The sequence below is a fragment of the Burkholderia sp. PvR073 genome (assembly GCF_054055695.1).
Genome location: NZ_JBSRXO010000003.1, coordinates 398570 through 454627 on the forward strand (window position 1 = coordinate 398570; position 56058 = coordinate 454627).

General features: G+C 68.2%; 56 protein-coding genes and 1 pseudogene (2 of these 57 only partly in view). 33 read left to right on the forward strand and 24 right to left on the reverse strand.

The genetic code is table 11. The features are described from left to right. Nucleotides 1-1480 carry the 5' portion of a lytic transglycosylase domain-containing protein gene (locus tag ACVK00_RS13550; RefSeq protein ID WP_284893005.1) on the reverse strand. The gene continues 473 nt to the left of window position 1, outside the view, so only the first 1480 of its 1953 coding nucleotides appear in the window; the start codon lies at nt 1478-1480; its stop codon lies beyond the left edge, outside the window. 8 nt (nt 1481-1488) lie between these two features. On the opposite strand from ACVK00_RS13550, the gene ACVK00_RS13555 reads away from it, so the two are divergent. Continuing rightward, nucleotides 1489-2097 (forward strand): 5-formyltetrahydrofolate cyclo-ligase, encoded by a 609-nt coding sequence (locus ACVK00_RS13555; RefSeq protein WP_175761135.1) that lies wholly within the window; start codon nt 1489-1491, stop codon nt 2095-2097. A 68-nt stretch (nt 2098-2165) separates the two neighbouring features. Here ACVK00_RS13555 and ACVK00_RS13560 read toward each other — a convergent pair whose 3' ends face one another. After that, a complete protein-coding gene (locus ACVK00_RS13560; protein ID WP_006751934.1) occupies nt 2166-2678 on the reverse strand; it encodes a winged helix DNA-binding protein in 513 nt (170 codons plus the stop codon). A 148-nt stretch (nt 2679-2826) separates the two neighbouring features. On the opposite strand from ACVK00_RS13560, the gene pxpB reads away from it, so the two are divergent. From pxpB to pxpA, 3 genes are read left to right on the forward strand one after another with little or no spacing between them, the layout of a single operon-like run. Beyond that, on the forward strand, nt 2827-3483 hold the full coding sequence (gene pxpB, locus ACVK00_RS13565; protein WP_166724642.1) for a 5-oxoprolinase subunit PxpB: 657 nt from the start codon (nt 2827-2829) through the stop codon (nt 3481-3483). Beyond that, entirely contained in the window at nt 3480-4550 is a 1071-nt protein-coding gene (locus ACVK00_RS13570; protein WP_284893001.1) for a 5-oxoprolinase subunit C family protein, read from the forward strand. Before pxpB ends, ACVK00_RS13570 begins: the two co-directional genes overlap by 4 nt. Nucleotides 4551-4605: 55 nt before the next feature. Beyond that, nucleotides 4606-5370, forward strand: a complete 765-nt coding sequence (gene pxpA / locus ACVK00_RS13575; RefSeq protein ID WP_166724644.1) for a 5-oxoprolinase subunit PxpA — start codon at nt 4606-4608, stop codon at nt 5368-5370. Nucleotides 5371-5927: 557 nt separating this feature from the next. On the opposite strand, the gene ACVK00_RS13580 is transcribed toward pxpA, so the two are convergent. From ACVK00_RS13580 to ACVK00_RS13625, 10 genes are all read right to left on the reverse strand, one after another. After that, nucleotides 5928-7073, reverse strand: coding sequence for a TraB/GumN family protein (locus ACVK00_RS13580; RefSeq protein WP_228906118.1), 1146 nt, complete (start codon nt 7071-7073; stop codon nt 5928-5930). Then, on the reverse strand, nt 7066-8085 hold the full coding sequence (locus tag ACVK00_RS13585; RefSeq protein WP_228906120.1) for a peptide ABC transporter ATP-binding protein: 1020 nt from the start codon (nt 8083-8085) through the stop codon (nt 7066-7068). The genes ACVK00_RS13580 and ACVK00_RS13585 overlap by 8 nt, the downstream gene beginning before the upstream one ends. Beyond that, complete coding sequence (locus tag ACVK00_RS13590) at nt 8082-9080, reverse strand: ABC transporter ATP-binding protein (RefSeq protein ID WP_228906122.1); 999 nt, start codon at nt 9078-9080, stop codon at nt 8082-8084. The genes ACVK00_RS13585 and ACVK00_RS13590 overlap by 4 nt, the downstream gene beginning before the upstream one ends. Nucleotides 9081-9082: 2 nt before the next feature. After that, nucleotides 9083-10000, reverse strand: coding sequence for an ABC transporter permease subunit (locus tag ACVK00_RS13595; protein WP_105831972.1), 918 nt, complete (start codon nt 9998-10000; stop codon nt 9083-9085). Between the two features lie 4 nt (nt 10001-10004). Further along, nucleotides 10005-11015, reverse strand: a complete 1011-nt coding sequence (locus tag ACVK00_RS13600; protein WP_228906123.1) for an ABC transporter permease subunit — start codon at nt 11013-11015, stop codon at nt 10005-10007. A gap of 117 nt (nt 11016-11132) precedes the next feature. Next, on the reverse strand, nt 11133-12761 hold the full coding sequence (locus ACVK00_RS13605; RefSeq protein ID WP_175662019.1) for an ABC transporter substrate-binding protein: 1629 nt from the start codon (nt 12759-12761) through the stop codon (nt 11133-11135). Between the two features lie 316 nt (nt 12762-13077). Then, entirely contained in the window at nt 13078-14385 is a 1308-nt protein-coding gene (locus ACVK00_RS13610; RefSeq protein WP_228906124.1) for an MFS transporter, read from the reverse strand. 191 nt (nt 14386-14576) lie between these two features. Further along, a complete protein-coding gene (locus ACVK00_RS13615; RefSeq protein WP_006751923.1) occupies nt 14577-14888 on the reverse strand; it encodes a high-potential iron-sulfur protein in 312 nt (103 codons plus the stop codon). Between the two features lie 161 nt (nt 14889-15049). Then, nucleotides 15050-16159, reverse strand: coding sequence for an NAD(P)/FAD-dependent oxidoreductase (locus tag ACVK00_RS13620; protein WP_228906126.1), 1110 nt, complete (start codon nt 16157-16159; stop codon nt 15050-15052). Nucleotides 16160-16299: 140 nt separating this feature from the next. Next, entirely contained in the window at nt 16300-17280 is a 981-nt protein-coding gene (locus ACVK00_RS13625) for an AAA family ATPase (protein ID WP_228906128.1), read from the reverse strand. Nucleotides 17281-17458: 178 nt separating this feature from the next. Between ACVK00_RS13625 and ACVK00_RS13630 the strand changes: the two are divergent. The 9 genes and pseudogenes from ACVK00_RS13630 to ACVK00_RS13670 form a co-directional block, all read left to right on the forward strand. Then, nucleotides 17459-17539: pseudogene (locus ACVK00_RS13630) on the forward strand (nitroreductase); the annotation flags it as partial. Between the two features lie 146 nt (nt 17540-17685). Continuing rightward, nucleotides 17686-18174, forward strand: coding sequence for a hypothetical protein (locus tag ACVK00_RS13635; RefSeq protein ID WP_284892990.1), 489 nt, complete (start codon nt 17686-17688; stop codon nt 18172-18174). A gap of 5 nt (nt 18175-18179) precedes the next feature. Continuing rightward, the gene (locus ACVK00_RS13640) at nt 18180-18995 is read left to right on the forward strand and encodes an endonuclease/exonuclease/phosphatase family protein (protein WP_228906137.1); all 816 of its coding nucleotides are present in this window, start codon (nt 18180-18182) and stop codon (nt 18993-18995) included. A 96-nt stretch (nt 18996-19091) separates the two neighbouring features. Further along, nucleotides 19092-19739, forward strand: coding sequence for a LysE family translocator (locus ACVK00_RS13645; RefSeq protein WP_284892987.1), 648 nt, complete (start codon nt 19092-19094; stop codon nt 19737-19739). 227 nt (nt 19740-19966) lie between these two features. Further along, nucleotides 19967-20737: a ferredoxin--NADP reductase gene (locus ACVK00_RS13650; protein WP_228906141.1), complete on the forward strand. Its 771-nt coding sequence runs from the start codon at nt 19967-19969 to the stop codon at nt 20735-20737. Between the two features lie 416 nt (nt 20738-21153). Next, nucleotides 21154-21969, forward strand: a complete 816-nt coding sequence (rqpS, locus tag ACVK00_RS13655; RefSeq protein ID WP_284892984.1) for a quorum system sensor histidine kinase RqpS — start codon at nt 21154-21156, stop codon at nt 21967-21969. A 7-nt stretch (nt 21970-21976) separates the two neighbouring features. After that, nucleotides 21977-22633, forward strand: coding sequence for a response regulator transcription factor RqpR (gene rqpR, locus ACVK00_RS13660; RefSeq protein ID WP_228906144.1), 657 nt, complete (start codon nt 21977-21979; stop codon nt 22631-22633). 220 nt (nt 22634-22853) lie between these two features. Further along, a complete protein-coding gene (locus tag ACVK00_RS13665; protein ID WP_006757821.1) occupies nt 22854-24254 on the forward strand; it encodes an amino acid permease in 1401 nt (466 codons plus the stop codon). A 236-nt stretch (nt 24255-24490) separates the two neighbouring features. After that, nucleotides 24491-25516 (forward strand): XdhC family protein, encoded by a 1026-nt coding sequence (locus tag ACVK00_RS13670; RefSeq protein ID WP_006751913.1) that lies wholly within the window; start codon nt 24491-24493, stop codon nt 25514-25516. Between the two features lie 104 nt (nt 25517-25620). Here the strand turns inward: ACVK00_RS13670 and ACVK00_RS13675 are convergent, their stop codons facing one another. The 6 genes from ACVK00_RS13675 to fliE all read right to left on the reverse strand — a co-directional run bounded on the left by ACVK00_RS13675 (nt 25621) and on the right by fliE (nt 29617). Beyond that, nucleotides 25621-26355 (reverse strand): PepSY-associated TM helix domain-containing protein, encoded by a 735-nt coding sequence (locus ACVK00_RS13675; protein ID WP_284892979.1) that lies wholly within the window; start codon nt 26353-26355, stop codon nt 25621-25623. 266 nt (nt 26356-26621) lie between these two features. Then, nucleotides 26622-26942: an EscU/YscU/HrcU family type III secretion system export apparatus switch protein gene (locus ACVK00_RS13680; protein ID WP_228906149.1), complete on the reverse strand. Its 321-nt coding sequence runs from the start codon at nt 26940-26942 to the stop codon at nt 26622-26624. Further along, nucleotides 26939-28291, reverse strand: coding sequence for a flagellar hook-length control protein FliK (fliK, locus tag ACVK00_RS13685; protein ID WP_284892977.1), 1353 nt, complete (start codon nt 28289-28291; stop codon nt 26939-26941). Before fliK ends, ACVK00_RS13680 begins: the two co-directional genes overlap by 4 nt. A 75-nt stretch (nt 28292-28366) precedes the next feature. Continuing rightward, nucleotides 28367-28699: a flagellar protein FliT gene (locus ACVK00_RS13690; RefSeq protein WP_228906157.1), complete on the reverse strand. Its 333-nt coding sequence runs from the start codon at nt 28697-28699 to the stop codon at nt 28367-28369. Then, the gene (gene fliS / locus ACVK00_RS13695) at nt 28696-29130 is read right to left on the reverse strand and encodes a flagellar export chaperone FliS (RefSeq protein ID WP_012364934.1); all 435 of its coding nucleotides are present in this window, start codon (nt 29128-29130) and stop codon (nt 28696-28698) included. Before fliS ends, ACVK00_RS13690 begins: the two co-directional genes overlap by 4 nt. Nucleotides 29131-29272: 142 nt before the next feature. Continuing rightward, complete coding sequence (fliE, locus tag ACVK00_RS13700; protein ID WP_006761724.1) at nt 29273-29617, reverse strand: flagellar hook-basal body complex protein FliE; 345 nt, start codon at nt 29615-29617, stop codon at nt 29273-29275. Nucleotides 29618-29866: 249 nt separating this feature from the next. Here fliE and fliF point away from each other — a divergent pair, with 249 nt between their 5' ends. From fliF to ACVK00_RS13730, 6 genes are read left to right on the forward strand one after another with little or no spacing between them, the layout of a single operon-like run. Next, complete coding sequence (fliF, locus tag ACVK00_RS13705; protein WP_284892972.1) at nt 29867-31630, forward strand: flagellar basal-body MS-ring/collar protein FliF; 1764 nt, start codon at nt 29867-29869, stop codon at nt 31628-31630. Next, nucleotides 31620-32615: a flagellar motor switch protein FliG gene (fliG, locus tag ACVK00_RS13710; RefSeq protein ID WP_006753019.1), complete on the forward strand. Its 996-nt coding sequence runs from the start codon at nt 31620-31622 to the stop codon at nt 32613-32615. The genes fliF and fliG overlap by 11 nt, the downstream gene beginning before the upstream one ends. Continuing rightward, complete coding sequence (gene fliH, locus ACVK00_RS13715; RefSeq protein WP_284892970.1) at nt 32608-33291, forward strand: flagellar assembly protein FliH; 684 nt, start codon at nt 32608-32610, stop codon at nt 33289-33291. The genes fliG and fliH overlap by 8 nt, the downstream gene beginning before the upstream one ends. Continuing rightward, nucleotides 33285-34826, forward strand: a complete 1542-nt coding sequence (gene fliI / locus ACVK00_RS13720; RefSeq protein ID WP_284892968.1) for a flagellar protein export ATPase FliI — start codon at nt 33285-33287, stop codon at nt 34824-34826. The genes fliH and fliI overlap by 7 nt, the downstream gene beginning before the upstream one ends. Nucleotides 34827-34831: 5 nt before the next feature. After that, the gene (fliJ, locus tag ACVK00_RS13725) at nt 34832-35290 is read left to right on the forward strand and encodes a flagellar export protein FliJ (protein WP_006753016.1); all 459 of its coding nucleotides are present in this window, start codon (nt 34832-34834) and stop codon (nt 35288-35290) included. 31 nt (nt 35291-35321) lie between these two features. Then, a complete protein-coding gene (locus ACVK00_RS13730) occupies nt 35322-36683 on the forward strand; it encodes a flagellar hook-length control protein FliK (protein ID WP_284892966.1) in 1362 nt (453 codons plus the stop codon). Nucleotides 36684-36717: 34 nt separating this feature from the next. On the opposite strand, the gene ACVK00_RS13735 is transcribed toward ACVK00_RS13730, so the two are convergent. Next, a complete protein-coding gene (locus ACVK00_RS13735; protein WP_284892964.1) occupies nt 36718-38358 on the reverse strand; it encodes a GMC family oxidoreductase in 1641 nt (546 codons plus the stop codon). 216 nt (nt 38359-38574) lie between these two features. Here ACVK00_RS13735 and ACVK00_RS13740 point away from each other — a divergent pair, with 216 nt between their 5' ends. After that, on the forward strand, nt 38575-39039 hold the full coding sequence (locus tag ACVK00_RS13740; protein ID WP_284892963.1) for a hypothetical protein: 465 nt from the start codon (nt 38575-38577) through the stop codon (nt 39037-39039). Nucleotides 39040-39078: 39 nt separating this feature from the next. Then, nucleotides 39079-40521, forward strand: coding sequence for a coniferyl aldehyde dehydrogenase (locus tag ACVK00_RS13745; RefSeq protein WP_006753013.1), 1443 nt, complete (start codon nt 39079-39081; stop codon nt 40519-40521). A gap of 72 nt (nt 40522-40593) precedes the next feature. Here the strand turns inward: ACVK00_RS13745 and ACVK00_RS13750 are convergent, their stop codons facing one another. Both ACVK00_RS13750 and ACVK00_RS13755 read right to left on the reverse strand, forming a co-directional pair. Further along, nucleotides 40594-41607: a serine/threonine protein kinase gene (locus ACVK00_RS13750; RefSeq protein WP_284892960.1), complete on the reverse strand. Its 1014-nt coding sequence runs from the start codon at nt 41605-41607 to the stop codon at nt 40594-40596. Nucleotides 41608-41665: 58 nt separating this feature from the next. After that, entirely contained in the window at nt 41666-41878 is a 213-nt protein-coding gene (locus ACVK00_RS13755) for a hypothetical protein (protein WP_014895745.1), read from the reverse strand. Nucleotides 41879-42233: 355 nt separating this feature from the next. On the opposite strand from ACVK00_RS13755, the gene ACVK00_RS13760 reads away from it, so the two are divergent. The 3 genes from ACVK00_RS13760 (at nt 42234) to ACVK00_RS13770 (ending at nt 44239) form a co-directional block, all read left to right on the forward strand. Then, nucleotides 42234-42413, forward strand: a complete 180-nt coding sequence (locus ACVK00_RS13760) for a hypothetical protein (protein ID WP_284892957.1) — start codon at nt 42234-42236, stop codon at nt 42411-42413. Nucleotides 42414-42872: 459 nt separating this feature from the next. After that, a complete protein-coding gene (locus ACVK00_RS13765) occupies nt 42873-43754 on the forward strand; it encodes a DMT family transporter (RefSeq protein WP_284892955.1) in 882 nt (293 codons plus the stop codon). A 299-nt stretch (nt 43755-44053) separates the two neighbouring features. Then, a complete protein-coding gene (locus ACVK00_RS13770; protein WP_006753009.1) occupies nt 44054-44239 on the forward strand; it encodes a hypothetical protein in 186 nt (61 codons plus the stop codon). A 117-nt stretch (nt 44240-44356) separates the two neighbouring features. On the opposite strand, the gene mgrA is transcribed toward ACVK00_RS13770, so the two are convergent. After that, complete coding sequence (mgrA, locus tag ACVK00_RS13775; RefSeq protein WP_284892952.1) at nt 44357-45400, reverse strand: L-glyceraldehyde 3-phosphate reductase; 1044 nt, start codon at nt 45398-45400, stop codon at nt 44357-44359. 184 nt (nt 45401-45584) lie between these two features. On the opposite strand from mgrA, the gene ACVK00_RS13780 reads away from it, so the two are divergent. Next, the gene (locus ACVK00_RS13780; protein WP_006753007.1) at nt 45585-45791 is read left to right on the forward strand and encodes a DUF3185 family protein; all 207 of its coding nucleotides are present in this window, start codon (nt 45585-45587) and stop codon (nt 45789-45791) included. A 194-nt stretch (nt 45792-45985) separates the two neighbouring features. Here ACVK00_RS13780 and ACVK00_RS13785 read toward each other — a convergent pair whose 3' ends face one another. Then, nucleotides 45986-46759, reverse strand: coding sequence for a phytanoyl-CoA dioxygenase family protein (locus tag ACVK00_RS13785; protein ID WP_166725644.1), 774 nt, complete (start codon nt 46757-46759; stop codon nt 45986-45988). Between the two features lie 353 nt (nt 46760-47112). Between ACVK00_RS13785 and ACVK00_RS13790 the strand changes: the two genes are divergently transcribed. Next, on the forward strand, nt 47113-47466 hold the full coding sequence (locus ACVK00_RS13790) for a hypothetical protein (RefSeq protein WP_284892950.1): 354 nt from the start codon (nt 47113-47115) through the stop codon (nt 47464-47466). Nucleotides 47467-47576: 110 nt separating this feature from the next. On the opposite strand, the gene metK is transcribed toward ACVK00_RS13790, so the two are convergent. Next, a complete protein-coding gene (gene metK, locus ACVK00_RS13795; protein ID WP_006753004.1) occupies nt 47577-48764 on the reverse strand; it encodes a methionine adenosyltransferase in 1188 nt (395 codons plus the stop codon). 265 nt (nt 48765-49029) lie between these two features. On the opposite strand from metK, the gene ACVK00_RS13800 reads away from it, so the two are divergent. The 7 genes from ACVK00_RS13800 to dksA form a co-directional block, all read left to right on the forward strand. Next, nucleotides 49030-49914: a lipid A biosynthesis lauroyl acyltransferase gene (locus tag ACVK00_RS13800; RefSeq protein WP_284892946.1), complete on the forward strand. Its 885-nt coding sequence runs from the start codon at nt 49030-49032 to the stop codon at nt 49912-49914. Between the two features lie 232 nt (nt 49915-50146). Further along, nucleotides 50147-51016 (forward strand): diaminopimelate epimerase, encoded by an 870-nt coding sequence (gene dapF, locus ACVK00_RS13805; RefSeq protein WP_284892944.1) that lies wholly within the window; start codon nt 50147-50149, stop codon nt 51014-51016. Between the two features lie 37 nt (nt 51017-51053). After that, nucleotides 51054-51779 carry a DUF484 family protein gene (locus ACVK00_RS13810; protein ID WP_228906181.1) on the forward strand — a complete coding sequence of 242 codons (726 nt, stop codon included), beginning with the start codon at nt 51054-51056 and terminating at the stop codon, nt 51777-51779. 13 nt (nt 51780-51792) lie between these two features. Next, nucleotides 51793-52713 (forward strand): tyrosine recombinase XerC, encoded by a 921-nt coding sequence (gene xerC, locus ACVK00_RS13815; protein WP_124499908.1) that lies wholly within the window; start codon nt 51793-51795, stop codon nt 52711-52713. 76 nt (nt 52714-52789) lie between these two features. Further along, the gene (locus ACVK00_RS13820; RefSeq protein WP_284892940.1) at nt 52790-54004 is read left to right on the forward strand and encodes a class I SAM-dependent rRNA methyltransferase; all 1215 of its coding nucleotides are present in this window, start codon (nt 52790-52792) and stop codon (nt 54002-54004) included. 192 nt (nt 54005-54196) lie between these two features. Then, nucleotides 54197-55273 (forward strand): CobW family GTP-binding protein, encoded by a 1077-nt coding sequence (locus tag ACVK00_RS13825; RefSeq protein WP_284892938.1) that lies wholly within the window; start codon nt 54197-54199, stop codon nt 55271-55273. 491 nt (nt 55274-55764) lie between these two features. Then, a protein-coding gene (gene dksA / locus ACVK00_RS13830; protein ID WP_006477498.1) for an RNA polymerase-binding protein DksA crosses the window boundary here: on the forward strand, nt 55765-56058 show its 5' portion. The gene runs 123 nt beyond the window's last position; 294 of the gene's 417 nt are visible here — the first part of the coding sequence; it begins with the start codon at nt 55765-55767; its stop codon lies beyond the right edge, outside the window.

The window sequence follows — 56058 nt, forward strand, 5'->3', positions numbered from 1 at the left end:
CATAGCGCTCGACGATGTCGCGGTACGGCGACGGGTAGCGCAGCGTGAAGTCGTGCTCGGCCTTCGTGCGGTCGGCCGTGTTGACCGTGCGGTCGAGCAGGTCGACGCGCTTGCCGTATTCGGCGGCCGCGAGCAGCTGGCGATCGGTCATCCCGCGCAGCGGCCAGTTCCATTCTCGGTTGCCTTCGAGGCGCAGGTTCAGCCCATAGAAGCGCTGCGCGAGCGCGAAGCCCGGAATCTTGCTCATCGCGCCGATCTCGGCGTCGCTCACCTTCGTGCGCGGCGGGACGCTCGTGCGCTGGCCGAGCTCTTCGCCGGCGAGCTGCCCGTAGAAGTTGTACTGGCCCGCGACCTGCTCGAATTCCTGGTTCGCCTGCAGCGTGTCGCCGCTCTGCTTGAGCGCGCGCGCATGCCAGTAGATCCAGGCCGGATCGTCGCGCAGCGACGGCGGCATCTGCTCGATCGACCAGCGCACCATCGGCCAGTTGCCGGCGAGCAGCGCGGCGCGCGTGCGCCATTCGTAGCCCGGGTTCGACAGCGGCGCGTTCGCGGATTTCGCATACCAGACCGACGCGAGCGGCGAGCGCTTGATCGCGCCCTGGTAGCCGATCGCGCCCCACGCAATCGCCTGTTCCTGCTTGGTGAGCGAGCCGGTGACGGACGTCAGCATCCCTGCCGCCGCGTCCGGATCGTTGCGCGCCATGCGGCCGAGCGCGATCAGCGCGAGCTGGTGCGACGCCGCGTCGGGGCCGACGCCGCGCGCGAGGTACAGCGGCGGCGCGCTGGTCGCCTGGTCGAAGTCGACCGGGCGCGGGCCGAGCGCGTCGACGATCTTGCCGCCGAGCGTCGTGTAGTTCTGCTCGTACGCGAGGCGCGCCTGCTGCCACACGTCGTCGCTCGTGAATTGCTGGTTGACCGTCAGCGCCGTAATCAGGTCGACACAGGCGTCGCCGTAGTATTTCGGCTCGACGAGCAGCGCGCGCGCCGCCTCGGCGACGTTCTCGCCGCGCGCCGCGCGCGATTCGAGCGCGTAGCACTTGACCTGCGTGTCGTCGTCGAGCACGAAGCGCTTGTACTGGTCGTCGAAGTTGCGCCAGTCGTGGCGCGCGCCGAGCACGAGCAGGTAGTCGTTGCGCATGCGGTCGGCGATCGCCTGTCCGTCGTAGCGCTGCAGGAACGACTGCACGGGTGCGTCGGGCGCGTCGACACGTGCGCGGCCCGTCGAATCGAACAGCTGCGGCTTGATCTGGAAATACTCGACGTAGGACGGGACCGGATAGTTCGGAATCGTCGACGCGAGCTGCGCGGCCTTCGCGGCGTCGTTGCGGCGCGCGGCTTCGCGAAGCTGCACGAAGATCTGGTCATCCCCGGCGAGCGTGTCGTCGCCCGGTGCGGCGCACGCGGCCGTGCCCGCGACGAGCGCGGCTGCCGAAAGCGTGAGCGCGACCGCGCGATATACTCGGAAAAGGCTGTTCGACATCGTTTTGAATGGAGCACGAATTGAGCGAAAGCATAGCATGCAACCCTGTGCCGAACCCGAAGGTTGCACTGCGCAAAACGCTGGCCGGCGCGCGTCGCGACGCCGCGTCGCAGCCCGCCGCGAACGCCGCGCTCGACGCGCGGCTGCGCGGGTTGCTCGAACGCCTCGCACCGCGCACGGTCGGCTTCTACTGGCCGCTGCCGGGCGAATTCGACGCGCGCGACGCGGTGCTCGCATGGTCCGCGGCCGGCACCGGCCGCCGTGCCGCGCTGCCGGTGATCGGCGAGCGTCACACGCCGCTCGCGTTCCATGCGTGGGATGCGCACACGCCGATGCGCGAAGGGCATCACCGGATTCCGGAGCCGGCGTCGGGAGTCGTCGTCGTGCCCGACCTGTTGCTGATTCCGTGTGTGGGATTCGATCTGGAGCGCTACCGGCTCGGCTATGGCGGCGGCTACTACGACCGCACGCTCGCGGTGTGGCCGGGCGACACGCTGCCGGTGACGGTCGGCATCGCGTATGAAGCGTGCCGCGTGGATGCGCTGCCGGCCGAGGCGCACGATCTCGCGATGCGCTGGATTGTGACCGACGGCGCGCTTTACCCGGCCGCCGGATGACGCGGCGCGCGACACCGCGCCAGCGGCATGCCGCGCGTCACCGCGTTCACCGTCCCGTTCGCAATCGTTTACAGCGAGGCCGCCGCACGCGCGGCCGTATCGTAGAGGCCCGATGCGTGGCGCAGCAGTTGCGCGGCGTCGCCGATCTGCGCGTTGGTGAGGCCGCTGTCCTTCAGCGTCTCGATCAGGCAATGCTCGCGCACCTCGCGATACTTCAGGCACAGCTCGCGGCCCGCGTCGGTCGCGAAGAAGAACACTTCCTTGCCGCTCTTCTCGCTCTTCACATAGCCGCGCGCGATCAGTTTTTTCAGCGCGTAGGTCGCGACGTGCGTATCCTCGATATTGAGCACGAAGCAGATGTCGGCGAGCTTTTTCTTGCGTTCGCGATGGCTGACGTGATGCAGCAGCGACACCTCGACCGCCGTCATGTCCTTCGCGCCCGCGGCCGACATGCAGCGCACCATCCATCGGTTGAATGCGTTGCCGGCCATGATGAGGCCGTATTCGAGCTCCGACAGCTCCGCGCTCGACTCGGAAACGAGGTGTTCGGATGACACGATCTTGGTCGCAGGACGCTTCATGGAAAGGCGGCGCAAGCCGGATGACAGGGAGTGCCGAGTGTACGACAGAAGCCCCGGCATACGAGCTAGGCGAAAACGCTTATTGGGAAGTTGTCGATATTTTATCGACAATGTGCGCTAACATTGCCGTCCAAACCGTGCCAGTCCGATGACGCAACCCCGCATTTATCCGCTCGGCGATGCCGCCCTCGTCTGCGAGGTGCCGCCGCCCGCCACGCTCGATTGCCAGCGCCGCGTCTGGGCCGTCGCCGAGGTCGCGCGCGCGTGGCCCGACGTGATCGACGTCGTGCCGGGCATGAACAACCTGACGATCGTGTTCGACGCGCTCGCCGCGACGGCCGAGTCGCTCACGCCGGCGCTGCGCGACGCGTGGGAAACCGCCGACGTCGAGCACGCGGAGGGCCGCGAGATCGAGATTCCCGTTGAATACGGCGGCGCCGCCGGCCCCGACCTGCCGGCCGTCGCCGCGCATACGGGGCTGTCGGCCGACGAAGTCGTCGCGCGCCACACGGCCGCCGAATACGTCGTGTTCTTCGTCGGCTTCCAGCCGGGCTTCGCGTATCTCGGCGGCCTCGATGCGTCGCTGCACACGCCGCGCCGCGCGGCGCCGCGCCTGGAAGTGCCGGCCGGTTCGGTCGGCATCGGCGGGGCGCAGACCGGCATCTATCCCGCTACGTCGCCCGGCGGCTGGCAACTGATCGGCCGCACGTCGCACGTGCTGTTCGACCCCACGCGGGCGCAGCCGACGCTGCTGCTGCCCGGCGACCGCGTGCGCTTCACCATTGCCGGAGTCGACGCGACATGAGCCAGAACACCGCACCGGGCACGATCGAGGTCGTCCGCGCCGGCCCGCTGTCGACCGTGCAGGATCTCGGCCGCCGCGGCACGCGCCATCTCGGCGTCGCGCAGGGCGGCGCGCTCGACGGCCTCGCGCTCGAGGTCGGCAATCGGCTGGTCGGCAATCGCCCCGACGCGGCGGCCGTCGAACTCACGATCGGCCCGGCCGCGTTCCGCTTCACGCGCGCGACGCGCATCGCGATCACCGGCACCGAATTCGGCGGGACGCTCGACGGCAAGCCCGTGTATTCATGGTGGAGCCTGCCGGTCGAGGCCGGCCAGACGCTCGTGCTGCCGGCCGCGAAGCGCGGGATGCGCGGCTACCTGTGCATCGCGGGCGGCATCGACGTGCTGCCGATGCTCGGCTCGCGCAGCACCGATCTCGCGTCGCGCTTCGGCGGCCTCGGCGGCCGCGCGCTGCGCGACGGCGATCGGCTCCCGGTCGGCGTGCCGCCGGCCGGCGCCGGCTGCCTCGCGACCGATGCGCCCGAATTCGGCGTGAAGGCGCCCACGTGGTGCGCATTCGTGCGCGTCGACGAACCACCGCGCCGCCACCACCGTCCCGCGCACGCGCCGTGGGCGATGCCCGTGCGCGTGCTGCCGGGCCCCGACTACGCGTCGTTCGCGGCCGATTCGCAGCAGGCGTTCTGGGACGAGGAATGGCTCGTCACCGCGAACAGCAACCGGATGGGCTATCGCCTCGCCGGCGCCGAGCTTGCGCGCGAGCGGCCGGTCGAGCTGCTGTCGCACGCGGTGCTGCCCGGCACGATCCAGGTGCCGCCGAACGGCCAGCCGATCGTGCTGATGCACGATGCGCAGACCACCGGCGGCTATCCGAAGATCGGCACGGTGATCCGCGCGGATCTCTGGAAACTCGCCCAGGCGCGCCTGAACCTGCCGATCCGCTTCGTGCGCACGACACCCGACGCCGCGCGCGCCGCCCTGACCGCGGAACGTGCCTATCTGCGGCAGATCGACGTCGCGATCGAGATGCGCGAGGAAACGCGCCGTCGCGAGCAATCGCGCGCAGCGTGACAATGTCGTAAGCAACAAGGAGGACGCGCCACGCCATCCGTGGACGAGGAACATCATGGAAATCGATCTGAATGCCGATCTCGGCGAAGGATGCGGATCGGACGAGGCGCTGCTCGACCTCGTCACGTCGGCGAACATCGCGTGCGGCTGGCATGCAGGCGGCGCCAATGCGATGCGCGACTGCGTGCGCTGGGCCGTGCAGAAAGGCGTGTCGATCGGCGCACACCCGAGTTTTCACGACCCGGAGAATTTCGGCCGCAAGGAAATGCAGCTGCCGGCCGGCGACATCTATGCGGGCGTGCTGTACCAGCTCGGCGCGCTGTCGGCGATCGCGCAGGCCGAAGGCGGCCGCATCGCGCACGTGAAGCCGCACGGCGCGCTGTACAACCAGGCCGCGCGCGACCCGCTGATCGCCGACGCGGTGGTGTCCGCGATCCACGACTTCGATCCGTCGCTCGCCGTGTTCGGGCTCGCCAACAGCGTGTTCGTCGCGGCCGCGCGCCACGCGGGGCTCGCCGCGGTGGAGGAAGTGTTCGCCGATCGCGGCTACCGCGCGGACGGCTCGCTCGTGCCGCGCAGCCAGCCCGGCGCGCTGATCGACGATGAGGATGCCGTGCTCGCACGCACGCTCGACATGGTGCGCGAGCGGAAGGTGCGCGCGGTAAGCGGCGAGTGGGTGCCGCTCAATGCGCAGACCGTCTGCCTGCACGGCGACGGCCCGCATGCGCTCGCGTTCGCGAAGCGGATCCGCACGGCGCTCGAAGCGGCGGGGGTCGACGTCGTCGCGCCCGGCGCGCTGCAGGCCGACGAAGACGCTTGAGAAGCGCGCAAGCCCCGCTGCCGCCTGACGAAAACCGCCGCACCAAAGAAAAAAGCGCCCTCGTGGCGCTCTTCTGTTGGCACAATCGCCGCGGACTTCGCCGTCTGTCGATTCGCCCCCCGAAACCGTCTAGCGACGGTGACCGGAAAAATGCTCCGGATTAAAAAACGTCCGCCGCCGCCCGAATACTGCTTCCCCCGGTCGGACGACGGAACGTCGCTTATCCGCAAGTCTGCCGCATGCATGTGTTGTACCGACGATGTTTGGCCCCGCCGTGCATGCAGACACTCCGCGGCCGGCACGCGCATCACGTGCCGGCTACGCTAACCCCGCGCTTTGTTTTCTGCTACCCCGTAGAACTTATCTATTCTTTTCATTTTTTCAACTTGTGGGATGAAGAATAGAGATTGGCAGAACCGGATGTCAATCGTTTTAAACGCTATTTCCTGAGGATTCGAGGGTTTTCCTTATCGGATCGCGCGGCCGCGCAGCCGCTTCACACCGCGCGCGCGTCGTCGATCAAACAGGGGAGGATCGATGCGCGGCACCCGGCGCGATCAGTTCGCGTCGACCCGGTATCCTTGCCGGCGCAACAATTCGAGCACGCCGCGCGGGCCGCCCAAATGCAGCGCGCCGATTGCGACGAATACCGGCCGGTCCGGCGCGGCGATTGCCGTCATTCGTGCAACGAAGCGCCGGTTGCGCTCGTACAGGATCTTGTTGTCGATCGACGCCGACAGCGCCTTCGAACGGGCCAGCCGCTCGCTCTTCGCGACCGCCCACGCCGAGATCGCATCGGCGTCGCCAATTTGCCACAGCCGATGCAGCGCCTTGATGTCGGCGGCGTTCTGCGCCGGCGTCTGCACCATGTCCTGCGCGAGCATCTCGCGCTGCTCCGCGAGTGTCAGCCCGGTGAACGCACGCATCTGCTCGGCAAGCGTCTCGAGCCCGATCACGCGGCCGCCCTTCTTCTTCAGGAACACGTTCTGCAGCTGCGCCTCGGTGCCGAATTCGGTCTGCAGGCCGGCCGACAGCGAGTCGTAGGTCTCGACGACCAGCGCCGCGAGCCACGGCCGCATCCGGCGAATTTCCGCGAGCGCGGCCGGATTGCCGTGCAGGCGCGCGGCGAGCCGCTGCCACAGCGGCTCGGGCAGCAGGCGCTGCAGGCACGGGTAGCGGCACACGCCGTACTTCGACACGTCGTCCTGCGATTCGAGCAGATCGTCCGGCGACAGCTCGAGCGCGAGCGTCGGCGACGCGGCGAGCGCCCCGAGGATGCGCGGCCGGAACGGCTGGACGCTCGGATAGTCGGACGGGTCGCCGGTATGCAGCGTGCCGAGCACGTACAGCGTGACCCTGCCCCGCGTGGCGACATAGAACGGCATGCGCGCGGGCTGCACGCGCACCGTGCCGCGCGCGACCGTGCCGTTCGACACGGACGGCGCATGGAAGCCCGGCAGGCTGATGCCGGGCGGCGGAACCTGCGACGGATGGATCGGCGAACTCGCCGGCGCGCGCCCTTCGGCACGCGCGGCGTCGGCCGGGACCAGCACGCTGGCGGCCACGCACGCGCCGGCCAGCGCCGCGCCCGTGACCGTGCGCACGCTCCAGCGCCGTGCGTTGCGGCACGCGCGCATCACACGCGCGCTGCCAGTCCCCGAACGGCGCACGTCTGACGCGCGCGCCGCCAAACCATCAGGCATTCGCCTCCCCCACCTCCTCGGCGCGATGGCAGGCCACACGGCGTCCGTCGACGTCGCGCAACTGCGGTTCCTCGACGCGGCACCGGTCGATCGCGTACGGACAGCGCTGGTGAAACGCGCAGCCCGACGGCGGATTGAGCGGCGACGGCAGCTCGCCCTGCAGCTTGATCTGCACGCGGCGGTCTTCCTCGAAGATCGCCGGCGTCGCCGACATCAGCGCGCGCGTGTACGGATGCCGCGGCCGCGCGTAGATCGTCGCCTTGTCGCCGAGCTCGGCGACGCTGCCGAAGTACATCACCATCACGTCGTCCGCGACGTGCTCGACCACCGACAGGTTGTGCGAGATGAACACGTAGCTGGTCTTGAACTGCTCCTGCAGATCCATGAACAGGTTCAGGATCTGCGCCTGGATCGACACGTCGAGCGCGGACACCGGCTCGTCGGCGACGACGATGCGCGGATCGAGGATCATCGCGCGCGCGATCGCGACGCGCTGGCGCTGGCCGCCCGAGAACATGTGCGGATAGCGCTTCGCGTGCTCGGGCCGCAGGCCCACCGTGCGCATGATCTGCGCGATGCGCGCCGCGCGTTCGGCGGCCGTCAGGTTCGCGTTGATCTCGAGCGGCTCGCCGAGCGTCTGCTCGACGGTCTTGCGCGGGTTCAGCGACGCGAACGGATTCTGGAACACCATCTGCACGCGCCGGCGCAGGTCGGCGACCGTCGCGCGGTTCGCGCCGGCCACGTTCTTGCCGTCGATCACCAGGCTGCCCGCGGTGGGCGTCTCGATCATCGTGAGCTGGCGCGCGAGCGTCGATTTCCCGCAGCCCGACTCGCCGACGACCGCGAGCGTCTTGCCGCGCTTGAGCGTGAACGACACGCCGTTCAGCGCCTTCACCGTGCCCTGCCCGAACATCCCGCGCTTCACCGAGTAGTGCTTCGCGAGGCCATCCGCGACCAGCACCGCTTCCTCGTCGCCGTGCGACGTGGCACGCGTTTCGTGGACTGCATTCATCGTGCGCCTCCCGTCAGGTCGAGGTTGGAAACATTGAGCGGCTTGATGCAGCGCGCACGCATCGCATCGTTGCCGGACACCAGCGTGTCGAGCGCCGGACGCGCCTTGCGGCAATCGTCGACGACGTACTTGCAGCGCGGCGCGAACAGGCAACCGGACGGGCGATCATCGCGGCCCGGCACCATGCCCGGCAATGCGGCAAGGCGACGCGCCCCCTTATTGTGCTCGGGAATCGCCGCGAGCAGCGCTTCGGTGTACGGATGATGCGGCGCACGGAAGATGTCCGGCACGCGATTGGTCTCGATGACCTCGCCTGCGTACATCACCGCGACGCGCTGCGCGACCTCCGACACCACGGCCAGATCGTGCGAGATCAGCACGAGCGCCATCCCGCGCTCCTTCTGCAGCTTCACGAGCAGATCCATGATCTGCGCCTGGATCGTCACGTCGAGCGCGGTGGTCGGCTCGTCGGCGATCAGGAGCTTCGGATTGCACGCCACCGCCATCGCGATCATCACGCGCTGGTTCATCCCGCCCGACATCTGGTGCGGGAACGCCGTGATGCGGTTCTTCGCATCGGGAATGCCGACCTGGTCGAGCAGCTCGAGCGCGCGCCGGTGCAGCGCGTCGCCGCGCAGTCCTTCGTGCAGCTTCAGCACCTCCTTGATCTGGTAGCCGACCGTGTAGCTCGGGTTCAGGCTCGACAGCGCGTCCTGGAACACCATCGCGATGTCCTTGCCGACGATCTTGCGGCGCGCCTTCGGCGACGCCTTCAGCAGGTCCACGCCGTTGAACGTGACCTCGTCGGCCGTCACCTTGCCCGGCGCATCGATCAGGCCCATCAGCGCCATCATCGTCACGCTCTTGCCCGAGCCCGATTCGCCGACGACGCCCACCACCTCGCCCGGCGCGATCGACAGGTTGATCCGGTCGACAGCGGGCAGGCCGTTGAAGTTCACCGCGAGATTGCGGATAGTCAGTAGATCTTGGCTCATGGTCAGGCCATCCGCTTCAGTTTGGGATCGAGCGCGTCGCGCAGCCCGTCGCCGAGCAGGTTGATCGCGAGCACCGAAATCAGGATCGACAGGCCGGGCATCGTCACGATCCACCACGCGTTGTCGATGTAGTCGCGCGCGGAGGCGAGCATCGCGCCCCACTCGGCGGTCGGCGGCTGCACGCCGAGGCCGAGGAAGCCGAGCGCGGCCGCGTCGAGAATGGCCGACGAGAAGCCGAGCGTCGCCTGCACGATCAGCGGTGCCGTGCAGTTCGGCAGCACCTGCGAGAACATCAGGCGCACCGTGCCGGCACCGGCCACGCGCGACGCCGTCACGTACTCCTTCTGCAGTTCGCCGAGCGCCGACGCGCGCGTGAGACGCACATAGGCCGGCAGCGCGACGATCGCGATCGCGAACATCGTGTTGGTGAGGCCCGGGCCGATGATCGCGACGACCGCGACCGCGAGCAGCAGCGACGGCAGCGCGAGCAGCACGTCCATGATGCGCATCACGGGCGTGTCGGCCCACTTCTGGAAGAACGCGGCGACCAGCCCGAGCACGATGCCGGGGATCAGCGCGAGCACGACCGACACGAAGCCGATCCAGAACGACATCCGCGCGCCGAACATCAGGCGCGAAAGAATGTCGCGGCCCGCTTCGTCGGTGCCGAGGATGAAGTGCCAGTTGCCGCCTTCGAGCCACGCGGGCGGGATCTTCACGTAGTCGCGGTATTGCTCGACCGGGCTGTGCGGCGCGATCAGCGGTGCGAGCAGCGCGACCAGGATCAGCACCAGCACGACGATGCCGGCACCGACGGCGCCGCGGTTGCGCGAGAAGTTGGCCCAGAACTCGCGCAGCGCGAGCGCACGGCCGCCGGCCGGCGCGGACTCGCTCGGCAGGGTGTTTTGCAGATTGCTCATGGAATTACCTCGTGTGGCGGATGCGCGGATTCAGCACGCCGTACAGCAGGTCGACGACCAGGTTCACGACGATCACGAGCGTCGCGATCAGCAGGATGCCGCCCTGGACGACCGGATAGTCGCGACGGCCGATCGCATCGATCAGCCACTTGCCGACACCGGGCCACGAAAAGAGCGTCTCGGTCAGCACGGCGCCCGCGAGCAGCGTGCCGATCTGCAGGCCGATCACGGTGACGACCGGGATCAGCGCGTTGCGCAGCGCATGCACGACGACCACGCGCGCGGGCGACAGCCCCTTGGCGCGGGCGGTGCGGATGTAGTCCTCGCGCAGCACTTCGAGCATCGACGAGCGCGTCATCCGCGCGATCACCGCGAGCGGGATCGTGCCGAGCACGATCGCGGGCAGGATCAGGTGGCTGACCGCCGACTTGAACGCGCCTTCGTCCGGCGCGAGCAGCGCGTCGATCAGCATGAAGCCCGTCGGATGCGGGAAATCGTATTCGACCGCGATGCGCCCCGACACGGGCGTCCAGCCGAGATACGACGAAAACACCATGATGAGGATCAGCCCCCACCAGAAGATCGGCATCGAGTAGCCGGTGAGCGCGGTGCCCATCACGCCGTGATCGATGGCCGAGCCGCGTCGCAGCGCGGCGATCACGCCGGCCGGCAGGCCGACCGCGAGCGCGAACACGAGCGCGCACAGCGACAGCTCGACGGTCGCCGGGAAGCGCGCGAAGAATTCGCCCGCGACGCTGGTGTTGGTGATGATCGACGTGCCGAGGTCGCCGTGCACCGCACGGCCGATGTAGTGGATGTACTGCAGCGGCAGCGGCTGGTCGAGGCCGAGCCGTTTCATTGCCTCCGCATGCATCGCGGGATCGACGCCGCGCTCGCCCATCATCACTTCGATGGGGTCGCCCGGTATCAGGTGAATCAGCGCAAACGCCAGGATGGTGATGCCGATGAAGGTCGGGATCACCATGCCCACGCGGCGCAACACGAATGTGAACATGATGCGTCTCGTATTTTCTTGTGGGAAATGTGCGACCGGCGACGGGAAGCTTTTGGCCTCCCGCCGCCGGATGAATAGTGCCTTCTCGATCTATGCAGACAGCTTACACGGGCCGTATTACTTCACGCCGACACCGTCGAAGCGAGCATAGCCGAGCGGCTCGATGCGCATGTCGACCACGTTCTTGCGTACCGGCTGGTAGACCGTCGAGTTCGCGATCGGCGAGAACGGCAGCTGCTGCGCGAAGATCTGCTGAGCCTGCGTGTAGATCTTCGTGCGCGCGTCCTGGCCCGTCGTCGTGCGGCCCTTCTGGACCAGCTCGTCGAACGGCTTGTAGCACCAGTGCGAGAAGTTGTTGCCCTTGATCGCCTCGCAGCCGAGCAGCGTGCCGAGCCAGTTGTCCGGGTCGCCGTTGTCGCCCGTCCAGCCGATCAGCATCGTGTCCTGCTCGCCCGTGTGCGCGCGCTTGATGTACTCACCCCACTCGTACGTGACGATCTTCGCCTTCACGCCGATCTTCGCCCAGTCGGCCTGGATCATCTCGGCCATCAGGCGGGCGTTCGGGTTGTATGCGCGCTGCACCGGCATGGCCCACAGCGTGATGTCGAAACCGTTCGGGAAGCCTGCCTTCGCGAGCAGCGCCTTCGCCTTCGCGGTGTCGTACGCGGGCATCTTCAGGTTCTTGTCGTACGACCATTGGGTCGGCGGCACCGGCGCGGTGGCCGCCTGGCCCGCGCCCTGATAGACGGATTCGAGGATCGCCTTCTTGTTGATCGCCATGTCGAGTGCCTGACGCACCTCGAGCTTGTCGACCGGCTTGTGCTCGACGTTGTACGCGAGGTAGCCGAGGTTGAAGCCCGGCTGCGACGGCATGTCGATGCCCGAGTCGGCCTTCAGCGTCGCGATGTCGGCCGGACGCGGATAGCTCATCACCTGGCATTCGTTGCGCTTGATCTTCTGCACGCGCACGCCCGGGTCGGGCGTGATCGAGAAGATCAGCTTCGACAGCTTCACCGCGCCCTTCTTCCAGTAGTCAGGATTGCCGTCGAAACGGATCGTCGCGTCCTTCGTGTAGCTGCGGAAGATGAACGGGCCCGTGCCGACCGGCTTCTGGTTGATGTCGGCGGCCTTGCCGGCCTTCATCAGCTGGTCGCCGTATTCGGCCGACAGGATCGACGCGAATTCCATCGCCATGTTCTGGATGAACGGTGCGTTCGGTTCGGCCAGCGTGAACTTCACGGTGTACGGATCGACCTTCTCGACCTTCGTGATCAGCTTGTCGAGGCCCATGTCGGTGAAGTACGGGAACGACACCGGGTAGGCCTTGCGGAACGCCTGGTTCGGGTCGAGCATGCGCTCGAACGAGAACACGACGTCGTCCGCGTTGAATTCGCGCGTCGGCTTGAAGAAGTCGGTCGTGTGGAACTTCACGCCATGACGCAGGTGGAACGTGTACACCTTGCCGTCGGACGAAACGTCCCACTTCTCCGCGAGGCCCGGCTCGACCTTCGTGCCGCCGCGCTCGAATTCGACGAGTCGGTTGTAGACGGTGAACGTGGCGGCCGTGAAATCGACGCCGGTCGTGAATTGCGCGGAATCAAAACCCGCCGGGCTGCCTTCTGAGCAGTAGACGAGCGTTTTGTTCGGGATCTGTGCGAATGCAGAACCCGCGACGCCGAGCGATGCCGCTGCCACGCCTGCAATGGCGGTAACACGCAGGGTGTGCAACAGACGGTTGTATTCCATGTTTCCTCCAGGTTTCCAGATCGGAACCGGTCCCCCAGGGGCCGGGTACGCGGATATTACTTGAGCTATCGATTCTGCAACAAGCTGGAGAAAAAACTCTTCTAGACGCATCCACGCGGGTTTTTGCGGATGTCTGGCACGCGCGAAAAGTGCCTCTGCGCGCGCGGGCGGCCATTTCGCCGATCCGGCGCGTGTTTCCTTCGCCAACTAAACAATTCGTATGCGCAGGTAGCGGCACGTCGCGCCGTTTTGGGGCCATGGCGCGCGCATCGTTGCTGCCTTCGAAACGATGCGGCGCGCGCGCTGCGATGCGCGCTCAGGCCGGCGCGTCGAGATCCGCGCTGCGCGCGGGCACGAAGGCGACCGCGACGATCGACAGCGCGAGCCCCGCCATCACGTAATAGGTGGGCGCGAGCGGCGTGCCCGTCGCCTTGATCAGCCACGTGACGATGAACTGCCCGAACCCGCCGAACAGCATCACCGCGACGTTGTACGCGATCGACAGCCCGGTCGAGCGCACGTTGGCGGGGAACAGCTCGGCGATCATCGCGCCGAACGGCCCGTAGTAGCCCGCGAGCGTCACCGACAGCACGGCCTGCACCGCGATCAGCCGCCCGATGCTCGGCGCGGCGTCGAGCCACGCGAACAGCGGGTACATCAGCGCGAGCGTCAGCACGAGCGACCACAGCGACAGCCCCTTGCGGCCGATGCGGTCCGACCATGCGCCCGCGATCGGCGACAGCACCATCAGCAACAGATTGCCGACGATCACCGCGTAGAACGATTCCGCATACGGCAGCTTCAGCTGCTTCACCGCGAAGGTCGGCAGATAGCTGATCAGCACGTAGATCGTCACCGTCAGCGCGATCACCGAGCCGAGCCCGCACAGCACCTCGCGCGGATAGCGCGTGAACACTTCGCCGAGCGTCGCGCGGCGCGCGCTTTGCTGCGCATGCAGGAAGGCTTCGGAATCGGCGAGATGACGGCGGATATAGAAGCCGATCGGACCGATCACGAGCCCGAGGATGAACGGCACGCGCCAGCCCCAGCTGCGCAGCGCGTCGTGCGACAGCCCGCGCGTGATCGCCGCGCCGACCAGTGCGCCGATCAGCAGCGCGGCCGCCTGGCTCGCCATCTGCCAGCTGCCGTAGAAACCGCGTTTCGAGAATGGCGCGGCTTCGATCAGCAGCGCGGTCGCGCTGCCGAATTCGCCACCGGCCGAGAAACCCTGCAGCAGGCGGCCGAACACGATCAGGAGCGGGCCACCGATGCCGATCGCCGCATAGGGCGGTGCGATCGCGAGCAGGAAGATGCCGGCCGTCATCAGCAGGATCACGAGCGACAGCGCGGCCTTGCGGCCCGCGCGGTCCGCATAGAGCCCGAACACGATGCCGCCGATCGGGCGCATGAAGAATGCCACGCCGAACGTCGCGGTGGTCAGCAGCAGCGAAGAGTATTCACTGGTAGTCGGGAAGAACAGCTCGGCGATCACGACCGTCATGAAGCCGAACACCGTGAAGTCGTACCACTCGAGCGCGTTGCCGATCACCGCCGCCACGACCGCGCGGCGATTCAGCGCACGCTCGGGCCGGGCCGTTTTCGTTGAATTCGCAATCGTCGCCATGCGTGCCTCGTCCTCGTGAATTCGCCGTATCGGGCGGTGCGGCGCGCGGAGGTCCCGCGGCGCGCTGGTGTGCAGCGAGTGTAGAAAGCGACGGAACCGTTTTCAAGCATAAAAAACGCCCGCCATCTTCCGATGGCGGGCGTTTCGCGGTTTTCGCCACATTGCGGCACCGCACGATGCCGCTGCGCACGTCAACCCATCTTCGAGAATGCGCTGCACCAGCCCTTCGCCGACACCTGCTTGCCGGGGAACGCGCCGCACGGGCCCGAAGCGGAGCCCTTCTTGCCCTGGTACAGCATGCAGGCCGCGCAATCCTGGCCCGCTGCGTATTTCGGATACTTCGTCTTGTCGACCTTCGTGGCATCGGCCTTGTAGCCGAGCGCCACGGCGGTCGGATCGGTTTCCGACAGCATCGGCGCATCGGCCAGCGCTTCACGCGACAGCGCCAGCGCGGACACGGCGCCAATACTCGTGATCAGGAAACTCCGACGGGTTGTTTTCATGGGGGACTCGCTCCAACGTTATTGGTTTGAAAGCCGTTCTGTCGACAGCCGTCCGACAGAATAACCGCCAAGCGCACAAATGTGCGCGCCGAAATGCCGGAGATAAGGGATTTCGCACAGGGGCGTCGCACGTCGGCCCGGACCGGCGCCGCCCGTGTGCGTCACGCGTTTGACGTCATGTCGCCGACGCGCTGCGCGAGCGCGAGCGACGCGGTCAGCCCCGGCGACTCGATGCCGAACAGGTTCACGAGCCCGCGCACGCCGTGCTGCGCGCCGCCCTGCACGATGAAATCGGCCGGCGGCTCGCCAGGCCCCGCAAGCTTCGGCCGGATCCCGGAGTAGGCCGGCTGCAGCGCGTCGTCGGGCAGTTCGGGCCAGTATGCGCGGATCGACGCGTAGAACGCCTGCGCGCGCGCCGGATCGACCTCGTAGCGCAGCGCATCGACCCATTCGACGTCCGGGCCGAAGCGCGCCTGCCCGGCCAGGTCGAGCGTCAGGTGGATGCCGAGGCCGCCCCGGTCGGGCATCGGATACACAAGGTGCGAGAACGGCGCGCGCCCGGACAGGCTGAAGTAGTTGCCGCGCGCGAGATAGAGCGGCGGCACCCAGTGCGGGTCGAGGCCGCGCGTGCGGCGCGCGAGCGCCTGCGCGCCGAGGCCCGCGCTGTTGATCACGCACGCTGCCTCGATTTCGGTCGGCGTGTCGCCACCGGTGCGCACGACGAAGCGGCCGCCGCGCAGCACATCGATCGATTCGACCGGGGATTTCAGCGCGCACGTCGCACCGTTGCGCTGCGCGTCGCCGAGCAGCGCGAGCATCAGCTGATGGCTGTCGATGATGCCGGTGGACGGCGAGAACACCGCCTCCACGCAGTCGAGCGCGGGCTCGAGCGTCTGCGCCTCGGCGCGCGTGAGCGGCATCAGGTCGAGCACGCCGTTTTCCGCCGCGCGCGCGGCGAGCGCCTTCAACTGCTTCACCTGCGCGACGCTCGTCGCGACGATCAGCTTGCCGATGCGCCGGTGCGGCACATGATGCGTTTCGCAGAATTCGTACAACAGTTCGCGCCCGCGCACGCACGACATCGCCTTCAGCGTGCCGCGCGGGTAGTAGAGACCCGCGTGAATCACCTCGCTGTTGCGCGAGCTCGTACCCGTGCCGATCGCGTCGGCCGCCTCGAGCACGATCGTTTCGCGCCCGCGCGCGGCCAGCTCACGCGCAATTGCAAGACCGACGACACCTGCGCCGATCACCACACAATCCGTCTGCTCCATGGCGTTTCGCGTCGCTCACGCGTCGAGGGGAGAGATAGGAATTGTACGTCCCGGTTCGCCCGCTTGCCGAACCCATGTGTATCGGCATGTACGCGCGCGGTGCGATGCGTGCGGGCCGGGGCGAACCGTGCGCTGCCAGCTCAGAATCCGATCGGCCGGCGCTTCGCGGCCCCCTCGTCGGCGCGGATGTCGGATGGTGCGATCACGTCGCGGCCGTCGAGCCGCGCGGCGCCGAACGCATGCAGCAGCGCGCGGCGCATCGTGCGCGGCGGCGTCGCGGCCAGCACGTCGAGCGCGTCGTCGTCGAGCGTGTCGGGGAAGCGCCGCCCCCACGCGTGCGACGTGCGGATCTCGTCGTAAATCGTCTGCGCTATCCGCCGCGCGCCGGCCGCATCCGGCGGGGCGATCTCGTATATGTTCATCCGGTTCAGCAGCGGCTCCGGAATCGTCTGCGCTTCGTTCGCGGTCGCGATCCAGATCACGTTGCCCGCATCGATCGGTACTTCGGCGAATTCATCGACGAACGCGCGCGCCGTGTCGTGCTCGAGCAACGCGTACAGCGCGCCGAGCGGATCGTATTGCGCGTCGCTGCCGGCCTTGTCGATCTCGTCGACCGCGATCACCGGGTTCGCGTAGCTGCCGTTGACGAGCGCCTCGAACACCTTGCCGGGCTTCGCGTTCTTCCATTGCGACGACGCGCCCGACAGGATCCAGCCGGCCGTCAGCGAACTCATCGGCACGTAGTGGTACGCGGTGCCGAGCAGCTTCGCGAGCGCCTTCGCGAAATGCGTCTTGCCGATGCCGGGCGGCCCGAGCAGCAGGATCGGCATCAGTTCGAGCCGGTCGTCGGTCTCGAGGCACAGCGCGACCTGCTTGCGCACGTCGTCGAGCGGCTCGGTGAAATTGGGCAGTGCGTCGCCGAGTTCGTCGAACGACGGCATCCGGTTCGGCTTCACGCAAAAGCGCAGATTGCCGGTCTTGAGCATCCGCTCGTAGGTGGCGCGCAGTGCATCGCTCGCGCTCTCGTTCAGGTCGTTCAGCGCGGTCTCGACCTGCTCCAGGTCGTACACCGTGCTGAAGGATGCCACCGCCAGTTCCTGTTTCACCATCGCCGTCGTCATACCAACCTCGCTTCTGCTGCCGCCACACGACCATCAGACCCTTACGATTTCAGTGTAGCGATCCCGCATCGGCGCGCAAGCAAGCAGCCGTCCGAGTCTGCTGCTAACACCGCGCGCGCACTGCAGCGTCGCGCCGCGCGGCGTATGATCGACGGTTCACCGGCCGTCGCGCCGGCCTGGCCACGATCCGGACGCGATCGAAAACCGCCTCGTCACCGAGCGTGCGCGCGTCGTCGAGTTCGCGCGCTTTTTCGCTTGAAAACGCGTGACGCGCACCTACCTTTCGATCAGGACCGGAACGTGCTGCGAACCCGCTGCGACGCGTCCTGTCACACCACCGTCCAAATCGATCGGGCGTAAGATGTGCGTCCATTCCCCGCTACCCCGCGTTTCCGGAGAAGTTTCATGCTGAAACACGGCCTGGCCGTCCTGCTCGCGAGCGTCGCGCTCGCGGCCCATGCGCAGAGCCCCGCACCGGCCGCCGTCGCATGGGAGATCCAGGTGGTGCGTGACGGTCAGACGATCGACACGTTCCAGCAGCGCACCACCGTCGGTCAAACCCGCACCGACACCCATCGCTATCCGTCCGCCGTGCCCGTCGGCTGTGGCAATGCCGCGCGCGTCGTGCCGACCGAGCGCTCGCGCTCGGTGACGGTCGCGCCGCTCACCGTCGACGACGCCGCGCACACGGTGTCGCTCGCGCTCGACGTGCAGGAAACCCTCGACGACGAAAACGCGACGCGCCGCGATCCGTGCGTGCCCGCGTCGCCGCGGCAGATCGTCGCGAGCCATCCGGGGCTGTCGGTCGGCGGCGAGGCCTGGACCGACTGGACGCTCGTCGAGCAGCATCCGCACCTCGTCTACCGCGTGCGCGCGCACGTCGCGAAGGACTGAGCGCCATGTCCGCCGACGCCCTGTCCCTGCCGTTCGCCGAACCGCACGCCGCGCCCGACGAAATCACCGCGGTCAGCTGGAACCTGCACAAGGGCCGCTCACCGCTCGGCTTCACCGCGTGGAATGCGATGCGCAACTGGATGCAATCGACGCACGCGGATGTGTATTTTCTGCAGGAAGCGATGGCGCGCCGCATGCCGCGCCCGATGCTTGCATCCGGCTTCGGCGCACCGATCGACGACGCGGTCGACGACGTGTGGCACTGCCAGGCCACCGAGATCGCGCAGGCGCTCGACTGGCAGATCGCGCTCGGGCCGAACGTGTTCAAGCCGTCGTGGCGGCACGGCAACGCGATCCTGTCGCCGCATCCGCTCGACCTCGGCGGCCGCTGGGACATCTCCGCGCACCGCTTCGAGCGGCGCGGGCTGCTGGTCGCACGCGCGACGCTCGCCGGCGCGCGGCCCGTCACGCTGCTGTGCGCGCACCTCGCGCTCACGCGCGCGGCGCGGCTGCGCCAGATGCACTGGATAGCGCACTGGATCGTGCGCAACGCGGGCGACGACCCGCTCGTGCTCGCCGGCGACTTCAACGACTGGCGCAACGATTCGGTCGCGTTGTTCGGCGAGATCGGAATGTCCGAGGTCGCGACGCTGCTCGGCCAGTCGGGCCGCACGTTCCCCGCGTTCTCCCCGGCGCTCGCGCTCGACAAGATGTTCGTGCGCGGGCTGACGCCGCTCGAATGGCAGGCACCGTCCGGCGAAACCGCATGGCTGTCCGACCACCTGCCGTATATCGCGCGGCTGCGCCTCGATCCGCAGTGACGTCCTGACGCCCTGATACCACAACGCCGCAAGCGCGGTTGCACGGTGCGCGCTACAGTAACCAGTAACGCTTCGCCCGCCCGCTGCCCCGCCGTCATGAACTACCTCCCGATCCTGCTGCAAATCGCCGTCGTCTATCTCGTCGCGGCGATCACGCCCGGCCCGAACTTCTTCATGATTTCGCAGTTGTCGCTCGCGGGGCGGCGCAGCCTCGGCGCCGCGTCGGCACTCGGCGTCGGCACCGCATCGATCGCCTGGGCGACGCTCGCGATGCTCGGCCTCGCGGCCGTGCTGCACCAGGTCGAGTGGCTGTACGAGACGATCCGCATCGGCGGCGCCGTCTATCTCGTGTATTTCGGCATCAAGCTGCTGCGCTCGGGCGTGCGCCGCGACGCGGCGCCGGCCGACACCGTGGATGCGAGCGCGCCGCTGGCCGCGCCGCACCTGCGCGACTATCTGCGCGCGTATCGCAGCGGCCTGCTCACCTGCCTGACCAACCCGAAATCGTGCGCGTTCTGGACCAGCGTGTTCGCGGCGATGCTGCCCGCGCACGTGCCGCTGTGGTTCAACGGCGCGGTGCTGGTGACGATCGGCGTGCTGTCCGCCGGCTGGTATTCGTGCGTCGCGTTCCTGTTCGCGAGCCCGCGCGCGCAGCGCGGCTACCGGCGCGTGCGGCGCCCGCTCGACGCGCTGTGCGGCGCCGCGCTCGTCGGTCTCGGCGCGAAGCTCGCGGCCGATCGTTGAAAGCAAGTTGAAATGATTCGTTGCGCCAAATCCGCGCAGCCGGGCGGGTCAAGCCCGCATCTGCCCCAAGCAGGGTAAAATAACCAGTTCCTCAAACGTCTGTCATCGAGAAGGCGCGTGTCCGACGCGCCGGCCGGCCGATCCGCGATCGGGCCGACGCACTCGGTTTTTTTGCCCGTTTTTGGGCCCGTTACACGCGTTCGCTACGCGCGTCCGTTTTCAAAGCCATGAGCAAATACGACACCGCCACCGTCCAATCCGTCCATCACTGGACCGACACGCTGTTCAGCTTCACCTGCACCCGTGAGCCGAGCCTGCGCTTCAACAACGGCGAATTCACGATGGTCGGCCTCGAAGTCGACGGCAAGCCGCTCGCGCGCGCCTACTCGATCGTCAGCCCGAACTACGAAGAGCACCTCGAATTCTTCAGCATCAAGGTCCAGAACGGCCCGCTGACGTCGCGCCTGCAACACCTGAAGGTGGGCGACTCGGTGCTGATCGGCAAGAAGCCGACCGGCACGCTCGTCGCCGACAACCTGCTGCCCGGCAAGACGCTGTGGATGCTGTCGACCGGCACGGGCCTCGCGCCGTTCATGTCGATCATCCGCGATCCGGACATTTACGAACGCTTCGACAAGGTCATCCTGACGCACACCTGCCGCCTGAAGGGCGAGCTGGCGTACATGGACTTCATCAAGCACGACCTGCCGGGCCACGAGTACCTTGGCGACATCATCAAGGAAAAGCTCGTCTACTACCCGACGGTCACGCGCGAAGCGTTCGACAACGAGGGCCGGATCACCGACCTGATCGCGACGGGCAAGCTGTTCACGGATCTCGGCGTGCCGGCGTTCTCGCCGGAAAATGACCGCGTGATGCTGTGCGGCAGCACCGCGATGCTGAAGGACACGACCGACCTGCTGAAGCAGGCGGGCCTGGTGGAAGGCAAGAACAGCGCGCCGGGTCACTACGTGATCGAGCGCGCATTCGTGGACTGATCGATCCCCGAATTTGTGCGGCATCAAAAACCGGAGCGAAAGCTCCGTTTTTTTTTTCGTCCCCACTTGGCGAATTCGTAACAAACTGGGACCATCTCATCTCAAATAGTTACATTTTGATACGGACGGGCCCGGTGCTTTCGTGTCGGTGTTTTTCCTACAACAGCTTCGTTCCGATTATTCACATTTACCCTTAAATGTCCGCCCGACATGACTTTTTCAGAATTTTTGAGATATTATTCGGCCCGCGCGGTTGCTGCTCGAATGGTCATTGAAGGGTCGGATTCAAACGTTACAAGATGTAACTTTTGTTACTTCGGCATGGGGCGACTTTCTGGCGGCGGCCGTCATCGAAACGGCAGCCATTCCACGCAGCCAGCCGGTGTCTGAACCGCTTTCTGACAGCAGGGAGAGTCATGGATACGTCGCTCAACGCGCCCGCAGGCGCCCACGCCCCGTTCCCGTCGCGGCCGCTCGTGCATAGCTGCGACGCCGCCGCATCCGTGGCCGAAGCCCTGCCCAGACGCGACGTGTCCGCCACCCGGATCGCGGCGCTGTCCACCCAACTCATGGTTGCCGACGAAGCGGCCCGCCGCCATCTGGCCGGCGAGTTGCATGACGGGCTCGGCGCCGAACTCACCGCCGCCCGTCTCGCGCTCGCAAACGTTCAAACGTGGCTGCCGGCCGATGCGCCTGAAGGCTGCCTGCGCGCGCTCGAACTGGCGCAGCGGGCACTCGACGCCGCGACCGATGCCAACCGCCGCCTGATCGACGAGCGCGACACGCCGGCGCTCGACGGCGGGCTCGTCGGCGCGCTGTCGGCGTGGGTCGGCAGCCACGCGGCCCGCACCGGCCTGCGCACGAGTTTCGTCTGCGCGGCCGACGCACGGCTCACGCAGCTCGCCGGCGCGAGCGCCCTCGCGATCTTCCGCGTCGCGCAGGAAGCGCTGTCGAACGTCGCGAAGCATGCGCGCGCGGCGTCCGTCGACGTGCGGATCGACACGGACGGCTCGCATCTGTCCCTGATCGTGACTGACGATGGGACCGGTTTCTCCCGCCGCCGGCGTGTCGGCTACGGCCTCGCCGGCATGCGCGCACGCTGCGAGGCGTTCGCCGGCAGCTTCGACACGAGCGCGCCGGAATCGGGCCGCGGCACGCGCGTCACCGCGCGCTTCGCGTGGAACTCGCTGTTCGCCGTGCCGGCCGCCGCGCGCCGCGCATCGCTTTCGTGAGGTCGCGATGAGCCTGAACATCCTGCTCGTGGACGATCACGCGATCGTCCGGCAAGGGATCCGCCACCTGCTGATCGACCGCGGCGTCGCGCGCGAAGTGACCGAAGCCGAGACCGGCAGCGATGCGGTGGCCGCCGTCGACCGCCAGACCTTCGACGTGATCCTGCTCGACATCTCGCTGCCGGACACCAACGGCATCGAGTTGCTCAAGCGCATCAAGCGCAAGCTGCCGGGCACGCCGGTGCTGATGTTCTCGATGTACCGCGAGGACCAGTACGCGGTGCGCGCGCTGAAGGCCGGCGCGTCCGGCTATCTGTCGAAGACGGTGAATGCCGCGCAGATGATCGGCGCGATCCAGCAGGTCGCGGCCGGCCGCAAGTACGTGAGCCCGGCGATGGCCGAGGCGCTCGCCGAATACGTGTCGTTCGAGAACGAACCGCTGCCGCACGAGAAGCTGTCCGATCGCGAATACCAGACGCTCTGCATGCTGGCGTCGGGCAAGCGCCTCACCGACATCGCGAACACGCTGTCGCTGTCGGTGAAGACGGTCAGCGTGTACCGGTCGCGGCTGCTCGAGAAGATGCGGCTGTCGAACAACGCGGAACTGACGTTCTACGTGATGAGCAACCGGCTCGTCGACATGGCGCCCGCGTCCGGCGCCTGATCCCTCGGATTCACCGGAATCGCGCGACGCGCGCCGCGCCGGCCGGCCACGGGCCGGCCCCGGTCGCCGCACGCTGCGTGCAAGCGCTTGTTTTATCGGACGATTCCGCCGCGCGCCGCTGCACCGCAGCGGGGCTTGCGCGCCAAATCGGCTAAAATTGCGGGTTTTCTTTCCCTCACTCGGCGCCGCCGCGTTCGCGCGCGCTGGAGACTCATCCGCAATGTCCCTCTTCCGCAAGAAAAACGTCGATCGCATGATCGCCGGTGCGCATGGCGCCGGGCTCAAGAAAGCGCTCGGCGCAATCGACCTCACCTTCCTCGGCATCGGCGCGATCATCGGCACCGGGATCTTCGTGCTGACCGGCACGGGCGCCGTTCAGGCCGGCCCCGCGCTGATGCTGTCGTTCGTGATCGCGGCGATCGCGTGCGGCCTCGCGGCGCTGTCGTACGCCGAATTCGCGTCGACGATTCCGGTCGCGGGCTCGATCTACACGTACTCGTACGCGACGCTCGGCGAGCTCGTCGCATGGATCATCGGCTGGGACCTGATGCTCGAATACGGCCTCGCGGCGTCGGCCGTGTCGGTCGGCTGGTCGGGCTACCTGCAGTCGCTGCTGCAGGGCTTCGGGCTCGCGCTGCCGACCGTGCTGACGGCCGCGCCCGGCGCGATCCCCGGCGTCGTCACGTGGTTCAACCTGCCCGCGTTCCTCGTGATGCTGGTGATCACGACGCTGCTGTCGATCGGCATCCGCGAGTCGACCCGCATCAACAACATCATGGTGTTCATCAAGGTGTCGGTGGTGCTGCTCGTGATCGCGGTCGGCCTGTTCCACGTGACGCCCGCGAACTGGAAACCGTTCATGCCGCACGGCTGGAACGGTGTGTTCGGCGCGGCGGCCGTGATGTTCTTCGCGTTCATCGGCTTCGACGCGGTGTCGTCGGCGGCCGAGGAAGTGAAGAATCCGAAGCGCGACCTGCCGATCGGCATCATTGCGTCGCTCGCCGTGTGCGCGGTGCTGTACGTGACGGTCGCGGCGGTCGCGACCGGCATCGTGCCGGCGGCCCAGTACGCGAACGTGTCGCACCCGATCTCGTATGCGCTGCAGATCGCCGGCGAGAAGTGGGTCGCGGGCTTCATCGATCTCGGCGCGGTGCTCGGCATGCTGACCGTGATCCTCGTGATGAGCTACGGCCAGACGCGGATCATCTTCGCGATGTCGCGCGACGGGCTGCTGCCGGCGATGCTGTCGCGCGTGCATCCGCGCTACGCGACACCGTTCCTGACGACCTGGCTCGTCGGCCTGTTCTTCGGGCTGATCGCCGCGCTCGTGCCGCTGAACGTGCTCGCCGAGCTGATCAACATCGGCACGCTCGCCGCGTTCTCGATGGTGTCGATCGCGGTGCTGGTGCTGCGCCGCACGCACCCGGAGCTGCCGCGCGCGTTCCGCTGCCCGGGCGTGCCGGTGGTGCCGATCCTCGCGGTCGGCGCGTGCCTGTTCCTGATGCTGAACCTGCAGCCCGTCACGTGGGCCGCGTTCGGCATCTGGCTGGTGATCGGCCTCGTGATCTACTTCCTGTATTCGCGGCACCACTCGAAGCTCGCCCGCGGCCACGCGGACTGACCTCCGGCGGCGCCGCGCTGCGTCGCCCCGCTGCAACGGCGCACCCGCCTCGCGGGCGCGCCGTTTGCATTTGTGGCGCGGCGGGCAGCCTGAACGAGAGGTCCGAGCCGGCCGCCCGAACTGGCCGTCCGAACCGGTCCTCCCGATCCCCGCCACCGATCGGCCAGGCGCCGGCGCACGGCAAGCAAGGCTGCGGCGGCCGGGTCATAATGCGCCCAATCAATGAGGGAACGACGATGGAAAGTGTGGATCTCGACGTGTTGAAGTCGAGCGCGCGCTGGCTCGACGAAGGGCGTCGCGTGCTGCTCGTGACGGTCGTGAAGACGTGGGGCTCGTCGCCCCGCCCCGAAGGCGCGATGCTCGCGGTGCGCGAGGACGGGCTCGTGGTCGGCTCCGTGTCCGGCGGGTGCATCGAGGACGACCTGATCGCCCGCGTGCATGCGAGCGGCATCGCGGCCGATGCGCGCCCGGAAGCGGTCAAGTACGGCGTGACGGCCGAGGAAGCGCACCGCTTCGGGCTGCCCTGCGGCGGCACGATCCAGCTCGTGCTGGAGCCACTCACGCGCGACAGCGGGATCGCGGCGTTGTGCGCCGAGGTGGAAGCCGGCCGTCTCGTCACGCGCACGATGACGCTGGCGACCGGCCGCGCGTCGCTGTCGCCCGCGCAGGCGACCGACGGGCTCGCGTTCGACGGCGAACGGCTCGTGACGATCCACGGTCCGCGCTACCGGATGCTCGTGATCGGTGCGGGACAGTTGTCGCGCTATCTGTGCCAGATCGCGGTCGGGCTCGACTACCAGGTGACGGTCTGCGATCCGCGCGAGGAGTACACGGATGCGTGGGACGTGCCGGGCACGCGCGTCGTGCACACGATGCCCGACGACACCGTGCTCGACATGAAGCTCGACGCGCGTTCGGCCGTGATCGCGCTCACGCACGACCCGAAGCTCGACGATCTCGCGCTGATGGAGGCGCTCAAGACGCCCGCGTTCTACGTCGGCGCGCTCGGCTCGCGGCGCAACAACGCGGCGCGGCGCGAGCGGCTGCTCGAATTCGACCTGAACGACGCGGAACTGGCGCGGTTGCACGGGCCGGCCGGCATCTACATCGGCAGCCGCACGCCGCCGGAAATCGCGATCTCGATCCTCGCCGAAGTCACGGCCGCGAAGAACAACGTGTCGCTGCCGACGATCCTGCAGGTCGAGGGTGCGAAGGCCGCCCGCGAGATCGCGGCCAACAACGGCGCGACCTGCGGCCTCTGAGGCCGGCCGGCGCGGGCATCGGCGCAGGGCCGTCGCGCCGGATGCGCGCACCATGCGCCGGCACCGAGCCGGCGCGTTTCAACCGTTGCTTCAGGCCCGTTACGTCAGGCGAGGCCCGCGGCGAGCGCCGCGGCGACCGAGCCGGCCACCAGCACGACGCCGACCGTGCGGCGCTTGTTCAGCTCCGTCCACAGCAGCACGCCCGTCAGCGACAACAGGATCAGCGAACCCGCGATCGTGTCCATCAGCAGCACCCAGCCGAGATTCATGCCGACGCCGCGATGCAGGTTGTTCAGCGTCGTCAGGAACGTGTTGCCGGTGCGCTTCACCGACACGTAGCCGTTGCCGACCCAGTATTCGGCCTGCAGGTTCTGGTGTGGCCCGAACAGGCCCATCTGCCAGTGCTCGGGCTGCATCACGCGCTTGTCGCCCCAGGCGACCGGCTGCGCAGGCTCCTTGCGCATGCGGCCCGGCCGGCCGTCGAAGTGCAGTTCGTGCTGCAGCCACTTCGTCATCGCCGCGGGCGACTTCGGCACCGGGTCCGGCAACGCGATCTGCATCTGCTCGACCTGCGGTTCGCCGGTCGAGATCTTCAGCGGCGGCGCACGGTGGTTGAGCAGCACGCCCGTCACGCCGAACAGCAGCCCGAGCACCGCGCCCCATAGTCCGACCCAGCCGTGCACCTTGCGCAGCCATTTGATGAAGGTCGCGCGGCGCGAACGCTGGCGGCGCGCCGCCCGTTCGGCGTCGCTCAGCGGACGTGCGGCCGGATGCAGCACGGTGACGTCCGCGGGAGGCATGCCCGCCTGCGGCGGGGCGATCGTTTCGGGCGCGTTCACGCGAGAATGTCCATTCGTTCAAAGCAACGGGCGACGCACGAAAAACGCGCGCCGCCCGGGGTAACATGAAAATGAGAATGGATATCATTACACAAATGACGCGACCGCTCAATCGGACCGCGCACGGCGCGCGGGCACGGAACTGCGGCGATGACCGATAAATAGCGAGAATTACGCACAGATCCCCGCCAATAGAAGAAAAATACCGGCGAAATGATCGCGAAAGACAGCGACAGCCGTTCGCAAGAAACCCGGCCGCCGTGTCCTCAGCGGCGCAGCGGCGGCAGCGGAAAGCGCGGCGCGGCGTCGCCCGGCTCGGGCTCGGTGCGATCGAGCGAATACAGCCACGCGAGCAGATCCGCGACGGCCTGGTAAAGCTGCGGCGGAATCCGGTCGTCGAGATCGACCTGCATCAGCAGCGACACCATCTCCGGCGCGGTATGCACGTACAGCCCCGCATCGCGGGCACGGGCGACGATCATCTCGGCGAGCAGGCCGTATCCCTTCGCGACCACGCGCGGCGCGGCATCGCCGCCTTTCGGATCGTAGACGAGCGCGGCCGCGCGCTTGCGGGACGCCATGCTCATCGCGGCGTCTCGTCGTCGGCGCCCGCCGTGCGGCCAGCCGCGCTGCGCGCATACGCGGCGGCGGCCGCCTGCGCGACGAGCGGGTCGAAGCCGTCCGGTTCGTCGCCAACCGCGCGGATCGACAGTCCGCCGAGCCGCAGCCCCGAACCCTCGAACCGCTGCCGTAGCGCGGTCTCGTTGCGCGTGAGCCGGTCGGCGCCCGCCGAATTCGCGCGCAGCCGCGCGACGAGTTGCGCGCCGTTCAACACCAGTTCCGCGTCGACCGTCCCGAGCGACGGCAGCGTGAGCGTCAGCCGCGTGCGCCACGCGATTCCGTCCCCCGCGTCGTCGCCGCCGCGCGACGCGTGGCCGCCCGGATCGTCGGGCTCGATCGTCCAGTCGAGCCGCGCGCCGGGCCACGCCTCGCCCGCCCAGCGGAACTGGTCGGTCGCCAGCGCATCGAGCTGCTGCCGCACGATCGGCACGGCGGCCGGATGCACGGGCGCCGATGCCTGTGCCTGCGGATCGGCCGACGCGGTGGCCAGTTCGGCGCGCGCGGGCGTCCAGCGCGCGTCGGGATGGTCGCCGAGCGGGTCGGTCGTTCCGGCCATGCTCGACGCCATGCCTTGCCGGACGACCGCCGGCGCGTTCTGCGCGGGCGCGTGCGGAGCCGCACCGCCCGGCGCGGGTGCGCCCGGCTGCACGGCCGTACGCGCGGCCGCCGGCAGCGGCAGACGCTGCGCGAGCAGTTCGTCGAGCACATCAGGCGCGTCGTGCTGCGCGGCATCCGGGGCCGGCTGCACCGGCGCGGCCGTGAGGCGCGCCTGCGGTTCGCGCATCAGCGCGGCGAGCGGGCGCTGGCCAGCCAGCCACTGCGCGAGATGGGATTCGTAAAAGAGGCCGCTTTCGCTCACGGCCTGCGCGAGCGCCGCGCGCAGTGCGGCGACGGGCGGCGCGTCCGACGCAGTGCGCGTGGCCGCGACGTCGGACGCGGGCAATGCAGCGGAAGAAGCGCCGACAGGCGCGGCAGGACCCGCTGCCGGCTGCCCGTGCGGCGGCACAGTCGCCGCGCTCAGCAGCACGGACGGATCGGCCAGCAGCGGCATACGCCCGGCGATCACGGGTGTCGCGACTCCACCCGAGCGCGAGATCGCGTCGAGCACGAGCGCGACGTCGGACAACGCGGTCTGCGCGGATGCCGGCGGCGCGACGGGCGAGCCGCCCGCCGGCGCCGGGGACGATGCGCCGGCGCCGGGCGTGCCGACCTGCGAGGCCGCCCCGCCGCCGGCCGACGGCGACACGGTGCCGCTCAGCAGGCTGTCGAGGCGGCTCGCCAGCAGGGCGGCCGCAACGGAGTCGATACCGGTCATGATCGGAGCCTGCTCACCTCAGCCACATCGTTGCGAAGCCGGGCACGCGGCCATCGCCGCCCCGGCAAACGGGCACTAGCCGCGAGCGCGGTAGAGATCGGTCAATACCTTGGTCGAGCGCCGCGCCTCGAACAGCGCGGACAGCCGCGCGACTTCCGGGCTCGCGAGATCGCGGATCGCGGCGTCGTCGGCGAGGATGCGGCGGATCAGCCCGAGCTTGCGGCCGAGGTCCGAGTCGTCGAGCGCGACGCCCGGATCGGCCTCCTTCAGCCCGTCGACGAGCCGCAGGAATTCGGCCTGCAACTCCGGCAGCGCGCTCCAGTCGGCACCGCGTGCCGCGCTCAGCATGCGGCCCGACACGGCCGCGAGCGCCTCGTAGCGGGCGAAGTACTCGGCCTTGAGATTCATCGCGCCGCGTCCGCCGCCTGTTGCGCGGTCATCCGCGCGACTTCGGGGGCGATGCCCGTCCACGCTTCCTCGAGCGTGGCGAGCAGTCCGTCGACCTCGACCAGCATCGCATCGCTCGCGCGCATGTTGGCTTCCAGCAAGCGCCGGACGATATAGGCGTACAGCGCATCCAGGCGCCCGGCGATCTCGCCGCCCGCGTCGCGGTTCAGCGCCGCCTGCAGGCCGCTCTCGACGATCCCGATCGCCTTGCCGATCGCTTCGCCGCGTGCGGGCACGTTGCCCTGCTGCAGGTGCATGCGCGCGAGCGCGATGGCCTGCCGCGCGCCCTGGTACAGCATCGCGATCAGCCGGTGCGGGGAGGCGCCCATCACCCCCGTCTCGACGCCGACACGCGCGTACGCACTGGCTCCAGCGTGTCCTGGGGAAAACATGCGCTTCTTCTCCTTGTGATGCGTTGGCTATGCGGAAGCCGCCGCCCTGCGTTGCACGACGCGGCCTTGTACCGGAGTTATCGGAAGGGAATTGAAAAGCTTTAGGCGCGCCGGCCCGGCCGCGCCCGGCGTGACCGCCTCGTCACACCGACATCTGCATGATGTCGTTGTATGCGCTCACGAGCTTGTTGCGGACCTGGAGCCCGAACTGGAAGCCGATGTTGGCCTTCTGCATGTCGACCATCACGTCGTTCAGCGACACGTTCGCCGCGCCGACCTCGAACGCCTGCGCCTCGCCGAGCGCGTGCTGCTGGTCGCCGCTGATCTTGTCGAGCGACGCCTTCATCGCGCTCGCGAACGTGCCGGCCGTCGCGGCGCCCGAGCCGGCGAGCGCCGCCGTCGGGCTCGCGACGCCGCCGCCCGCCTGCGCGGCCATCGCCTGCATCTGTTGCAACACCGAACCGATTCCGCTGACGTTGGCAGTCATGCTGTCCCCAGACCTAAGAGAAGAGACCCGGACCTACCGGGCGTTTGCGCCGGCGCCGCACCATGCGCACCATGCCGGATCGCGAAAAAGGATAGCAGCGCGGCGCACGCCAAAGCCGCGAAAGTACGGGGGAAACCCCGCTCTTTTCGGTCGATCGGAGTCGCGCCCGGATCCCGATAATCGCAACGTGTCATTGTCCGTCCGCTCGTCCGAGCGGCTCAGTCGTCCCGCTCCGGAGAAACTCCACGCATGGATTCGCAGGCCAACTCGCTGATCAACCCCGACGCCCGCACGGGCCTCGCCAGCCCGGTGCCAGGCGCCACCGCGGCCGCCGCGTTGCCGGGAGCAGGCGGCGCCGGCGCGGACTTCGGGTTCGGCGGTTTCGCGGAACGCATTCCCGGCATCTCGCGGATGAAGGGCAACCCGAAGCTGCCGTTCGTGATCGCCGTCGCGTTCGCGATCGCCGCGATCACCGCGCTCGTGCTGTGGAGCCGCGCGCCCGACTATCGCGTGCTGTACAGCAACCTGTCGGACCGCGACGGCGGCGCGATCATCGCCGCGCTCCAGCAGGCCAACGTTCCGTACAAGTTCGCCGACGCCGGCGGCGCGATCCTCGTGCCGTCGAATCAGGTGCATGAAACGCGCCTGAAGCTCGCCGCGCTGGGCCTGCCCAAGGGCGGCTCGGTCGGCTTCGAGCTGATGGACAACCAGAAATTCGGCATCAGCCAGTTCGCCGAGCAGGTGAACTACCAGCGCGCGCTCGAAGGCGAGCTGCAGCGCACGATCGAATCGATCAACGCGGTGCGCGGCGCGCGCGTGCATCTCGCGATCCCGAAGCCGTCGGTGTTCGTGCGCGACAAGGAAGCGCCGAGCGCGTCGGTGTTCGTCGACCTCTACCCGGGCCGCGTGCTCGACGAGGGCCAGGTGCAGGCGATCACGCGGATGGTGTCGTCCGGCGTGCCCGACATGCCGGCGAAAAACGTGACGATCGTCGACCAGGACGGCAACCTGCTGACGCAGACCGCGTCGGCCTCCGGCCTCGACGCGAGCCAGCTCAAGTACGTGCAGCAGGTCGAGCGCAATACGCAGAAGCGCATCGACGCGATCCTCGCGCCGATCTTCGGCACCGGCAACGCGCGCTCGCAGGTCAGCGCCGACATCGATTTCTCGAAGCTCGAGCAGACCTCGGAAAGCTACAGCCCGAACGGCACGCCGCAGCAGGCCGCGATCCGCAGCCAGCAGACCAGCAGCGCGACCGAGCTCGCGCAGGGCGGCGCATCGGGCGTGCCGGGCGCGCTGTCGAACACGCCGCCGCAGCCTGCCTCCGCGCCGATCGTCGCCGGCAACGGCCAGAACGGCGCGCAGTCGACGCCCGTCAGCGACCGCAAGGACCAGACCACCAACTACGAGCTCGACAAGACGATCCGTCACGTCGAGCAGCCGATGGGCAACGTGAAGCGGCTGTCGGTCGCCGTCGTCGTCAACTACCAGCCGGTCGCCGACGCGAAGGGCCACGTGACGATGCAGCCGCTGCCGCCGCCCAAGCTCGCGCAGATCGAGCAGCTGGTGAAGGACGCGATGGGCTACGACGAGAAGCGCGGCGACTCGGTGAACGTCGTGAACAGCGCGTTCTCGACCGTCGGCGATCCGTACGCCGACCTGCCGTGGTGGCGCCAGCCGGACATGATCGCGATGGCGAAGGAAGCCGCGAAGTGGCTTGGCATCGCGGCAGCCGCGGCGGCGCTCTATTTCATGTTCGTGCGCCCGGCGATGCGCCGCGCGTTCCCGCCGCCCGAGCCGGTCGCCCCGGCGCTCGCGGCGCCGGACGATCCGGTCACGCTCGACGGCCTGCCCGCCCCGGACAGGGCCGACGAGACCGATCCGCTGCTGCTCGGCTTCGAGAACGAAAAGAACCGCTACGAACGCAACCTCGACTACGCGCGCACGATCGCCCGCCAGGATCCGAAGATCGTCGCCACCGTCGTGAAGAACTGGGTGTCCGATGAACGCTGAAGGCCTGACCAAGAGCGCGCTGCTGCTGATGTCGATCGGCGAGGAAGAGGCCGCTGAAGTATTCAAGTTCCTCGCGCCGCGCGAGGTGCAGAAGATCGGCGCCGCGATGGCCGCGCTGAAGAACGTCACGCGCGAGCAGGTCGAGGGCGTGCTGCAGGAATTCGCGAAGGAAGCCGAGCAGCACACCGCGCTGTCGCTCGACTCGAGCGAGTACATCCGCTCGGTGCTGACCAAGGCGCTCGGCGAGGACAAGGCCGGCGTGCTGATCGACCGGATCCTGCAGGGCAGCGACACGAGCGGCATCGAGGGCCTGAAGTGGATGGACTCGGGCGCGGTGGCCGAACTGATCAAGAACGAGCATCCGCAGATCATCGCGACGATCCTCGTGCATCTTGACCGCGACCAGGCGTCCGAGATCGCGTCGTGCTTCACCGAACGGCTGCGCAACGACGTGCTGCTGCGGATCGCGACGCTCGACGGCATCCAGCCGGCCGCGCTGCGCGAGCTCGACGACGTGCTCACCGGCCTGCTGTCCGGCAGCGACAACCTGAAGCGCAGCCCGATGGGCGGCATCCGCACCGCGGCCGAGATCCTCAACTTCATGACGAGCAATCATGAAGAAGGCGTGCTCGAAAGCGTGCGCCAGTACGACGCCGACCTCGCGCAGAAGATCGTCGACCAGATGTTCGTGTTCGAGAACCTGCTCGACCTCGAGGATCGCGCGATCCAGATGGTGCTCAAGGAAGTCGAGTCGGAAACGCTGATCATCGCGCTGAAGGGCGCGCCGCCCGCGCTGCGCCAGAAGTTCCTCGCGAACATGTCGCAACGCGCGGCCGAACTGCTCGCGGAGGATCTCGACGCACGCGGCCCGGTGCGCGTGTCCGAGGTCGAGACGCAGCAGCGCCGCATCCTGCAGATCGTGCGCAACCTCGCCGAGAGCGGCCAGATCGTGATCGGCGGCAAGGCGGAAGACGCATATGTCTGATCCCGTGCGCGAGCGCGCCGCCACCCTCACCGCGTACCAGCGGTGGGAGATGGCGTCGTTCGATCCGCCGCCGCCCCCGCCGCCGCCCGACGACGCGGCCGCGGCCACCGCCGCGCTCGCCGAGGAACTGCAGCGCGTGCGCGACGCCGCGCATGCCGAAGGCCATGCAGCCGGTCACGTCGAAGGCCAGGCGCTGGGTTACCAGGCCGGTTTCGACCAGGGCCGCGAGCAGGGTTTCGAGGCCGGCCAGGCCGAAGCCCGCGAACAGGCCGCACAGCTCGCGGCGCTCGCCGCCTCGTTCCGCGAAGCCGTGTCGAGCGTCGAGCACGATCTCGCGTCCGATCTCGCGCAGCTCGCGCTCGACATCGCGCAGCAGGTCGTGCGCCAGCACGTGAAGCACGATCCCGCGGCGCTCGTCGCGGCCGTGCGCGACGTGCTCGCCGCCGAACCGGCGTTGTCCGGCGCGCCGCATCTCGCGGTGAATCCGGCTGACCTGCCCGTCGTCGAAGCCTATCTGCAGGACGATCTCGATACGCTCGGCTGGACCGTGCGCACCGACACGTCGATCGAGCGCGGCGGCTGCCGCGCGCACGCCGCGACGGGCGAGGTCGACGCGACGCTGCCCACCCGCTGGCAGCGCGTCGCCGCCGCGATCGGCAAGGTGAGCGCATGGTGACGCCCACGCCCGAATCGATCCTGTACGACGGGATGACGCCGCTCGAGCGCGAACTCGCGCTCGCGTCGTTCGGCCCCGACGGCGTACACGACACCGCACACGGCGCCGATCCGCACGCGGCACCCGCTGCGGACGATGCGCCGCGCGCACCGCACAATCCGCATCTCGCGCACTGGCGCACGCATCTGAACGGGCTCGCGACGCGCAGCCACCGCGCGCTGCCGCTGCGGCCGAGCGGGCGCCTCACGCGTGCCGCAGGCCTCGTACTCGAGGCGATCGGGCTGCGCCTGTCGGTCGGCGCCGAATGCACGATCGAACTGCCGCCCGGCAGCACGCTGCCGCACGCGGAAGCGGAAGTCGTCGGGTTCTCCGGCGATCGCCTGTTCCTGATGCCGACCACCGACGTCGCAGGCGTGCTGCCCGGCGCGCGCGTGTGGCCGCGCGAAAGCGCGCCCGTCGCCGATCCGCTCGCGGGCGCCAAACGGCTGCCGGTCGGCTGGGAAATGCTCGGGCGTGTCGTCGATGCGTCGGGCCGCCCGCTCGACGGCCTCGGCCCGCTCGCATCGAAGGTCGACGCAGCGCTGTCGGCGCCGTCGATCAACCCGCTCGATCGCGAGCCGATCCACAGCGTGCTCGACGTCGGCGTGCGCGCGATCAACGCGCTGCTCACCGTCGGCCGCGGGCAGCGGATGGGCCTGTTCGCGGGGTCCGGCGTCGGCAAGTCGGTGCTGCTCGGCACGATGGCGCGCTACACCAGCGCGGAAGTGATCGTGATCGGGCTGATCGGCGAACGCGGCCGCGAAGTGAAGGAATTCATCGAACAGATCCTCGGCGAGGACGGGCTCGCGCGCTCGGTCGTCGTCGCGGCGCCGGCCGACGTGTCGCCGCTGCTGCGCATGCAGGGCGCCGCCTACGCGACGTCCCTCGCCGAGTATTTCCGCGACCAGGGCAAGCACGTGCTGCTGCTGATGGATTCGCTGACGCGCTACGCGATGGCGCAGCGCGAGATCGCGCTCGCGATCGGCGAGCCGCCCGCGACCAAGGGTTATCCGCCGTCGGTGTTCGCGAAGCTGCCCGCGCTCGTCGAGCGCACCGGCAACGGGCCCGAAGGCGGCGGCTCGATCACCGCGTTCTACACGGTGCTGACCGAAGGCGACGACCAGCAGGACCCGATCGCCGACTCGGCGCGCGCGATCCTCGACGGCCATATCGTGCTGTCGCGCGCACTCGCCGAGGCCGGCCACTATCCGGCGATCGACATCGAGGCGTCGATCAGCCGCGCGATGACCGCGCTGATCGACGAAACGCATCTCGACCGCGTGCGGCAGTTCAAGCAGATGCTGTCGCGCTACCAGCGCAATCGCGACCTGATCGCGGTCGGCGCGTATGCACCGGGCCGCGACGCGCAACTCGACCGCGCGATCGCGCTCTATCCGCGCATCGAATCGTTCCTGCAGCAGGGCTTTCGCGAATGCGCGCCGTTCGCGTCGAGCCTCGCCGGGCTCGATGCGCTGTTCGACGTACACGGAGGCTGATCCCGATGGCACACGGCTTTCCCCTTCAACTGCTGCTCGACCGCGCGCAGGAAGATCTCGACACGGCCACGAAGCAGCTCGGCACCGCGCAGCGCGACCGCACCGCGGCCGCCGAACAGCTCGATGCGCTGCTGCGCTATCGCGACGAATACCACGCGCGCTTTTCGCAGTCCGCGCAGCATGGGATGCCGGCCGGCAACTGGCGCAACTTCCAGGCGTTCATCGATACGCTCGACGCGGCGATCGCGCAGCAGCGCAACGTGCTGGCCGCGGCCGAGCTCCGCATCGACGAGGCGCGCCCGAACTGGCAACAGAAGAAACGCACCGTCGGTTCATACGAAACCCTGCAGGCGCGCGGCGTCGCGCAGGAAACGCAGCGTGCCGCGAAGCGCGAACAGCGCGACGCCGACGAACACGCCGCGAAGATTCTGCGCATGCGGGCCGATGCGGCCCGCTCGGCGTAACCGCTCAACGCTTTCGAACGAGAGAATCGCCATGCCTCCCCTGCCCCTGCTCGGCGCGCTGCTCGACACCGCCGGCACCGCCATCAAGGCCGTCCGCGGCGCGGGTTCGTCCGCCTCCGCGACGTCCGCCGGCAACGATGCCGCAACCAGCCAGGCCGCCGTGCCGTTCGCGCAGACGCTGAAGCAAAGCGTCGTCACACGGCACGACACGGCGAACGCCGGCAAGCCGGATGCCGCGACGCAACAGGCATCGTCGACGCCAGCCGCCGGCGCGAAGCCCGCCGACCGCGTCGACGACAAGTCGACCGACGACGCGAATGCGACGCCCAACGCCGACGCCGCCGCGCTCGCCGCGGCCGCCGCCGTTCAGGCGCAACTGCAGGCGCGCGTGAACGACGCGGCGCCGGCCGGTGCCAATGCCGAGACCGCCGCCACGGCCGCGCAAACGACGGCCGTGTCCGGGCAGCCCGACGCCACGGCCGCGCTGACGAATCATGCCGGCAAGGATGCGGCCGCCGAGCCGGCGTTGCCGGCGTCGGGTCGCGACGCGCTGCAGGCCGCGCTGGCGAAGCTGACCGGCGGCGCGGGTGCGATCGCGATGCCCGCGACGGGCACGGCCGCGGCAACGACAGCGCCGGCATCGACGACGTCCGCATCGGCCGCCGCCGCACCGCTGACGCCGAAAGTCCCCACCTTCGACCGCACGCTCGCCGACGCGAAAGGCGCGCTCGCGACGCAGCCGACGCCCACGCAAGCCACCGCCCAGGCGCTGCAGGCGGGCGCCACCGGCCAGCCGGCCGCGCATGCGCTCGCAGCCACCGAGGAAGCCGCCAGCCCGGCCGCCGACGCATCGGTCGCTGCCGCCGCAACGGCTGCGGCAGCCGCCCAGGCGAACCTCCAGGCATCGCCCGCCGCCAGCTCGGTCGCCGCGGCCAACGCCCATGTGCTGGCCCCGCATGTCGGCACCGCCGACTGGACCGACGCGCTGAGCCAGAAGGTCGTGTTCCTGTCGAATGCGCATCAGCAGAGCGCCGAGCTGACGCTGAACCCGCCGGACCTCGGCCCGCTGCAGGTCGTGCTGCGTGTCGCGGACAATCACGCGCATGCGCTGTTCGTCTCGCAGCACGCGCAGGTGCGCGACGCGGTGGAAGCCGCGCTGCCGAAGCTGCGCGAAGCGATGGAAGCGGGCGGGCTCGGCCTGGGCAGCGCGACCGTCAGCGACGGCGGCTTCGCGTCGCAGCAGCAGAACCCGCAACAGAGCTTCGCCGGCGGCCGGCCGTCGCCGCGCGCACGCGCCGGATCGTCAGCCGGCGACGCACCGGTCGACGCTGCGCAATCCGCAGCGGCCGGCGCGACCGTGAGCCGCGCGGGCCTCGTCGATACGTTCGCCTGAGCATCGCGCCGCTCGCGTGACGGTGCATGGCCGCTCAGCGGCCGTGCACCGCCGCGGTCGCCTCGCCGCGCGGCACCCCGCCCTTGCGCGTCGCGACGATGAAGTCCGCCGCGCGTTCGCCGATCATCACCGACGGCGCATTCGTGTTCCCGCCGATCAGCGTCGGCATCACCGACGCGTCCACCACCCGCAGCCCGTCGACACCGCGCACGCGCAGTTGCGGATCCACGACCGCGCGCGCATCCGAACCCATCCGGCAGGTGCCGACCGGGTGATAGATCGTGTCGGCGTGCGCGACGATCGTCGCGCGCAGCTCGGCTTCGCTCTGGTCCGCCCGCGTGTACAGCTCGCGCCCGCCCTGCGACGCGAGCGGCGTTTGCGACAGGATCCGGCGCATCGCCTGCGCACCGCGCACGAGCAGGTCGAGATCGCGCGTATCGCTGAAGAAGCGCGGATCGATCAGCGGCGCATCACGCGCATCGCCGCTCGCGAGGGCGACCGTGCCACGGCTGAACGGGCGCAGCGCGCACACGTGCAGCGAATAGCCGAAGCCCCAGTGCATCTTGCGGTTGTGGTCGTCGACGAGCGCCGTGCAGAAATGCAGCTGCAGGTCCGGTCGGTCGAGCGACGGATCGCTCTTGATGAAGCCGCCGGCCTCCGCGACGTTGCTCGTCATCATCCCCGTGCGGCTCGAGAAATAGCGCGCGAGCGCCGGCGTCATCTTCGCGATGCCGCGCAGGCAGATGCCGACCAGCTCCGACGAATTCACGCGCGTGTTGATGATGAAGTCGATATGGTCGATCAGGTTGGCGCCGACGTCCGGCGCGTCCTGCACGACCGCGATGCCGTGCCGGCGGAGCTGCTCCGCCGGACCGATCCCCGAGCACATCAGCAGCTGCGGCGAATTGAACGCGCCGGCCGACAGAATCACCTCCGCCCGCGCGCCAAGCGTCTCGACGCGTCCGTCGCGCGACACCACGACGCCGACCGCGCGCTTGCCGTCGAAGCCCACGCGCAGCACCGTCGCATCGGTGATCACATGCAGGTTCGGCCGGTTGCGGCCATAGATATACGCACGCGCGACGCTGCAGCGCGAGCCGTCGCGATGCGTGACCTGATAGAAGCCGACGCCTTCCTGCGTCGCGCCGTTGAAATCGTTGTTCAGCGGATAGCCGGCCGCGTGCGCGGCCTGGATGAATCGTTCGGAGAACGGATTGCGAAAGCGCAGATCTGAAACCGTCAACGGGCCGTCCGCGCCGTGCCATGCATCGGCGCCGCGCTCGTTGCCTTCCGCGCGGCGGAAATACGGCAGCACGTCCTGCCAGCCCCAGCCCGTTGCGCCGAGCTGGGCCCACTCGTCGTAGTCGCCCGGGTGGCCGCGCGTATAGATCATCGCGTTGATCGCGCTCGAGCCGCCCATCCCGCGCCCGCGCGGCTGATAGCCGCGACGGCCGCCGAGGCCCGGCTGTGGCACCGTCTCGTAACCGTAGTTCGTGCCGAGCTTGAACGGCACGAGCGCCGCGATCCCTACCGGCATGTTGACGAGCAGGTTGCGCTCCGTGTGCGAGCCGGCCTCGATCAGCGCGATCGTCGCGTCGGGGCATGCATCGGCGAGGCGGCTGGCGAGGCTCGAGCCGCCCGACCCGCCGCCAACGATGATGTAGTCGTATTGCATGTCACGTCTCCTTCGTGTCATGAACGGCGCGCGGCGCGGCCGGCTCCCGCTTGTAATGTTCGGGCATTGTAGGAATGGCCGTCGCGCACGCGGCACGCCGATTCAAGAGCGATTCCTCTAAACGCCCGCGTGAACTAAATTTAAGATGTATCGATGGATGCGACGCGATGCACCGGCCGCCAGAAGCCGCGCTGTCGCGAAACTGGGGAGACGACGATGCAGCGCGACGTTCTGCAGGCCGCGTGCCGACCGGGGGATCCGGACGCACCGCGCGCGGCCCGCATTTCATTTCAAACGGACGCCCGGACGGTGGTGACCGGCACCGTGCGCGCGGCCGGTCGAAATCGAACGACGCCACGTGTCGCCGACCGTTTGGACGGCTCGTCGAATCAGCGGCATGACCTGTCGGTGCGACGGTCGTCGCGCGCCTCGCGCAGCCGCGCTTCGGTGCGCGCGCAAGCGCCCGCCGCGCGCCATCGCGCAGCAGCCGGAAATCGCATCCGGCCGCACGCGCGCACCGTGCAACCCCGTTTTCGGACGCGAACACCGTCGCGCGGATGCGACGCTCGCCGCACGCCGCACCCTGTTTTCACCCGCGCATCGCATCCGGCCCCGCGCCGCGCGACGCGCGCCACCCTGATCCGCCCCGCCACGCTCGCCGAGCGCTCACGTGCGGCCTGACTGCTGGCCGACGTGCCACGCCCAACTGGAGGAGACGACATGAAGAACGACCTACCCGAACTGGCCCCGCAAGCGCTGCCATCGGTCGATGCGCTGACGGCGCTGCTGCGCGACCAGCGCGCGGCCTACCTGCGCGCGCCCTATCCGGAGTGGGACACCCGCGCGCAGCACCTGCGCGCGCTGCGCACCATGCTGCTCGATCACGCGGATGCACTCGCCGACGCGATCAGCGCCGACTTCGGCCACCGCGCGAAGCAGGAAGTGCTGCTGTCGGAAATCTGGATGGCGAAGGAAGAGATCGACGACGCGCTCAAGCACGGCAAGCGCTGGATGAAGCCGATCAGCAAGCCGATGAACAAGTGGCTGCGGCCGGCGCGCGCGAAGGTGCTGCCGCAACCGCTCGGCGTGGTCGGCATCGTCGTGCCGTGGAACTATCCGATCCTGCTCGCGGCCGGGCCGCTGATCTGCGCGCTCGCGGCAGGCAACCGCGCGATCATCAAGATGTCCGAACTGACACCGCGCACGTCGGCGTTGTTCGAGCAACTGATCGCGAAGACCTTCTCGCGCGACCACGTCGCGGTCGTGAACGGCGATGCCGAGATCGGCGCCGCGTTCAGCGCGCTGCCGTTCGATCACCTGCTGTTCACCGGCTCGACGCATGTCGGCCGCCACGTGATGCGCGCCGCGGCCGACAATCTCACGCCCGTCACGCTCGAACTCGGCGGCAAGTCGCCGGCGATCATCGGCCCGAATGCGCGCTTCGATGCCGCGGTCGACGCGATCATCGGCGGCAAGACGCTGAACGCGGGCCAGACCTGCATCGCGCCCGACTACGTGCTGCTGCCGCGCGGGATGGAAGCCGCGTTCATCGAACGCGCGCGGGCGCGCTTCGCCAAGCTGTATCCGGACCTGTCGACCAACGGCGACTACACGACGATCGTGTCGCCGCGCCACTACGCCCGGCTGCAGCAGCTTGCGACCGACGCGCAGGCGGCCGGCGCGCAACTGCATCCGCTGTCGGACGCGCAGTCCGATCCCGCATCGCGCCGCTTCGTGCCGTGCGCGGTCACGCACGTGCCGGCCGCGTCGCAGCTGATGCAGGAGGAAATCTTCGGGCCATTGCTGCCGCTCGTGCCGTACGAGCGGCTCGACGAGGCGATCGCGTACGTGAATGCGCGCCCCCGCCCGCTCGCGCTGTACCTGTTCGACGAGGATGGCGGCACGGTCGACCGCGTGATGCGCGAAACGATCTCGGGCGGCGTGACGGTCAATGACGCGCTGATGCACATCGCGTGCGGCAGCTTGCCGTTCGGCGGCGTCGGCGCGAGCGGGATGGGTGCGTATCACGGCTACGACGGCTTCGTGACGTTCTCGAAGATGAAGCCCGTGCTCACGCAGGCGCGCCTGAATACCCGCGGGCTGATCGCGCCGCCTTACGGCAGGCGCTTCGCCGCGGTGATCAGGATGATGCTGAAGTTCTGAGCGATGCGGGCCGCGCGCAATGGTGGCGGCCCGCTTTGAACATGCCGCGCGGCGACGCTGCCGCGCGTGCCGTCACACGGGCCAGAGCGGCCCTTCCTGCATCGCGCCGATCTGCTCGCGCAGCTCGAGTACGCGTGCCTCCCAGTAGCGATGCGTGTTGAACCACGGGAACGCGGCCGGAAACGCCGGATCGTCCCAGCGGCGCGCAAGCCAGGCTGCGTAGTGGATCAGCCGCAGCGTGCGCAGCGCTTCGACCAGATGCAGCTCGCGCGGCTCGAATTCGCAGAAGTCCTCATAACCGGCAAGCAGGTCCGCGAGCGCGCGCGACGCGCCTTCGCGATCGCCCGGCAGCAGCAGCCACAGGTCCTGGACCGCCGGTGCCATCCGGCTGTCGTCGAAGTCGACGAAATGCGGCCCCGCATCGGTCCACAGCACGTTGCTCGGATGGCAATCGCCGTGCGTGCGCAGCAGGCGGATTTCGCCCGCACGCTCGAACGCGGCCTCGACGCCTTCCAGCGCGAGCGTGACCGCCGTCTCGTACGCAGGTCGTACATCGTCGGGAATGAAATCGTGCGCGAGCAGGTAGTCGCGCGGCTCGTAGCCGAAGGTGCGAATGTCGAGCACCGGACGCGCGACGTAAGGCTGCATCGCGCCGACCGCGTGAATGCGGCCGATGAAGCGGCCGAGCCATTCGAGCGTGTCGCTGCGGTCGAGATCGGGCGCGCGTCCGCCGCGCCGCTCGAAGATCGAGAAGCGGAAGCCGTCGAACGCGTGAAGCGTGCGGCCGTCGAAGCCGCTCGCGGGCACCACCGGAATCTCGCGCGCGGCAAGTTCGGCGACAAACGCGTGTTCTTCCAGGATCGCGTCGTCCGACCATCGCTCGGGCCGGTAGAACTTCGCGACGACGGGCGGGCCGTCTTCGATGCCGACCTGGTAGACGCGGTTCTCGTAGCTGTTGAGGGCGAGCAGGCGCCCGTCGGTGCGCAGCCCGGCCGGCATCAGCACGCTGTCGAGCGCGTCGAGCACGCACTCGGGCGTGAGGCCGGCGAACGGCGGGCCGGCGGGAGCGGAAGTGGCGTCTTTCATGCCCCGCATTGTGCCGTCAGCCGCGCCGAAACACGAGCGTCCGATGCGACGCGCGTGCTCAGTGAACCGCGGCGCCGGCCGGCAGCACGGATTCGCCGGTGTCGATCAGGTCCTCGAGAAAGAACGGCTCGGTGTTGAGTTCTTTCGACTCGCCCGGCACGCCCGCGTACCAGGTCACCATGGCCATGTCGCCCAGAACGCGCTGAACGATGCCGCGCGCGCCCTTCGGCACAGCGATATGGGTAGTGCAGACAATCGACCCGACATGCATGATGGTTCCCCACTCTTGAATCTTGAAACCCGGCCCGCTGGCGAGCCGGCAAACGCACGATCCGCGCCGCCCTCAGCGGGGTGTTGCGCGTGATCCCATTGTTCACGGTTTATCGAAGCGCGAAAAGAAGAAGAAGCGGGTGAAGTGCCGCGAATTCGTCGAATGTCTCCAATCAACCACTGCGTCGCGCGTGCGCTTGCACGGGCGGTACCCCCATCATACCCTGTCGAATGTGACTGTCCGCCGAATCCCGCCGGGCATGCGATGCGCACGCGAATTGCGCGACGCGCGTATCGTCTGGCCTTTGCCACGGCCGTCGGGATATCTCGGCACCCACGGAACCACGCCCGCGGCCATGCACCGCGACGCCTACCTGCCCTATCTCGAACGCGGCTCGCGCAACTACTCGCGCGCGAGCGTCGCGGTACTGTTCGCGGGCTTCGTGTCGAAAGGTGCGAGCCGCCACCGGTTGATGACGATGTCGCTGCTGCTGTCGTCACTGCTCACGCTCGTCGCCGCCTTCACGCCGCACTGACGTCAGATGCTCGTGCTGCGTGCGCTCGCCGGCGTGCTCGCGGTCGGCATGGCCGCGCCTGCGCGAACGCGGCGGCATCACATGACGCTCCCGCACGCAACCGAGTCTTTGCGCAGACAGTTGCGCCGGATGGCCGCCTTGCGGTACCGTTGAAGCTCATTCGCGTTCAAGCGCATTTCGACACGATGCATCCGTTCACGTCCGCTCTCGCAAAATCCCGGCCGCAGTTCGACTCGCGGCCGCAGGCGTGCACGCATCCGTCGGTCCTTCCTCCTCCTGTCGCACCGCCGCTCGTCGGCGCCGCGCCGCCCCCGCCGGCGGCACGCGTCGGCTGACCAGCCGGCTTTCGCTTTTTCGTTTTCCATTCGCCCGTTTGCGGCCGTTCGTGCGTCGTCACGCGCGGCGCGTTGCCGCGCGCGCGACATGGAACGTATCGATCCGTTCGACAGGTGGATTCACATGGTTTCGTTCAAACGCGCGCTCGCCGCGCATGGCGTGACGTCGCTCTTCGTGCTGCTGTGGAGCAGCGGCGCGATCTTCGCTGAACTCGGTCTGCGTCACGCATCCGCGTTCGTCTTTCTCACCGCACGTTTCGCGCTCGCGTCACTCGTGCTGCTCGTCCTGGCCGTCATGCGCGGTCGCTGGCTGCCGCCGCGCGGCGAGCGGCGCATGGCCGCGCTGACCGGCCTGCTGATGATGGGCGGCTATTCGATCTTCTACCTGCTCGCGCTCGATCAGGGGATCGCACCGGGCGTGCTCGCGACGATCCTCGGCGTGCAGCCGATCGTCACGCTCGCGATGGTCGAGCGGCGCTGGCAACCGATGCGCGTCGCGGGGCTCGCGCTGTCGCTGGCCGGCCTCGCGCTCGTCGTGGGCCGCGGCGTGGGCGGCGCCGGCCTGCCGATCATGGGCGTCGCATGCGCGCTCACGGCGCTCGCCGCGCTGACCATCGGCTCGCTGCTGCAAAAGCGCGTGCGCGCGGCGCCTGGCGACGTGCTGCCGCTGCAGAACGCAATCGGCCTCGCGCTGTGCGTGGCGATCCTGCCGTTCCGCCCCGTCTCGCTCGATGCGAGCTGGGCGTTCGTCGTGCCGCTGCTATGGCTCGGCATCGTGATCTCGGTGATCGCGCAGTTGCTGTTCTACCGGTTGATGCAGCGCGGCGATCTCGTCAACGTGACGAGCCTGTTCTATCTCGTGCCCGTCGTCACCACGCTGATGGACGCGGTCTGGCTCGGCAACCGACCGGCGCCGCTCGCGCTCGCCGGCATGGGGGCGATCGTCGCGGGGCTCGTGCTCGTGTTCCGCACACCAGCCGCTCGCGCGCAACCCGATCGCGCGTAAGCGGACAGCCGCCGTACCCGCGGGTGCGGCGGCTCGTATCGAACCCGTACGACGTTTGTGCGCAAACGGAAAGGAGCCGGAAAGACTGGCGCAAGGCATTCGTCTGATTCCCGGGGAAAATACAGAATTCCCGGGGTTTTCCGCATACTTTTAATGGTTCGGATAGCGAAAAACGCCGCGAGGTTGCCTATACTCGAACTGCCGGCCCCACTCGCAATCGGGTCGGCACACACTAGAAAATGCCCGGCATGGGCGGGTACAGGCGTGTGCGCCTGCGCCGGCCGACTATGGAGACACGCATGACGACCTATTTCACGATCGGCGACTTCATCCTGTTGATTCCGATGGCGCTGGCCGGCGCGCTATTTCTCGGCGCGGTGCCATGCGCGACCGAATTCCGCCACAACCTGCTGCGCGTGCTCGGCGTCATGCTTGGCGTCGGCGTTGCGGTATTGCTCGTCGAAGGCCTCCCCGCGCTGCTCTAGCGACCCGTTCGCGCACCGGTCACATCGCTGCACCGCAGCGACGTGACGGCTTGCTTGCGTGCGCCGCGATACGGCATGCGATCATTCGCATCCCGTATCGACTGTCCTTGCTACCTATCAGATCGCCTGATCGGTTGACGGCTTTTCCCACAGATTGATGCCGCCTTCGGTCGCATGGCGATCGATCTCCGCGAGTTCGTCGGCCGAGAACTCGAGGTTCTTCAGCGCGCCCACGTTTTCACGCACCTGCTCCGCGCGGCTCGCGCCGATCAGCGCCGACGTCACGCGGCCATTGCGCAACACCCACGCGAGCGCCATTTGCGCGAGGCTTTGGCCGCGCCGCTCCGCGATGCCGTTGAGCTTGCGCACGTGCTCGAGGTTGTCCGCGCTCAGGTGATCCTGTTTCAACGAACCGCCACCCGGCTTGTTCACCCGCGCATCGGCCGGCACGCCGTTCAGGTATTTCGACGTCAGCAGCCCCTGCGCGAGCGGCGTGAACGCGATGCTGCCCGTGCCGATCTCGTCGAGCGTACCGAGCAGATCCTGCTCGATCCAGCGGTTCAGCATGTTGTACGAAGGCTGGTGGATCAGCAGCGGCACCTGGTATTGCGCGAGCAGTTCGGCCATCTCGCGCGTCTTCGCGGCCGAGTACGACGAGATGCCGATGTACAGCGCCTTGCCCTGCCGCACGGCCGACGCGAGCGCGCCCGCCGTTTCCTCGAGCGGCGTGTGCGCGTCGAAGCGATGCGAATAGAAGATGTCGACGTAGTCGAGGCCCATCCGCTGCAGGCTCTGGTCGAGGCTCGCGAGCACGTACTTGCGCGACCCGCCGCCGCTGCCGTACGGCCCCGGCCACATGTCCCAGCCGGCCTTCGTCGAGATCAGCAGCTCGTCGCGGTACGGCCGGAAATCTTCCTTCAGCAGCCGGCCGAAATTGGTTTCGGCGCTGCCGTACGGCGGCCCGTAGTTGTTCGCCAGGTCGAAGTGATTGATGCCGAGGTCGAACGCGGTGCGCAGGATGTCGCGCTGCGTGTCGATCGGCGTCGAGTCGCCGAAGTTGTGCCACAGGCCGAGCGACAGGGCGGGCAGTTTGAGCCCGGATTTGCCGCAGGTGCGGTATTGCATGTCGGCATAACGTTCGGAAGCTGCTTCGTAGGCCATGGGTCGGTTCCGTCAGGACGTCGGGGAAGGGGCGCGCGCCGCACGCGAGCATCGCGCGCCGGCGGCGAAGGAAACACACGACGGCTATGGTAGCGAACGCGGCGCGAGCATGCACGGCAATGGACGCGACCGCGCACGTCGCCTACACTGCGGCGTCTCGAATCACCGTTACAGCGAGGTTGGTATGTCCCGGGTCATCTCGGTTGCACTGCTCGTCGGCGGCGTCGTGCTGCTGTATTTCGGCGGCCAGTCGTTCCATTCGATCAACGACAACATGTCGCGCTTCTTCACCGGCTCGCCCGCCACGAAGACGATCCTGCTGATCGCAGGCGGCGCCGTCGCCTCGCTGATCGGCCTGATCGGCCTCGCGATGCCGGGCAACAAGCGCTGATCGCGCAGCCGCGCGGCTCGCGACGACTCGCGGCGCGCGGCGGGCTGCTCAAAACGCAACGGGCGGCCCAGGCCGCCCGTTCTTCATCCGCCCGCGCGGCCGCAGCGCCGCATCGGGCGACCGGCAGCGGGCGACCGGCATCGGGCGACCGGCGTCGGGCAACCGGCACGGCGGCATCGCCGTCCGGACCGCTGCTAGAACTGCACTTCCGGCTTCGTCGCCGAACGCGTGCCCGGCACCGGCCGGTTGCTCACCCCGTGATACGTGTAGACCAGCGAGAACTTCACCTGGTCGGAGCGGTTCTGCCCCGCGGAATGCAGCGTGTTGCAGTGGAAGAACACGACGTCGCCCGTCTGGAGCGGCGGGCAGGTTGCCGCATCGATCATCTTGCGGTTCTCCGGCAGGTCGCCGCGGAAGAACTTCGCATCGTCGAACGCTTCCGGCCCGAATTCGGCCGTGTGCGACCCCGGCACCAGCCAGAGCGCGCCGTTTTCATTCGTTTCCGGCCCGAGCGCGAGCCACACCGACACCATGTCCGCGCGTTCGAACGACCAGTAGCGGAAGTCGCGATGCCAGCCCGTCAGGCTCCCGTACGCGGGGTGCTTCGTCATCATGCAGTTGTGATGGGTGCGCGACAGCACCGGCTGCTCGCCGAAGTACTCGCGCATCCACGCGCCGATTTCGGGCGCGATCGCGCGCTCGGCGAACGCCGGATCGCGCCCATAGGCGTCCAGCAGCCGCCGCACCGTATGCCCGCCCGGCGCATGCTTCGAGTCCGGCGCGCCCGGGTAGCGCAAATCCGCCTCGAACTCGATCGGCTCCGCCGCTTCCTGCAACTGGCGCTCCGCGATGCGCTTGAGCGCCGCGCACTGCGCTTCGCTGACGAGGCCGCGCGCGACGACGAAACCACGTTCGCGCAATTCCGCGACTTGCGCGCGGATCGATTCCGACTGCAATGAAGACGACATGGGATGCCAGACGTTTATTGTGTGAATGTAACGATTGTAAATCGGCACCGGATACCGCGAACAGCACCATTGTCGTGCGCAGGGGCATGCCAATCGCCGATTTGATCGGGATCAAGGGAACTGTACGGCGCGGCGCGAGCCTCAGCGACAGGCGGTATGCGGCGACTCGCTTGCGGCACAAGGGTTTATCGCGACTTTTGCGCGTCATGAAACCCTTGTAGCCTGTCGCGGCCTGTCAATTCTGGCGGGCGCGGCGCGCAACGACTTTCGGTAAGATCCGTTGCGTCATCCGAGGCCGTTCATACCAGTGCGCTCTTCAAGGGCGCCATCCATACAAGCGAAGCATCGTTCACATGCCATTCCGTCTGACTTCCCGTCTCAACCGCGTTGCGAAGCGCGTCGTGCCGTCCGCTCCCGCCCGCTCGCTGCGCCATCACCGCGCCCGCACGCAGGCGCTCGCCGAGCACACGCACGCGCACGCGCACGCGCACAGCCGGCTGGACGGCATCCGTGCGTGGTTCCACGCATTCTTCTCGATGATGAGCGCGCAGGCGTTCGCACGCCGCGCCGGCCTGCGTTCGCTGCTGCAGAAGCCGTCGTCGCTGCGCGCGCTCGCGCTGCGCCGCACGCTCGGCCCGCAGCGCCGCATCAACCGCCCGCGCCGCCTCGCGGCCAGCAACGGGTGGTTTGGGTTCAGCGCACGCTGAAACCGCGCCGGCGGGCCGTGCCCGCCACGATCGCCGTCATTTCGCCGGCGCTCGACACGCATAAAAAAACCCCGGCATGCCGGGGTTTTTTGTTTCAGGCGGGACGACGCTTACGCGACGCGTGCCGTCGGCTCCACGCCGGCCGCTTCGGCCAGCACGAGTGCCTTGTCGGTTGCTTCCCACGAGAATTCCGGTTCTTCGCGACCGAAGTGGCCGTAAGCTGCCGTCTTCTCGTAGATCGGGCGCAGCAGGTCGAGCATCTTGATGATGCCCTTCGGACGCAGGTCGAAATGCTCGCGCACGAGCTTCGTGATCACGGCATCCGACACGCGGCCCGTGCCGAACGTGTTGACCATCACCGAGGTCGGCTCGGCGACGCCGATCGCGTACGACACCTGGATCAGCGCGCGCGATGCGAGGCCTGCCGCGACGATGTTCTTCGCGACGTAGCGGCCGGCATACGCTGCCGAACGGTCGACCTTCGACGGATCCTTGCCCGAGAACGCGCCGCCGCCGTGCGGTGCGGCACCGCCGTACGTGTCGACGATGATCTTGCGGCCCGTCAGGCCGCAGTCGCCCTGCGGGCCGCCGATCACGAACCGGCCGGTCGGGTTCACCAGGAACTTGATGTCGCCCTTGATCAGGTCGGCCGGCAGCGTCGGCTTGATGATTTCCTCGATCACGGCTTCGCGCAGCGCCGGCAGTTCGATGTCCGGTGCGTGCTGCGTCGACAGCACGACGGTGTCGATCGAATCCGGGCGGCCGTCGACGTAGCGAACCGTCACCTGCGACTTCGCGTCCGGACGCAGCCACGGCAGGCGGCCGTCGCGGCGCAGGCTGGCCTGGCGCTCGACGAGGCGGTGCGACAGGTAGATCGGCAGCGGCATCAGTTCCGGCGTTTCGTCGCATGCGTAACCGAACATCAGGCCCTGGTCGCCCGCGCCTTGATCGAGGTTGTCGTCATGTGCGCGATCGACGCCTTGCGCGATGTCGGGCGACTGCTTGTCGTACGCGACGAGCACCGCGCAACCCTTGTAGTCGATGCCGTAGTCGGTGTTGTCGTAGCCGATGCGCTTGATCGTGTCGCGCGCGATCTGGATGTAATCGATGTTCGCCGTCGTGGTGATTTCACCAGCCAGGACGACGAGACCCGTGTTGCACAGCGTTTCGGCCGCAACACGGGAATATTTGTCCTGCTCGAGGATGGCGTCGAGAATCGCGTCCGAGATTTGGTCCGCGACCTTGTCCGGATGGCCTTCAGAGACGGATTCGGACGTGAAGAGATAATCGTTTGCCACTTTTTCAGGCTCCTGTGTGGTTACGGTTGGTTTCACGTAGCCAGCTTCGTTGGGCCTGAAGCGGCGACGCTTTAGCGGATTACCAGGACCGGGCAGCGCGCTTCGCGCCAGCCGGCTTCGCCCCGCAAGTTGTCAGTTAACTCGGCGAAGCCCGTATTATAGCGACTTTCGTGAATTGTCACAGAGCGTCGCCCGTGCTGCATCGCCCGCTGTCCCCCCCCCCTGTTCGCAACGTGCCGGCCAGCCGGCCCCACGGAGATTCCGCATGCTAGGCCGCCTCGGCACGCATCTCGCCATCGGCTTTCTGAAGCTGCTCGCCCTGCTGCCGTACGGTTTGACCGCACGGTTCGGCGATGGCCTCGGCTGGCTGCTGTACCAGATTCCCAACCGGCGAAAGCGCATCGTACATACCAATCTGAAACTCTGCTTCCCCGACTGGAGCGACGAACGACGCGAGGAAGTGGCCGGCCAGCATTTCCGCCATGCGATCCGCAGCTACGTCGAGCGCAGCTATCAGTGGTTCGCGTCGGAAGAGGCCTACCGCAAGCTGTTCACGGTCGAGAGCGAGGTCGACCTCAGCGATCCGGACATGCCGCCGACCCTCCTGCTCGGCTTCCATTTCGTCGGCATCGAGGCCGGCTCGATGGCGATCAATCTCGCACTCGGCCGCACGTGCGGCTCGCTCTACACGCCGATGAAGAACCCGGAAATCGAAGCCGCGGCCAAAGCCGGCCGCAGCCGCTTCGGCGCGGAACTGGCGAGCCGGGCCGACAGCGCGCGTACCGTGCTGCGCTGGCTGCGCGACCGCAAGCCGGTGATGCTGGGCGCCGACATGGACTACGGGCTGCGCAACTCGACGTTCGTGCCCTTCTTCGGCGTACCCGCCTGCACGCTGACGGCCGTCGGCCGGTTCGCGAAGACCGGCCACGCGCAGGTTCTGCCCTTTATCGGCGAGGTGCTGCCGAACTACAAGGGCTACCGGCTGAAGGTCTTCAAGCCGTGGGCCGACTACCCGACCGGCGACGACGATCTCGACGCGCGGCGGATGAACGAATTCCTCGAGGAACAGATCCCGCTGATGCCCGAGCAGTACTACTGGGTTCACAAGCGCTTCAAGACGCGCCCGCCCGGCGAGCCGAGCCTGTACTGACCCTGCCGGGCGACACCCGCGGGCGCGCCGTCATGCGCGCGCCTGCGCCAAGCCCCGCTTCGAGACGCAGCGCCATTTCCGGCGCGATGCCGGCATGGCCGTGCAGGACGCCCCTGTCTGCTGCATGTATCATTTGCGGCTGAGATCAGCACGACGAACGACGCCGCCCGGCACGGCCGCCGGCCGTTCGCGTCGTGCTGGCCGCCTTGTTCGTCATGGAATTCCGGACCCAGTGAAACTCTCGTTCACCAAGATGCACGGCGCGGGCAACGACTTCGTCGTGCTCGACGGCTATTCGCGTGCGTTGCCGCCGCTCACCGAAGCGCAAGTGCGTGCGCTCGCCAACCGGCACTTCGGCATCGGCGCCGACCAGTTGCTGCTCGTCGAAAAGCCGACCGTCGACGGCGCGGATTTCAAGTACCGGATCTTCAATTGCGACGGCGGCGAGGTCGAACACTGCGGCAACGGCGCACGCTGCTTCGTGAAGTTCGTCAGCGACCGCGGCCTGACCGACAAGCGCAGCGTGCGCGTGCAGGTCATGAAGGGCCTGATCACGCTGACGCTGCAGGACAACGGCGAAGTCGTCGTCGACATGGGGGCGCCCGTGTTCGCGCCGGCGCAGGTGCCGTTTGATACGTCGGGCCTCGACGGCCGCGCCGAAGGCCGCGACACACTGTGGCCGCTGGACGTCGGCGGCGCGACGCGCTGGATTTCGGCGGTGTCGATGGGCAATCCGCATGCGGTGCAGGTCGTCGACGACGTCGAAGCGTATCCCGTGCTGGAAGATGGCCCGCTGATCGAACGCCATGCACGCTTCCCGCAGCGCGTGAACGCCGGCTTCATGCAGATCGTGTCGCGCCACGAAGTGAAGCTGCGCGTGTACGAACGCGGCGCGGGCGAGACGCTCGCGTGCGGCACCGGTGCGTGCGCGGCGGTCGCGGCCGGCATCCGGCGCGGCCTGCTCGATTCGCCCGTGACCGTCCATACGCACGGCGGCACGCTGACGATCGGCTGGGACGGCGCGCGCGACGAAGCCGCCGCGCTGATGATGGCCGGGCCCGCCGCGACCGTGTTCGAAGGCGAGATCGACCTGAACGCCTGACCCTGCAACGTCCTTGATAACTGAACGCTCCAGCCACATGAACGATCGCGAAGTCGCCGACTACCTGCTCGCCAATCCCGAATTCTTCGCGCAGCACGCCGAACTGCTCGCGACGATCCGCCTCGCGAACCCGCACGGCAAGGCCGCGATCTCGCTGCAGGAGCGGCAGATGGAGATGCTGCGCGACAAGAACAAGCATCTCGAGCGCCGGCTCGCCGAGCTCGTGCGCTACGGCCACGAGAACGACAGCCTGTCCGCGAAGTTCAGCCGCTGGACCGCGCGCGTGATCGCGGAACGCGACCCGTACGCGCTGCCGCGCACGATCGCCGAAGGCCTCGCCGACGTGTTCGACGTGCCGCAAACCGCGCTGCGCGTGTGGGACGTCGCCGACACCTACGCGCAGGCCGATTTCGCGCGCCAGGTCGGCGAGGAAGTGCGCCTGTTCACGAACGGGCTGTCGACGCCGTACTGCGGCGCGAACACCGGTTTCGAGGCCGCCCAGTGGCTCGCGCCCGCGCTCGCGGCACCGGCCGTGAATGCGGCGGAAGGCGCCGAAGCCGCGCCGGCCGGCGACGGCACGGCCGCGTCGGTCGCGCTGCTCGCGCTGCGCGCGCCGCTCGCCGGCACCGATGCGCCCGCGTTCGGCCTGCTCGTGCTCGGCTCGCCCGATCCGCGCCGCTTCCACGACGGAATGGCGACCGACTTCCTCGCGCAGATCGCGACGCTTGCAAGCGCCGCGCTCACGCGCCTGCTGCCGCACTGATGTCGCGCCCGCGATGACCGACGATCCGATCGCCGCCTACCTGTCGAACCTGAAGCACGTCAGGCAGCTGTCGGAACACACGCTGCGTGCGTACACGCACGAACTCGACGAACTGAAGAAGCTCGCCGCCGGTCGCCCGCTCGACGCGCTGACGGCCGCCGACATGCGCGGCGCGGTCGCGCGCGCACATGCGGGCGGACTGTCCGCGCGCTCGATCTCGCACCGGCTGTCCGCCTGGCGCGCGTTCTACCGCTGGCTCGCGCAGCGCATCGAGATGCCCGCGAACCCGGTCGCCGCGGTGCGCGCGCCGAAGCGCCCGAAAACCCTGCCGAAAGCGCTGTCGGTCGACGACGCATCGGCGCTGATGGACGCGCCGCTCGCCGGCACGACCGAAGGCATCCGCGATCACGCGATCCTCGAGCTGTTCTATTCATCGGGGCTGCGCCTCGCCGAACTGGTCGGGCTCGACGTCATGTACACGCAGGCCGACGGCTACCGCTCGGCCGGCTGGCTCGATCTCGCCGAAGCCGAAGTCACCGTGCGCGGCAAGGGCAACAAGGAACGCAAGGTGCCGGTCGGCCGCAAGGCGATCGATGCGCTGAACGCGTGGCTCGCGGTGCGCGGCGAATTCGTGAAGCACGACCCGCATCCGCTGTTCGTGTCCGTGCGCGGCAACCGGATGGCGCCGGGCGTCGTGCGCGACCGCGTGAAGCGCGCGGCGCTCGCCGCGGGCATCCCCGCCAACGTCCACCCGCACGTGCTGCGCCATTCGTTCGCGACGCACGTGCTGCAGTCGAGCGGCGACCTGCGCGCGGTGCAGGAACTGCTTGGCCACGCGAGCGTCGCCGCGACGCAGGTCTACACGTCGCTCGACTTCCAGCACCTCGCGAAGATTTACGACAGCGCGCATCCGCGCGCGAAGAAGCGCGACTGACGCGCGTCCCGTATTACCCGCCGCGCGCGGCGGCCGGCCACGGCCGGCTTCGCGCACGGCCCATTTCGATCTCATCATGCAAACCGTCACCCTCAAGCCGTCCAAGGAAAAATCGCTGCTGCGCCGCCATCCGTGGATCTACGCCAATGCGATCGACCGCGTCGACGGCAAGCCTGCGCCCGGCGCGACCGTCATCGTGCGTGCGCACGACGGCCGCTTCCTCGCGCGCGGCGCGTACAGCCCGCAGTCGCAGATCCGCGTGCGCGTGTGGAGCTTCGACGAGAACGAGCCGATCGATCACGCCTTCTTCAAGCGCCGCGTGCAGCGCGCGGTCGCGCACCGTACGACCATGGTGTCGGGCACGGGCGCGGTGCGGCTCGTGTTCGGCGAGGCCGACGGGCTGCCGGGGCTGATCGTCGACTACTACGTCGCGGACACGGCCGAAGCCGGCGCCGCGCCGCGCGGCCAGCTCGTCTGCCAGTTCATGGCCGCGGGCGTCGAAGCATGGAAGGAGGCGATCGTCGCGGCACTCACCGGCGCGACCGGCTGCCCGAACGTGTACGAGCGCTCGGACGTGTCGATCCGCGACAAGGAAGGGCTCGAACAGACGACCGGCGTGCTGGCCGGCGATGCGCCGCCCGCGACGCTGATCTCGAACGAAAACGGCGTGCGCTATCACGTCGACGTGCCGAACGGCCACAAGACGGGCTTCTACGTCGATCAGCGCGACAACCGTGCGCTGGTCGCGCAGTACGCGGCCGACCGCGACGTGCTGAACTGCTTCTGCTACACGGGCGGCTTCTCGCTCGCGGCGCTCAAGGGCGGCGCGAAACGCGTCGTGTCGATCGACTCGTCGGGCGATGCGCTCGCGCTCGCGCAGCAGAACGTCGTGGCCAACGGCTTCGACGCCGAACGCGCGACCTGGCTCGACGCCGATGCATTCAAGACGCTGCGCCGCCTCGTCGACGAAGGCGAGCGTTTCGACCTGATCGTGCTCGATCCGCCGAAGTTCGCGCCGACCCGCGACAGCGTCGATCGCGCGGCGCGCGCCTACAAGGACATCAACCTGAGCGGCTTCAAGCTGCTGCGCCCGGGCGGCCTGCTGTTCACGTACTCGTGCTCGGGCGCGATCGACATGGACCTGTTCCAGAAGATCGTCGCGGGCGCGGCGGCCGACGCGAAAGTCGACGCGCGCATCCTGAAGCGGCTCGGCGCGGGCATCGACCACCCGCTGCTCGCCGCGTTCCCGGAAGGCGAATATCTGAAGGGCCTGCTGTTGCAAATCGTCTGATCGCCCCGATCTTGGCGGACATCCCGGCGCGCCAGCCCGATCTGGCGGGCCAGCGCTTTCGCCTGTCGTCCGGACGACGGGCGGGGGCTTGACAGGTATGTTTCAATGGATGGTTGTGCGCCCCCGTTCGCAGCGGGAGGCGCGACGCACATCCTGGTTTTGACCCCGATTCACGAACCACAGGCGACCGACATGGCCACTCCCGTCACCATCCTCACCGGCTTCCTCGGCAGCGGCAAGACGACGCTGCTCAAGCGCATCCTGAACGAACAGCACGGCATGAAGATCGCCGTGATCGAGAACGAGTTCGGCGAAGAGAACATCGACAACGAGATCCTCGTGCAGGATTCGAACGAGCAGATCATCCAGATGAGCAACGGCTGCATCTGCTGCACGATCCGCGGCGACCTCGCCCGCGCGCTCGGCGATCTGGCCGCGAAGAAGCGCGAAGGCAAGCTCGACTTCGACCGCATCGTGATCGAAACCACCGGCCTCGCGAACCCGGGCCCCGTCGCACAGACCTTCTTCATCGACAGCGAAATCGCCGACGACTTCCTGCTCGACGCGGTCATCACGCTCGTCGACGCGAAGCACGCGAACGCGCAGCTCGACGAACACGAAGTCGTGCAGCGCCAGGTCGGCTTCGCCGACCGCCTGTTCATCACGAAGTCGGACCTCGTCGACGACCAGACCGTCGCCGACCTCAAGCACCGCCTGATGCACATGAACCCGAAGGCGACGATCAAGATCGTCAACTTCGGCGAAGCCGACATCAAGGAAATCTTCGATCTGCGCGGCTTCAACCTGAATGCGAAGCTCGAGATCGACCCGGATTTCCTCGCCGAGGACGATCACGCGCACGATCACCACGATCACGGCCATGATCACGATCACGCCAATTGCGACCACGATCACGGTCAATGCGCGCACGATCACGACCACGGCCATCACCACCACCACGCGCACCACGACGACAAGATCAAGTCGTTCGTGTATCGCAACGACCGCCCGTTCGACCCGAACAAGCTGGAAGACTTCCTCGGCGGCATCCTGCAGATCTACGGCGAACGGATGCTGCGCTACAAGGGCGTGCTGTACATGAAGGGCGTCGATCGCAAGGTCGTGTTCCAGGGCGTGCACCAGATGATGGGCAGCGACCTCGCCGCGAAGTGGCTGCCGGTCGAGAAGAAGACCAACAAGATGGTGTTCATCGGCGTCGATCTGCCGCAGGACCTGATCACCGACGGCCTCGACGCCTGCCTCGCCTGAGCGTTCAGGCCCCGGCATCGGGCGCCTTCCACGCGGCCGCCTTCGCGGGCGGCCGCGGTGCTTGTGTGGCGCCCTTGCGCGGCAAGGGTTTCACCGTCATCGCTTTTTCGCGATTTGCGCGTTATATTTTCTAGATATTGGCGCAGCCGACGGGGATCGACCCGATACGGCGCCCGCTTGCGATTCAGTTACAATACGTGCCCGCTGGAGTACGGCAATAACAGGCCCGGTTCTTGCTGAACCAATACCGGGCGTCGCAACCGCGCCGGATCGCCCATCCGCCACCCGGCCGCGGCCGATGCGATTTGCCGCGCAGCACCGGTTCGCCGCGCGCAAATCAGCGCCAGGCCTGTCCTGGTATTTGAGAACCGGTTTTCCAGAGGCTTTCGGCCCCGCGGCGGCAGATCGCAAATGATTGCAAGCGCGGTTGCGGGTAATCCCAAAGTGCAGGCAATATCTCCTGATTTGCCGCACATTGAAGAAGCAAGCAGATGACGAAGAAACTCTTGACCGAAGCCGAAATCCTGAAGATGAGCGACAAGGATTACATGAATGAGGATCAGCTCGCCTTCTTCAAAAATCGGCTCGAACAGTTGCAGGCGGACATCCTCAAGAATGCCGGCCAGACGACCGAGAATCTGCGCGAGACGGTGATCGTGCCCGACCCCGCCGATCGTGCGACGATCGAGGAAGAGCACGCGCTCGAGCTGCGTACGCGCGATCGCGAACGCAAACTCCTCAAGAAGGTTCAGCAGTCGCTCGCCCGCATCGATTCCGGCGATTAC

Bases quoted from the DNA above. Each gene is read 5' to 3' on its own strand.
- ACVK00_RS13555 (WP_175761135.1), top strand. From the start codon at position 1,489: ATGGAGCACGAATTGAGCGAAAGCATAGCATGCAACCCTGTGCCGAAC.
- ACVK00_RS13560 (WP_006751934.1), bottom strand. From the start codon at position 2,678: ATGAAGCGTCCTGCGACCAAGATCGTGTCATCCGAACACCTCGTTTCC.
- pxpB (WP_166724642.1), top strand. From the start codon at position 2,827: ATGACGCAACCCCGCATTTATCCGCTCGGCGATGCCGCCCTCGTCTGC.
- ACVK00_RS13570 (WP_284893001.1), top strand. From the start codon at position 3,480: ATGAGCCAGAACACCGCACCGGGCACGATCGAGGTCGTCCGCGCCGGC.
- pxpA (WP_166724644.1), top strand. From the start codon at position 4,606: ATGGAAATCGATCTGAATGCCGATCTCGGCGAAGGATGCGGATCGGAC.
- ACVK00_RS13580 (WP_228906118.1), bottom strand. From the start codon at position 7,073: ATGCCTGATGGTTTGGCGGCGCGCGCGTCAGACGTGCGCCGTTCGGGG.
- ACVK00_RS13585 (WP_228906120.1), bottom strand. From the start codon at position 8,085: ATGAATGCAGTCCACGAAACGCGTGCCACGTCGCACGGCGACGAGGAA.
- ACVK00_RS13590 (WP_228906122.1), bottom strand. From the start codon at position 9,080: ATGAGCCAAGATCTACTGACTATCCGCAATCTCGCGGTGAACTTCAAC.
- ACVK00_RS13595 (WP_105831972.1), bottom strand. From the start codon at position 10,000: ATGAGCAATCTGCAAAACACCCTGCCGAGCGAGTCCGCGCCGGCCGGC.
- ACVK00_RS13600 (WP_228906123.1), bottom strand. From the start codon at position 11,015: ATGTTCACATTCGTGTTGCGCCGCGTGGGCATGGTGATCCCGACCTTC.
- ACVK00_RS13605 (WP_175662019.1), bottom strand. From the start codon at position 12,761: ATGGAATACAACCGTCTGTTGCACACCCTGCGTGTTACCGCCATTGCA.
- ACVK00_RS13610 (WP_228906124.1), bottom strand. From the start codon at position 14,385: ATGGCGACGATTGCGAATTCAACGAAAACGGCCCGGCCCGAGCGTGCG.
- ACVK00_RS13615 (WP_006751923.1), bottom strand. From the start codon at position 14,888: ATGAAAACAACCCGTCGGAGTTTCCTGATCACGAGTATTGGCGCCGTG.
- ACVK00_RS13620 (WP_228906126.1), bottom strand. From the start codon at position 16,159: ATGGAGCAGACGGATTGTGTGGTGATCGGCGCAGGTGTCGTCGGTCTT.
- ACVK00_RS13625 (WP_228906128.1), bottom strand. From the start codon at position 17,280: ATGACGACGGCGATGGTGAAACAGGAACTGGCGGTGGCATCCTTCAGC.
- ACVK00_RS13635 (WP_284892990.1), top strand. From the start codon at position 17,686: ATGCTGAAACACGGCCTGGCCGTCCTGCTCGCGAGCGTCGCGCTCGCG.
- ACVK00_RS13640 (WP_228906137.1), top strand. From the start codon at position 18,180: ATGTCCGCCGACGCCCTGTCCCTGCCGTTCGCCGAACCGCACGCCGCG.
- ACVK00_RS13645 (WP_284892987.1), top strand. From the start codon at position 19,092: ATGAACTACCTCCCGATCCTGCTGCAAATCGCCGTCGTCTATCTCGTC.
- ACVK00_RS13650 (WP_228906141.1), top strand. From the start codon at position 19,967: ATGAGCAAATACGACACCGCCACCGTCCAATCCGTCCATCACTGGACC.
- rqpS (WP_284892984.1), top strand. From the start codon at position 21,154: ATGGATACGTCGCTCAACGCGCCCGCAGGCGCCCACGCCCCGTTCCCG.
- rqpR (WP_228906144.1), top strand. From the start codon at position 21,977: ATGAGCCTGAACATCCTGCTCGTGGACGATCACGCGATCGTCCGGCAA.
- ACVK00_RS13665 (WP_006757821.1), top strand. From the start codon at position 22,854: ATGTCCCTCTTCCGCAAGAAAAACGTCGATCGCATGATCGCCGGTGCG.
- ACVK00_RS13670 (WP_006751913.1), top strand. From the start codon at position 24,491: ATGGAAAGTGTGGATCTCGACGTGTTGAAGTCGAGCGCGCGCTGGCTC.
- ACVK00_RS13680 (WP_228906149.1), bottom strand. From the start codon at position 26,942: ATGAGCATGGCGTCCCGCAAGCGCGCGGCCGCGCTCGTCTACGATCCG.
- fliK (WP_284892977.1), bottom strand. From the start codon at position 28,291: ATGACCGGTATCGACTCCGTTGCGGCCGCCCTGCTGGCGAGCCGCCTC.
- ACVK00_RS13690 (WP_228906157.1), bottom strand. From the start codon at position 28,699: ATGAATCTCAAGGCCGAGTACTTCGCCCGCTACGAGGCGCTCGCGGCC.
- fliS (WP_012364934.1), bottom strand. From the start codon at position 29,130: ATGTTTTCCCCAGGACACGCTGGAGCCAGTGCGTACGCGCGTGTCGGC.
- fliE (WP_006761724.1), bottom strand. From the start codon at position 29,617: ATGACTGCCAACGTCAGCGGAATCGGTTCGGTGTTGCAACAGATGCAG.
- fliF (WP_284892972.1), top strand. From the start codon at position 29,867: ATGGATTCGCAGGCCAACTCGCTGATCAACCCCGACGCCCGCACGGGC.
- fliG (WP_006753019.1), top strand. From the start codon at position 31,620: ATGAACGCTGAAGGCCTGACCAAGAGCGCGCTGCTGCTGATGTCGATC.
- fliH (WP_284892970.1), top strand. From the start codon at position 32,608: ATGTCTGATCCCGTGCGCGAGCGCGCCGCCACCCTCACCGCGTACCAG.
- fliI (WP_284892968.1), top strand. From the start codon at position 33,285: ATGGTGACGCCCACGCCCGAATCGATCCTGTACGACGGGATGACGCCG.
- fliJ (WP_006753016.1), top strand. From the start codon at position 34,832: ATGGCACACGGCTTTCCCCTTCAACTGCTGCTCGACCGCGCGCAGGAA.
- ACVK00_RS13730 (WP_284892966.1), top strand. From the start codon at position 35,322: ATGCCTCCCCTGCCCCTGCTCGGCGCGCTGCTCGACACCGCCGGCACC.
- ACVK00_RS13735 (WP_284892964.1), bottom strand. From the start codon at position 38,358: ATGCAATACGACTACATCATCGTTGGCGGCGGGTCGGGCGGCTCGAGC.
- ACVK00_RS13740 (WP_284892963.1), top strand. From the start codon at position 38,575: ATGCAGCGCGACGTTCTGCAGGCCGCGTGCCGACCGGGGGATCCGGAC.
- ACVK00_RS13745 (WP_006753013.1), top strand. From the start codon at position 39,079: ATGAAGAACGACCTACCCGAACTGGCCCCGCAAGCGCTGCCATCGGTC.
- ACVK00_RS13750 (WP_284892960.1), bottom strand. From the start codon at position 41,607: ATGAAAGACGCCACTTCCGCTCCCGCCGGCCCGCCGTTCGCCGGCCTC.
- ACVK00_RS13755 (WP_014895745.1), bottom strand. From the start codon at position 41,878: ATGCATGTCGGGTCGATTGTCTGCACTACCCATATCGCTGTGCCGAAG.
- ACVK00_RS13760 (WP_284892957.1), top strand. From the start codon at position 42,234: ATGCACCGCGACGCCTACCTGCCCTATCTCGAACGCGGCTCGCGCAAC.
- ACVK00_RS13765 (WP_284892955.1), top strand. From the start codon at position 42,873: ATGGTTTCGTTCAAACGCGCGCTCGCCGCGCATGGCGTGACGTCGCTC.
- ACVK00_RS13770 (WP_006753009.1), top strand. From the start codon at position 44,054: ATGACGACCTATTTCACGATCGGCGACTTCATCCTGTTGATTCCGATG.
- mgrA (WP_284892952.1), bottom strand. From the start codon at position 45,400: ATGGCCTACGAAGCAGCTTCCGAACGTTATGCCGACATGCAATACCGC.
- ACVK00_RS13780 (WP_006753007.1), top strand. From the start codon at position 45,585: ATGTCCCGGGTCATCTCGGTTGCACTGCTCGTCGGCGGCGTCGTGCTG.
- ACVK00_RS13785 (WP_166725644.1), bottom strand. From the start codon at position 46,759: ATGTCGTCTTCATTGCAGTCGGAATCGATCCGCGCGCAAGTCGCGGAA.
- ACVK00_RS13790 (WP_284892950.1), top strand. From the start codon at position 47,113: ATGCCATTCCGTCTGACTTCCCGTCTCAACCGCGTTGCGAAGCGCGTC.
- ACVK00_RS13800 (WP_284892946.1), top strand. From the start codon at position 49,030: ATGCTAGGCCGCCTCGGCACGCATCTCGCCATCGGCTTTCTGAAGCTG.
- ACVK00_RS13810 (WP_228906181.1), top strand. From the start codon at position 51,054: ATGAACGATCGCGAAGTCGCCGACTACCTGCTCGCCAATCCCGAATTC.
- xerC (WP_124499908.1), top strand. From the start codon at position 51,793: ATGACCGACGATCCGATCGCCGCCTACCTGTCGAACCTGAAGCACGTC.
- ACVK00_RS13820 (WP_284892940.1), top strand. From the start codon at position 52,790: ATGCAAACCGTCACCCTCAAGCCGTCCAAGGAAAAATCGCTGCTGCGC.
- ACVK00_RS13825 (WP_284892938.1), top strand. From the start codon at position 54,197: ATGGCCACTCCCGTCACCATCCTCACCGGCTTCCTCGGCAGCGGCAAG.